This is a genomic window from Aequorivita sp. IT1183, from assembly GCF_058068265.1.
Genome location: NZ_JBYRHS010000007.1, coordinates 173,014 through 230,684, shown reverse-complemented (window position 1 = coordinate 230,684; position 57,671 = coordinate 173,014). Strand labels below are relative to the sequence as shown.

Annotated in this window: 48 protein-coding genes and 3 tRNA genes (2 of these 51 only partly in view); 33 read left to right on the top strand and 18 right to left on the bottom strand. The window is 35.3% G+C overall.

What is annotated here, in order from left to right; genetic code table 11:
- The 25 genes from AC3RVF_RS15555 to AC3RVF_RS15435 form a co-directional block, all read left to right on the top strand.
- On the top strand, positions 1–191 hold the final stretch of the coding sequence (locus tag AC3RVF_RS15555; RefSeq protein ID WP_489689917.1) for an aspartyl/asparaginyl beta-hydroxylase domain-containing protein. The gene continues 400 nt to the left of window position 1, outside the view; only the last 191 of its 591 coding nucleotides appear in the window; its start codon lies beyond the left edge, outside the window; it ends in the stop codon at positions 189–191.
- A 73-nt stretch (positions 192–264) separates the two neighbouring features.
- Positions 265–1,467, top strand: coding sequence for an exonuclease SbcCD subunit D (locus AC3RVF_RS15550; RefSeq protein ID WP_489693761.1), 1,203 nt, complete (start codon positions 265–267; stop codon positions 1,465–1,467).
- 3 nt (positions 1,468–1,470) lie between these two features.
- Positions 1,471–4,506 carry an AAA family ATPase gene (locus AC3RVF_RS15545; protein WP_489693760.1) on the top strand — a complete coding sequence of 1,012 codons (3,036 nt, stop codon included), beginning with the start codon at positions 1,471–1,473 and terminating at the stop codon, positions 4,504–4,506.
- An 83-nt stretch (positions 4,507–4,589) separates the two neighbouring features.
- Complete coding sequence (locus AC3RVF_RS15540; protein ID WP_489693759.1) at positions 4,590–5,213, top strand: DUF4291 domain-containing protein; 624 nt, start codon at positions 4,590–4,592, stop codon at positions 5,211–5,213.
- Positions 5,214–5,445: 232 nt separating this feature from the next.
- Positions 5,446–5,949 carry a hypothetical protein gene (locus AC3RVF_RS15535; RefSeq protein ID WP_489693758.1) on the top strand — a complete coding sequence of 168 codons (504 nt, stop codon included), beginning with the start codon at positions 5,446–5,448 and terminating at the stop codon, positions 5,947–5,949.
- A gap of 34 nt (positions 5,950–5,983) precedes the next feature.
- Positions 5,984–6,445: a toxin-antitoxin system YwqK family antitoxin gene (locus AC3RVF_RS15530; RefSeq protein ID WP_489693757.1), complete on the top strand. Its 462-nt coding sequence runs from the start codon at positions 5,984–5,986 to the stop codon at positions 6,443–6,445.
- A 129-nt stretch (positions 6,446–6,574) separates the two neighbouring features.
- Positions 6,575–7,690 carry a hypothetical protein gene (locus AC3RVF_RS15525; RefSeq protein WP_489693756.1) on the top strand — a complete coding sequence of 372 codons (1,116 nt, stop codon included), beginning with the start codon at positions 6,575–6,577 and terminating at the stop codon, positions 7,688–7,690.
- A gap of 51 nt (positions 7,691–7,741) precedes the next feature.
- Entirely contained in the window at positions 7,742–8,365 is a 624-nt protein-coding gene (locus tag AC3RVF_RS15520) for a hypothetical protein (RefSeq protein ID WP_489689924.1), read from the top strand.
- Complete coding sequence (locus AC3RVF_RS15515; RefSeq protein ID WP_489693755.1) at positions 8,366–9,013, top strand: hypothetical protein; 648 nt, start codon at positions 8,366–8,368, stop codon at positions 9,011–9,013.
- A gap of 176 nt (positions 9,014–9,189) precedes the next feature.
- Positions 9,190–10,185, top strand: coding sequence for a UDP-3-O-(3-hydroxymyristoyl)glucosamine N-acyltransferase (lpxD, locus tag AC3RVF_RS15510; protein ID WP_489693754.1), 996 nt, complete (start codon positions 9,190–9,192; stop codon positions 10,183–10,185).
- Between the two features lie 223 nt (positions 10,186–10,408).
- On the top strand, positions 10,409–10,780 hold the full coding sequence (locus AC3RVF_RS15505; protein WP_489693753.1) for a putative quinol monooxygenase: 372 nt from the start codon (positions 10,409–10,411) through the stop codon (positions 10,778–10,780).
- Between the two features lie 14 nt (positions 10,781–10,794).
- Positions 10,795–11,229 (top strand): GNAT family N-acetyltransferase, encoded by a 435-nt coding sequence (locus AC3RVF_RS15500; RefSeq protein ID WP_489689928.1) that lies wholly within the window; start codon positions 10,795–10,797, stop codon positions 11,227–11,229.
- 184 nt (positions 11,230–11,413) lie between these two features.
- A complete protein-coding gene (locus tag AC3RVF_RS15495; protein WP_489693752.1) occupies positions 11,414–12,127 on the top strand; it encodes a hypothetical protein in 714 nt (237 codons plus the stop codon).
- Between the two features lie 46 nt (positions 12,128–12,173).
- Positions 12,174–12,938, top strand: a complete 765-nt coding sequence (locus tag AC3RVF_RS15490; RefSeq protein ID WP_489693751.1) for an SOS response-associated peptidase — start codon at positions 12,174–12,176, stop codon at positions 12,936–12,938.
- A gap of 139 nt (positions 12,939–13,077) precedes the next feature.
- The gene (arsB, locus tag AC3RVF_RS15485; protein ID WP_489689931.1) at positions 13,078–14,124 is read left to right on the top strand and encodes an ACR3 family arsenite efflux transporter; all 1,047 of its coding nucleotides are present in this window, start codon (positions 13,078–13,080) and stop codon (positions 14,122–14,124) included.
- A gap of 175 nt (positions 14,125–14,299) precedes the next feature.
- Positions 14,300–14,590 (top strand): hypothetical protein, encoded by a 291-nt coding sequence (locus AC3RVF_RS15480; protein WP_489689932.1) that lies wholly within the window; start codon positions 14,300–14,302, stop codon positions 14,588–14,590.
- A gap of 124 nt (positions 14,591–14,714) precedes the next feature.
- A complete protein-coding gene (locus AC3RVF_RS15475; protein ID WP_489693750.1) occupies positions 14,715–15,929 on the top strand; it encodes an RNA methylase in 1,215 nt (404 codons plus the stop codon).
- Positions 15,930–16,217: 288 nt separating this feature from the next.
- On the top strand, positions 16,218–18,359 hold the full coding sequence (locus AC3RVF_RS15470; RefSeq protein WP_489693749.1) for a catalase: 2,142 nt from the start codon (positions 16,218–16,220) through the stop codon (positions 18,357–18,359).
- A 663-nt stretch (positions 18,360–19,022) separates the two neighbouring features.
- Positions 19,023–19,862 carry a helix-turn-helix domain-containing protein gene (locus tag AC3RVF_RS15465; protein WP_489693748.1) on the top strand — a complete coding sequence of 280 codons (840 nt, stop codon included), beginning with the start codon at positions 19,023–19,025 and terminating at the stop codon, positions 19,860–19,862.
- 210 nt (positions 19,863–20,072) lie between these two features.
- Positions 20,073–21,575 (top strand): aldehyde dehydrogenase family protein, encoded by a 1,503-nt coding sequence (locus tag AC3RVF_RS15460; RefSeq protein WP_489689936.1) that lies wholly within the window; start codon positions 20,073–20,075, stop codon positions 21,573–21,575.
- Positions 21,576–21,945: 370 nt separating this feature from the next.
- A complete protein-coding gene (locus AC3RVF_RS15455; RefSeq protein ID WP_489693747.1) occupies positions 21,946–23,292 on the top strand; it encodes a DEAD/DEAH box helicase in 1,347 nt (448 codons plus the stop codon).
- Positions 23,292–24,605 (top strand): DEAD/DEAH box helicase, encoded by a 1,314-nt coding sequence (locus AC3RVF_RS15450; protein WP_489693746.1) that lies wholly within the window; start codon positions 23,292–23,294, stop codon positions 24,603–24,605. Before AC3RVF_RS15455 ends, AC3RVF_RS15450 begins: the two co-directional genes overlap by 1 nt.
- Before the next feature lie 513 nt (positions 24,606–25,118).
- Entirely contained in the window at positions 25,119–25,310 is a 192-nt protein-coding gene (locus AC3RVF_RS15445) for a cold-shock protein (RefSeq protein ID WP_489689939.1), read from the top strand.
- Positions 25,311–25,537: 227 nt separating this feature from the next.
- Positions 25,538–25,990, top strand: coding sequence for a KTSC domain-containing protein (locus AC3RVF_RS15440; RefSeq protein ID WP_489689940.1), 453 nt, complete (start codon positions 25,538–25,540; stop codon positions 25,988–25,990).
- A gap of 391 nt (positions 25,991–26,381) precedes the next feature.
- Complete coding sequence (locus tag AC3RVF_RS15435) at positions 26,382–27,239, top strand: YitT family protein (RefSeq protein ID WP_489693745.1); 858 nt, start codon at positions 26,382–26,384, stop codon at positions 27,237–27,239.
- 69 nt (positions 27,240–27,308) lie between these two features.
- Here AC3RVF_RS15435 and AC3RVF_RS15430 read toward each other — a convergent pair whose 3' ends face one another.
- Positions 27,309–27,743: a hypothetical protein gene (locus AC3RVF_RS15430; protein WP_489689942.1), complete on the bottom strand. Its 435-nt coding sequence runs from the start codon at positions 27,741–27,743 to the stop codon at positions 27,309–27,311.
- A gap of 129 nt (positions 27,744–27,872) precedes the next feature.
- Here AC3RVF_RS15430 and AC3RVF_RS15425 point away from each other — a divergent pair, with 129 nt between their 5' ends.
- A complete protein-coding gene (locus AC3RVF_RS15425; RefSeq protein WP_489689943.1) occupies positions 27,873–28,553 on the top strand; it encodes a DUF2461 domain-containing protein in 681 nt (226 codons plus the stop codon).
- A 74-nt stretch (positions 28,554–28,627) separates the two neighbouring features.
- On the opposite strand, the gene AC3RVF_RS15420 is transcribed toward AC3RVF_RS15425, so the two are convergent.
- Positions 28,628–29,884 carry an OmpA family protein gene (locus tag AC3RVF_RS15420; protein WP_489689944.1) on the bottom strand — a complete coding sequence of 419 codons (1,257 nt, stop codon included), beginning with the start codon at positions 29,882–29,884 and terminating at the stop codon, positions 28,628–28,630.
- A gap of 116 nt (positions 29,885–30,000) precedes the next feature.
- Positions 30,001–30,417 carry a glyoxalase gene (locus AC3RVF_RS15415; protein ID WP_489689945.1) on the bottom strand — a complete coding sequence of 139 codons (417 nt, stop codon included), beginning with the start codon at positions 30,415–30,417 and terminating at the stop codon, positions 30,001–30,003.
- 165 nt (positions 30,418–30,582) lie between these two features.
- Between AC3RVF_RS15415 and AC3RVF_RS15410 the strand changes: the two genes are divergently transcribed.
- Complete coding sequence (locus AC3RVF_RS15410) at positions 30,583–32,121, top strand: NAD(P)H-hydrate dehydratase (protein WP_489693744.1); 1,539 nt, start codon at positions 30,583–30,585, stop codon at positions 32,119–32,121.
- 67 nt (positions 32,122–32,188) lie between these two features.
- Here the strand turns inward: AC3RVF_RS15410 and AC3RVF_RS15405 are convergent, their stop codons facing one another.
- The gene (locus AC3RVF_RS15405; RefSeq protein ID WP_489693743.1) at positions 32,189–33,553 is read right to left on the bottom strand and encodes a TlpA family protein disulfide reductase; all 1,365 of its coding nucleotides are present in this window, start codon (positions 33,551–33,553) and stop codon (positions 32,189–32,191) included.
- A gap of 180 nt (positions 33,554–33,733) precedes the next feature.
- On the opposite strand from AC3RVF_RS15405, the gene hutH reads away from it, so the two are divergent.
- Both hutH and AC3RVF_RS15395 read left to right on the top strand, forming a co-directional pair.
- Complete coding sequence (gene hutH / locus AC3RVF_RS15400) at positions 33,734–35,242, top strand: histidine ammonia-lyase (RefSeq protein WP_489693742.1); 1,509 nt, start codon at positions 33,734–33,736, stop codon at positions 35,240–35,242.
- Positions 35,243–35,282: 40 nt separating this feature from the next.
- Positions 35,283–36,170, top strand: coding sequence for a T9SS type A sorting domain-containing protein (locus AC3RVF_RS15395; protein ID WP_489693741.1), 888 nt, complete (start codon positions 35,283–35,285; stop codon positions 36,168–36,170).
- A 9-nt stretch (positions 36,171–36,179) separates the two neighbouring features.
- Here AC3RVF_RS15395 and AC3RVF_RS15390 read toward each other — a convergent pair whose 3' ends face one another.
- Both AC3RVF_RS15390 and AC3RVF_RS15385 read right to left on the bottom strand, forming a co-directional pair.
- Positions 36,180–36,557: a hypothetical protein gene (locus tag AC3RVF_RS15390; protein ID WP_489689950.1), complete on the bottom strand. Its 378-nt coding sequence runs from the start codon at positions 36,555–36,557 to the stop codon at positions 36,180–36,182.
- A 107-nt stretch (positions 36,558–36,664) separates the two neighbouring features.
- The gene (locus tag AC3RVF_RS15385; RefSeq protein ID WP_489689951.1) at positions 36,665–39,217 is read right to left on the bottom strand and encodes an ATP-dependent Clp protease ATP-binding subunit; all 2,553 of its coding nucleotides are present in this window, start codon (positions 39,215–39,217) and stop codon (positions 36,665–36,667) included.
- A 255-nt stretch (positions 39,218–39,472) separates the two neighbouring features.
- Here AC3RVF_RS15385 and gyrA point away from each other — a divergent pair, with 255 nt between their 5' ends.
- Both gyrA and AC3RVF_RS15375 read left to right on the top strand, forming a co-directional pair.
- Positions 39,473–42,010, top strand: a complete 2,538-nt coding sequence (gene gyrA, locus AC3RVF_RS15380; RefSeq protein ID WP_489693740.1) for a DNA gyrase subunit A — start codon at positions 39,473–39,475, stop codon at positions 42,008–42,010.
- Positions 42,011–42,020: 10 nt separating this feature from the next.
- Positions 42,021–43,286 (top strand): tetratricopeptide repeat protein, encoded by a 1,266-nt coding sequence (locus AC3RVF_RS15375; RefSeq protein WP_489693739.1) that lies wholly within the window; start codon positions 42,021–42,023, stop codon positions 43,284–43,286.
- 55 nt (positions 43,287–43,341) lie between these two features.
- Here AC3RVF_RS15375 and AC3RVF_RS15370 read toward each other — a convergent pair whose 3' ends face one another.
- Positions 43,342–44,091, bottom strand: coding sequence for a C40 family peptidase (locus tag AC3RVF_RS15370; protein WP_489693738.1), 750 nt, complete (start codon positions 44,089–44,091; stop codon positions 43,342–43,344).
- A 32-nt stretch (positions 44,092–44,123) separates the two neighbouring features.
- Positions 44,124–45,302: an acetyl-CoA C-acyltransferase gene (locus AC3RVF_RS15365; protein WP_489689955.1), complete on the bottom strand. Its 1,179-nt coding sequence runs from the start codon at positions 45,300–45,302 to the stop codon at positions 44,124–44,126.
- Positions 45,303–45,431: 129 nt separating this feature from the next.
- Between AC3RVF_RS15365 and AC3RVF_RS15360 the strand changes: the two genes are divergently transcribed.
- Positions 45,432–47,477 (top strand): HD family phosphohydrolase, encoded by a 2,046-nt coding sequence (locus AC3RVF_RS15360; protein WP_489689956.1) that lies wholly within the window; start codon positions 45,432–45,434, stop codon positions 47,475–47,477.
- Positions 47,478–47,519: 42 nt separating this feature from the next.
- On the opposite strand, the gene AC3RVF_RS15355 is transcribed toward AC3RVF_RS15360, so the two are convergent.
- The 10 genes from AC3RVF_RS15355 to tsaD all read right to left on the bottom strand — a co-directional run bounded on the left by AC3RVF_RS15355 (position 47,520) and on the right by tsaD (position 53,546).
- Positions 47,520–47,593: transfer RNA gene (locus tag AC3RVF_RS15355), tRNA-Arg, on the bottom strand.
- A gap of 41 nt (positions 47,594–47,634) precedes the next feature.
- Positions 47,635–47,709: transfer RNA gene (locus tag AC3RVF_RS15350), tRNA-Pro, on the bottom strand.
- Positions 47,710–47,765: 56 nt separating this feature from the next.
- A tRNA-Ser gene (locus AC3RVF_RS15345) sits at positions 47,766–47,849 on the bottom strand.
- 147 nt (positions 47,850–47,996) lie between these two features.
- Positions 47,997–49,166: a THUMP-like domain-containing protein gene (locus AC3RVF_RS15340; RefSeq protein ID WP_489693737.1), complete on the bottom strand. Its 1,170-nt coding sequence runs from the start codon at positions 49,164–49,166 to the stop codon at positions 47,997–47,999.
- Positions 49,167–49,168: 2 nt separating this feature from the next.
- The gene (locus AC3RVF_RS15335) at positions 49,169–50,260 is read right to left on the bottom strand and encodes an AI-2E family transporter (RefSeq protein WP_489693736.1); all 1,092 of its coding nucleotides are present in this window, start codon (positions 50,258–50,260) and stop codon (positions 49,169–49,171) included.
- A gap of 66 nt (positions 50,261–50,326) precedes the next feature.
- Positions 50,327–50,662, bottom strand: a complete 336-nt coding sequence (locus AC3RVF_RS15330; RefSeq protein ID WP_489693735.1) for a hypothetical protein — start codon at positions 50,660–50,662, stop codon at positions 50,327–50,329.
- 3 nt (positions 50,663–50,665) lie between these two features.
- Entirely contained in the window at positions 50,666–51,322 is a 657-nt protein-coding gene (locus AC3RVF_RS15325) for a DUF4159 domain-containing protein (protein WP_489689959.1), read from the bottom strand.
- A gap of 62 nt (positions 51,323–51,384) precedes the next feature.
- Complete coding sequence (locus AC3RVF_RS15320; protein WP_489689960.1) at positions 51,385–52,098, bottom strand: 16S rRNA (uracil(1498)-N(3))-methyltransferase; 714 nt, start codon at positions 52,096–52,098, stop codon at positions 51,385–51,387.
- Complete coding sequence (locus AC3RVF_RS15315) at positions 52,099–52,479, bottom strand: TfoX/Sxy family protein (RefSeq protein ID WP_489693734.1); 381 nt, start codon at positions 52,477–52,479, stop codon at positions 52,099–52,101.
- Positions 52,480–52,523: 44 nt separating this feature from the next.
- A complete protein-coding gene (gene tsaD / locus AC3RVF_RS15310; RefSeq protein ID WP_489689962.1) occupies positions 52,524–53,546 on the bottom strand; it encodes a tRNA (adenosine(37)-N6)-threonylcarbamoyltransferase complex transferase subunit TsaD in 1,023 nt (340 codons plus the stop codon).
- Between the two features lie 101 nt (positions 53,547–53,647).
- On the opposite strand from tsaD, the gene AC3RVF_RS15305 reads away from it, so the two are divergent.
- Positions 53,648–57,671: the 5' portion of a translocation/assembly module TamB domain-containing protein gene (locus tag AC3RVF_RS15305; protein WP_489693733.1), read on the top strand. 359 nt of this gene lie beyond the right edge of the window; only the first 4,024 of its 4,383 coding nucleotides appear in the window; the start codon lies at positions 53,648–53,650; its stop codon lies off the right edge, out of view.

Sequence of the window (57,671 nt, the reverse complement as noted above, 5' to 3'; positions counted from 1 at the left end):
ATAACAAAGGAGTAGCTTTTTACTTGAACAATTCAATAGTGCCAATGAAAGTTGGCGAATGCTGGTATTTGCGTTTAACAGATCCACATCGGGTTGTAAATAATGGCACCACAGACCGCATTAATTTGACTATTGATATTATTCCAAATGATAAAATCATGGAATTAATTAACAACGGTTCTTCTAATTAGAACGCAATTGCTATTTATAGTTTTTTAGCGTTTTGTTTTCCTGTAATTTTACAATCAACACTAAATACGCTGCATGAAAATACTTCATACTTCCGACTGGCACATCGGCAAACAATTACATAAATACGATCTTAGTGAAGATCTTGAGCTATTTTTTGAATGGCTAATTAATTATATTAAAACTGAAAATATAGATGTGCTGTTGGTTTCTGGAGATATTTTTGACCAAGCAAATCCTTCACAAGCGGCTTATAAGCAGTATTACGATTTATTGAAAAAACTAATAAATTTAGATTGTAAAATAATCCTCACGGGCGGAAACCACGATTCACCAGCAGTGTTAAATGCACCGGCAGAACTGCTAAAAGCATTCGATATTAGTGTAATTGGTGGCGCCACAGAATCGTTGGCAGAAATGTTTGTTACCGTCGAAAAAGACAACGAAAAATTGGTCGTTGCTGCCATTCCATTTTTAAAAGATCGCGATATTCGAAAGTCTGCTGCGGGCGAAACCTATGCCACAAAAATTGAACAAATAAAATCTGGATTACGAACTTATTTTACAAATGTAAACGCACATTACAACGAGCACCACGCCGAACAGATTTTCATTTTGATGGGGCATTTATATGTGCAGGGCAGCGAACTTTCCGAAAGCGAACGCGATATACAAATTGGGAACCAAGCAGGGGTAGAGGCTAGTATGTTTGAAGATATTCCGCATTACGTAGCGCTCGGGCATATTCATAAACCACAAGTTATTTCAGAGGTGCAAAATATTCATTATTGCGGTTCGCCAATTCCTTTAAGTTTTTCAGAGAAAGAAGATTGTAAACAAATTAATGTGATTAAAATTGCCGATAATAAAATTTCCAAAGTAGAAATTATTCCAATTCCTAAGCACAGAAACCTGCTCACTTTTGAAGGAAGTCTTCAAGAAGTAGAGGCCAAATTAAATTCCTATTCAGAAAAAACTACGCTAACTTCCTTAGCCGAAATAATTGTAAATGAAGAAAGTGAAAGCTTAGAAAGGCGACAAGCTTTTGAATCGCTTACTAATTCGCAACCTAATACGAACGTTGAAATTGTAAAATCGAGACTCAATTTTAAAAGCAAGATTCGTGGTGCTAGCGATGCTTTTGCGGTGGGCACGGACGTTGAAGACGTTACCCCAATGCAAATGTTTGAAAAGAAACTAGAGCTACAAAGTGGTTTGGAAAATACAGAAGAACTAAAGAATGCCTTTCGCGAAATTTTAGAAGAATTGAAATTATAGTCCATGAAAATTCTAAAAATTAGATTTGAAAATATTCACTCCCTAAAAGGGGAGCACCAAATTGATTTCGGCAACGGAATCTTGGCAGAAGCTGGACTTTTCGCTATCACTGGCCCAACCGGTTCGGGGAAGTCTACGCTTTTAGATGTGATTACTTTGGCGTTGTATAATAGAATTGCGAGAGTGGATAAAGCCGTGAGCAATTCAATTTTAGAAGACGATGGTGGCATTATGACTCGCAATATGAAAAGTTGTTTTGCAGAAGTTGACTATCGTGTAAACGGCAAAGATTATCGCAGCCATTGGTCTATTGAGCGTAACCGAAATAATAATTTAAACGCGCGTAAGCAGGAATTGGTGGAAGTTACGACCAATCAGATTTTAGAAACCGGAACCAAAACGCCCGAAAAAAATGAAGCGATAATTGGACTAAGCTACGAGCAATTTGTAAAAGCCATGGTTTTGTCGCAGGGTGAATTCAGCAAATTGTTACAGGCGCCGCGGAATGAACGGAATAAATTGTTAGAAGATATAACTGGCGCTCGTTCGTATCGCGAAATAGGAAAAGCCGTTTTCTTTCGCTTTAAAGGAATTGAAAAGGCCATTGAGTTAAAAGAAGCTGGAATTGAAGGAATAGAATTATTATCTGCTGAAATTATTGCTGAAAAGAAAATCGAACTCAAATCTTTAACCGAAGCGAAGCCAAAAACAGAAAAGTTATTTCAGATTGCTTCCGAAAAAGTTAGCAATAGAAAAGAACTTCAAAAGAAACAAGCCGAAGAGATAGACTTAAAAGCACAACAACTTCAATTAAAAAAGGATTTTGATGTTTTTCAACCTTTTAAAAAGGAATTGACGCAACACGATACTCTTTCAAAATATAGCGTTGTATTAACAGATTACGATGCTGCTAACAGAGAAGTGAGCCAACTTAAACAGGAAAGTGAAAGACTAAATAAATCGAAATCTGATGCAGAATTGCAATTAGCATCTTATATAAACGCAGTAACTGCAATACTTCAAGAAAAAGTAGATGTAAAAACAGCCAATCAGAAATTAGACAATTTCCGAAATAAAATCATCCAACTTCAAGCCGATGAGCTTAAGAAGCAAAGTGAAGCTTCTTTGTATCAAAATCAACTAAATACGTGCGTTCGGAATATAAATCAGTTAGGGTATCAACTTTCCACTTCAGATAATCCCGAACTATTTAAGCCGCAAGCAGAATCTTTCGGTAAAACGGTTCAGGATATAATAGATAATTCGGGAGCAAGTTCGCTAGCGAACTTAAATTCAGAATTAGAAAGCTACCGGCAATTAAATGAAAAAGCTTCGGAATTGCTGACTAGTAAGGAACAAATTGTAAAAGTTCAAACAAATCTTAAATCTCAGCAGGATAAATTAAAAACGGCGAAAGAGCATTTAGAAGCAGATTCAAATTCTATTTCTTCTTTAGAAAAAGAAGTTGCCCAATTAACCACCGAAGTAGAAAATCTAGAAAAAAACTTAGAACAACAACATAAGCATCAAAGTTTAGACGCGTATCGTTTACAATTAGAGCCCGACGAACCTTGTCCGCTTTGTGGTGCGATTCATCATCCCTACGCTTCCGAAGAGCCGTATTTTGACACAAAGGAGGAACTGCTAAAAGAAAAAAAGAATTCACTTCAAACAAAGTCTAAATACCAAATCACTTTAGGTGAAAAAAATAAATATCAACTAAAAGAAATTAGCGATTTAGACACTACTATAAAAACTTTAAAAGGGGAGGAGTTGCGGCATTTCGAAGTACTCACAAAGCTTGCCAACCAACTTAAATGGAATTCTAAAGACGATTTAGAAACGCTAAAATCACGGCGATCTGAATTAAACCTTCGTATTCAAAAAATGGAAAAGGCGAAACAAGCATTCCAAGCCGCTTCTATTTTAAACGATTTGGAAGAAAGTTTAAAGCATTGGGAACAAGCGTTATCAGCTTATACTCGATTAAAGCAACAACGAACTGAACTTTACGACGGACCGGATATTAATGATAAAGTGAGTGTTTTATCGTCTTCGATTACACGTTCACTAGCAAATATTTCATCTATTACGGAGCAGCTTTCAGACAATGCTGAAAAGCTAAAAGTGAATTCGGCAAACCAAGTAAAAAAAGAAAAAGAGCTAAACAATATTCTTTTAAATGAAAAATTAGAAAATATTCAAGCGTTGCGATCAGCAATACTTCCGGAAGAGCGCGCCGCTAAAATCAGAAATCGTGAAAACGAGCTGAAAGAGCTAAATACAAGAATTTCAGAAAAGGAAAGCACGCTACAAAAAGCTTTAAAGGAATTGATAGAAAAAGACGATTCAAAACTTTCACTCGAAGACTTTATACGCTTATTGAACGAAGCAAAATTACAATGGGATACGCTTTCAATGGAAATTGGTAAAATTACCCAAAGCTTAGACGATGATGAAAAAGGAAAACAACGCCAACAAAAAGAACGAGCCCAAATAGACCTCTTAAAAAAAGATAGATCGTTATGGAAAACCATGACCGATTTAATTGGTGATGCAACTGGCAATAAATTCTCAAACTTTGTGCAGGATCTTACTTTGGAACAGCTTATAGGCTACGCGAACAAACGCCTTTCAGAATTCAGCGATCGTTATTTACTCGATATTCCCACCGCAGATGAAGCCGAGAAAAGTGATACGTTAAAAGTTTTCGATAATTATATGGGGAACGCCCGCCGATCTGTAAAAACTTTATCTGGCGGAGAAACATTTTTGGTGAGTTTGGCAATGGCATTCGCATTATCTGACATTGCCGCTCGAAATGTAAAAATCGAATCACTATTTATCGATGAAGGTTTTGGAACCTTAGATCCAGAAACTTTAGATCAGGCAATTACTATATTAGAAAAAATGCAGAACGAAGGCGATAAATCTGTTGGGGTAATATCGCACGTTAGTGCTTTAAAAGAACGCATTACCACACAAATTAAGTTGGAGAAGGGTAGTTTGGGATATTCCACTTTATCTCTGGTACAGTAATTTTAGTAATTTTTCGATTCAATTCTAATTCAGAAGGAAACTGAGCTAATTTATACTCTAGATGAATATTTAATATTTCAAAAATGCAACTTCAAACAATTAAATACAATCAATACGAACATTTATTACCGCAAAGCGGAAAGCACATAATAGGTCAGACTATTGGCGAAAATATAATCGTTTATCAAGCCTTCAATCCTAATATTTCAAAGTGGGCTGTCGAGCATCAAAAATTTGGTGGAAGTCATTATAAATTTAGCCGAATGTCTTGGATAAAACCCAATTTTCTATGGATGATGTATCGGGCTGGTTGGGCAATGAAGGAGCACGAACAAAATATTTTAGCTATAGAAATTTCAAAAAGCAATTTTGAAAAATTACTGGCTGCAGGTGTACACTCAAGTTATATTGCGGAAATCTACAAAACGCAAGAAAATTGGAAATTTGAAATGGACAATTCTGAAGTAAGATTGCAGTGGGACCCAGACCACAATCCAAATGGTGAAAAGCTTGAACGAAGAGCGATTCAGATTGGAATTAAAGGTGAGTTGCTTCAGCAATTTGCGACGGAATGGATAATTTCCATAGAAGATATCACGGATTTTGTTCGTGAACAAAAACGAAAAATTGATGCAGGTGCCTGGATTGATTTAGAAGTAATAGCCGAACAAAAAATTGTAATCAACGATCCAAAAATTATTCTTTAAAAGCTTAATCTGTTAAAAACATAAGATTTTTTTAATATATTTGGTTTTGAGGCTATTCATTTATTCTCATCTTTTAATTGGAAATACACCAACTACTAAATGATAAAAGCCCATATTCAGCACTGTTTTTCACACCTAAAATCTGAACCTTATTTTTTCAAATATACCTCATAGAGGGTATTTGAGGTGCAATAAAGTCAAGGTAATTTTAAAAAACTCAATAAACGTCAATATGAAAAATATAGTATCCGTTATTTTTTTGCTACTTATAGCAACTCCAGTATTCTCTCAAATTAATAAATCTAATTCTGATAATGAGGATGAAGAAGAATTTGTAGAGGTAACAAAAATTACAATTCCACAAATAAATGAATCTAATTTACACGGTATATGGACGGTGAAACGATTGGAATCTAAAATCGCAACAATTCAAAATGTAGATTATATAGTGGATAAGGAAGAATACGAACCTTTAAAGAAATCACTAAGCACAGCAAAATTTGAAATAAACGCAGATCACTCTTTTACGCTATTTATAGATAATCCTCAATTCGAAGGTTATTTTACCGATGTGCGTTGGTCTTTAGAAAATTCAAGAATAATTATAGTAGATAAGCCTGGCGGGCCTTTAGAATCTGAAGGCACTCTGTTTGAAATTCTCGTAACGCAAACAGGAGGCAACACCATTTTCAAGATGTTCGACAAGTTGTTCTATTTATATGTTGAAAAAAACTAAAATATTTTATCTCAAACAAAAAAATAACTAGGTTATGAAAATTTTATTTCCTTTTCTTTTATTGCTCTTAATAGCAACTCCTGTATTGTCTCAAAATGATGATTCTCAATCAACAGATTCCGATCAGGAATATGAAATTAGAAAAGAATATCATGATAATGGTGCCCTTAGATGCTATGGGCCGGTTAATGCTAAAGGGAATAAAACAGGATTATGGAAAGAATACTATGACGACGGAAAATTTCAAGCGGAAGGAAGCTACGCTGATGGAGAATTTGACGGGAAATGGGAAGGCTATTACCGAAATAATATCTTAGAATATACACGATATTGGGACGCTGGCAAACGAGCAGAATTCTGGGAGGAATATTATGATACGGGAGAATTATACAGAACGATAAGTTTTTATACTACTCATAAAACTGGATCGTATAGGATTTATGAAAAAGATGGTTCTCAGAAAAGCTCTGGTTTTATTCTTTATGATGTAGAGTAAAATTAATTCGTGAGTTTCAATGTTAAGACATAAGTGAAGTTAATAATGATCATAATTTAAGAAAACTGTATTTGTGTCTTTATCGATATAATATTATAAAAGAATGAAAAAATGACAGTTTTCTAGATTATGAAATTTGCAATACTATTATCACTATTATTTCTTTCCTTAAATACCAATGCCCAACGGCTAATACTAAACGATGGCCATATAGCGCACTATGTACAAGAGGCTATTTTGCCTGTTTCAGAAAACGCGTATGTTGTATTAAAAGATAGTACTGCATATTTGTATAATACGCAAAGTGTTATTCCTTCAAAAAGAGAAAAGTTGGATAATGTTTATATTTTAAATACAGTTGAGCAAAGGTTATATACTATCAATTTAATTCCGCAATATGTAGATCAAATTGATGAAGATACAGCTGCCTTGACCACTCTTGTAACCTATGTGTACGAAGTAAACTATGCTAACATCGAAACCGCAGAAGTAGTTGCCTTAAATAAAAATAACGGCCATATAATTCCGAAAACTGCAGTACACAATCTTGCATTTAATCAAACAATAAATATTGAAGATAATTATGCCAAAAGTATTCATCAAGATTATCACCTTTCGCTACCATCGCATTATGTGAGAATTGATAAAAATAACATTCTAGCTGTGCACGCTAATGGCAATCTCGTGTTAAATGAAGTTCGAAATCATAAAGTTTTTAAAGAAAAAACGTGGACCGATTTTAACGGTGAAATAAGCATTATCAATAGTATAAAAATTGGCGATTTTGCAAGAATCAATTTTCAGCGATTTCAAAAGGAAAGCGATACGTCGGAGTCATTTTGGAGTATTATAAATTTAAAAACACAAACATTTGTAGCTGTAGATTTAAAAAATTTTAATGCCAATTTAGATATTTTAGAAGCGCAGGATGCAGCGCTACTCAATAGTATTCCGTTTTTTTATAAAGCCGAGAATAAAAGCAATATTCAAATGTTCGTGTTACCCAATAAAAATTTTGTTTGGTTGGATGATGAATCTTACTATTATGGCACAGAAAACTTGGCTAATTATGCTACTATGCAACAAGAAGGTAAAAGCTTTAGCCTCAGCACACATTCATATGTCTACAATTATCCATCACGAATTTTAAGTGCCATTACCCCACAAGAAAAAGAAAAAATAAAAGACTTGGCAGAAGCCTACGTTAAAAACAAACACAAAGTAATGTCGGAGCGTTGCGACTGATTTTCAAAAGGATAAGTAGCATTCCGAAAATTCACAGGGCTTTATAAATTTATGCTTTATATAAAATTCAACATACAAGATTCCACCAAGTATAAAGATTTCCAACAGCTATACAATCATATGGTTAAAGTAAGGAAACCTGATTTTAAGTTTGATGAAACAGGTCCCGATTTTGATTGGGATACCATGCCAGCGGATGAAGTTGATGCTGCGATAGAAGAATTAAATACCTTTTTAGATCAACAAGTCGAGCCTGAAAAACATAGATGCAAAGAATTATTGCCAAGTTATGCCATTTCATTTATAGAAAACTATTTACAAAGCGATTCCGAAAACTTAGAATCATTTGGAAGTCAAGACATATACTCCGTTTTTAATTATTTAGAATATGGATTTGAGGTAGAAATGGAAGCGCTTCAAAAAACAACAGCGCTTTCTGGCCAAGTTGCGTTTTCTACTGGCAACTATCCTTTTGGCGGCATGGCGCGCTTTATTATAACATTAGCAGCCTATGATTTAAAACCCGTTTCGTGTTTTGACGGCTTTAATCAATGTGAGTTTAATTGGATATCTCAATTTGAGTATAACGCAATTGTTTTATCAAAAAAGCAAAATGGTTTTCAAAAGATTAAAAAATTGATCTGTAAAAGTTTCTTTAATAAATCTCATTTTTAGATGAATACAAAAAAACTAAGAGGGCATAGCCGTATTTTTAAAAATATAGAAATCTGGAAAAACGAGAGTCTTAATCTAGATTTAGAACAATTGCAGCAATACCAAAGAAATTACGAAAAAGTTTGGGTACAACCCTTTGGTGAAATTTCCATTACTGGTGTCGCAATACCAAAGCCAAAAAGAAAGGCTCGAAAATTAATTATAGAAAGTTTAATTGAAATTTTTAATAGTTGGGAAACACAACTAAAAACGCTAGATAAACCTTATTATTTAGCTATTTGGTTGAATGAACCTTATATTGAAAACTCGCAGGTTGTTTGTGCTATAGATGGGTATTTAAACTTTTATGACATTACCTATTATCGTCCAGAAAAACAAAAAAAGATGCCAACTCAAAATTATGGAAAACTAAAAAACGACTTAGATGCATTCGATTGGATTTATGCTTTAGACGAACACCGTTTTACAAATGAGGACATAGAAGAAACAGCAGAAGTGTATGCTACAAAAAAAGATTATTACGCTATGCAAAGGTGGTATAAAAAACAACTAAATAGAGAGCCAATAATTCGCAGAGACAACAATATTACTTACTATCGCACTAAAAAAGGCACCGTTTGGATCGGCACAAAGAACCAAGAGTCTTAATTTATTAAAACAAGAGAACAAAGAAACTATAACCGTACTTTTAAAATCAATTACTACTAGCGAACCACAAAAGTTTTTCCTCCAACGGCAGGCACGTTAAAACCTATTCCTGTTCTCCTCCCTTCAGTTTTTTTCTTTAGATTTAGAAATTATTTAATAAACAACAAAATTAAAACATGAAATCCTACTCTATAAGCGAAATCAACGACTTTCTAAAAGGTGAATTAATAGGTGATACTAACCAAAAAATTGAAGGTCCTGAGGAAATAAAAAAAGCAAGTAGCAATCAAATTACTTTTATTGGAAGCACTAAATACGCTAAGTTTTGGACAGAATCAAAAGCTTGTGCAGCACTTGTTAGCGAGAATTTAAGTATTGAACCCGGTGACAATCGTGCTTTAATTAAAGTGAAAAATGTTGATTTGGCGATGGCAAAAATACTGGAGCTTTTCAATCCGCCAGCACCTGTTTTCGATACAGAAATTCATCCCACAGCGGTAATACATGAATCGGCAACCATTGGCGCTGGTTGTAAGATTGGTGCAAACTGCTATGTTGGTAAAGATGTATCATTAGGAAGCGAAGTAATTTTATACCCAAATGTGTGCGTGTTTGATGAAACCATTATCGGCGATAAAACCGTTGTTTGGTCTGGCACTGTAATACGCGAGCGTTGTATTATTGGTAGCAATTGTATTTTTCACACCAACGTTAGTATAGGTGCAGATGGATTTGGATACAGACCTAGTGACGATGGCAGAGGTTTAGTGAAAATACCGCAAATCGGGAATGTAATAATTGGACATTATGTAGAGATTGGTGCCAATTCGTGCGTAGATAGAGCAAAATTTAGTTCCACAGTTATTGGCGATGGTTGTAAAATAGACAACCTTGTACAAATAGCCCACAACAGTGTTATGGGACGTTTTTGCATCATGGCGGGGCATAGTGGTCTTGCAGGTTCTGTTACGCTTGGAGACGGTGTTATTATTGGCGGTAGCGCTTCTATAAAAGATCACACAACCATACATTCTGGCGCAACCGTTGGTGCAGGCTCTGGAGTTTTGAACGATGTAGAAGCAGGAAAAACTGTTTTGGGTTACCCAGCGCAAGATGCTCGAGAAATGTTAAAACAATGGGTTGCTATCAGACGGTTTATGAAAAATCAATAATCTTACTTAATTATAACTTACCAGCCCCCAAAGGTTTTTAAAACCTTTGGGGGCTTTTTTTGAAGAATATTTAAAATACCCGATAGTTTTCCCCGTAGATAAACACACAAAAACCTGCCATATAATTAGCAGATATGTGTAGTTCACTCAGAAAAATTTTCGGCATTATTTTTCCGAGATAATTTCATACTTTTAATAGAAGAAATTATTAATCACTCAAATTATGAAAACGCGACACTTTCTTTTTATGGCACTTTTATCGGTAATGCTTAGTTGTAATACCGATTCAAAAGAAAATTTGGTAGTATTTATAAAATACAAAACGCAACCCAATAAAAATGTTGATGCTGTGGTGGCGTTAGAATCGCTGATTAAAGAGGTGGAGAAGGAAGATCACTTCGAAAAAATTAAAATGTATATCGATCCTAATGATAATTCAAACATCTTGCTCTACGAAGAGTGGGACGATGAAAGCTACTATAAAAATGAGCACAATAAAACTGAGCATTTGCAGAAATTTATAAATGAGTCAACTGCTTTTCTCGCAGGCCCACCAGAAATTAGTTTTTGGCGATTGAGTGCAACTTATAATTAAAACCTTTCTGAAAAATGATTGTTAGAGAAGCAAAATCTTCTGACATTAAACAGATACAAATTGTACGAAATGCTGTCACCGAAAATGCGTTATCCAATCCTGATTTAGTAACAGACCAAGATTGTTTAGAATATATTTCAGAGAGGGGTAAGGGTTGGGTTTGTGAAGTGGAAAAACAGATTGTTGGTTTCTCGATTGTTGACTTAAAAGAAAATAATATTTGGGCATTATTTGTACATCCTCAATTTGAAAAACAAGGCATTGGAAGGCATTTACATGATATTATGCTGAATTGGTATTTTGAACAAACTACTAAACATATATGGTTGGGAACCGCTCCAGATACTAGGGCTGAAAGCTTTTACAGGAAAGCGGGATGGATAGATATTGGCACCCACGGAAAAGGCGAAATTAAATTTGAGATGACATATAGCAAGTGGAAGTTGTGAATTTTTGGTAAACATTTTCTTGGTTTTAAAGCAATACATTTTTCTTCATACCTTGATTATTTTCGGGTTATGCAGAATTCTACATTAAGTTTTAATGAACCTTGCTTATTGCAATTCAATACTGAAATCAATTTCTTAACGTTTAAAGCTAAATTCAATCAGTTTAACTTTAATACTTTCAATTATGAAATATTATTCGAGCTTAGCAATGATAGTTAGTCTATTGTTTTTATTCGTTGCCTGTGAAAAGGATGAAGCAAATGATAGCGTAGAAACGATTTCAACAAAAGTGGTTGGTAATGTTGCAGATATTACCAGAAACATCAAGCATAAAGATTTTAAAGTAGTTGTGCAACGTGTTACATACGGAGGTGGTGGATGGAGCGGCTACGGAATAACAGATGTAGTACGTATAGATTCCACATATACCGACAGTCAGGGTAATTATGAAATTGATTTCGATTACATTCTTGACGCTAAATACCAGTATCATATAGCTACAGATTTCGTGAGTGTAGGGGATGGGCCATTCGTGGATTATATAGATGAAGATGCTACAATATTTTCTGGAATTACAAATATCATTAACCTAGACTTCTGGTATGCAAGTATTCTTAAATTGGAGCTCACCGTAGCAAATAATGTGTATCCTCCATTAGGAGTTTCGAACGATCTGATTTCAGGAAAGTATTATTCATTTATGGATGCAGAGATATATGAAGTACAGACTGATACAGTAATTTATATTCCAACAAAACCCAATACCGAAATAGTGCTTTTGTTTGGGTATGCAACGGGTTATTCAAATAGTGAATACCATCCCAAATATGAATATATCACAACCGGAATTCAAGATACACTTTCTTATAACTTTCAAATAGATTGCACTACATTTTAGTAATTTGCCATTTGTTACAGATGATCAAACCCAAAAAAAGAAAATTTTGTGCTACGACATTAAAGCAAGTTTAGAATCTCAATTAAAAAGAGCTAGCCGAAGAGGAGACGCCCAAGCAATTGAAGAAATTATAGAAAAACTTGCGCCACTTACAGATTTACCAATTTATCATTCATCCGGTTTTAGCCACCCCGAATTACTTATATATACAGACCGATCACCTGAATTCCCTGAAGTTGCAACTTGGGGCTTGGTGCCACATTGGGTTAAGAACGAGGAAGAATTAAAAAAACAATGGAACAATACCCTAAACGCAAGGGTAGAAACCATTTTTGAATTACCTTCCTTTCGAAGTTCCGCAAAAAGTAACCGCTGCATTATTTACGTAGATGGATTTTACGAATACCACCATTATAAGGGCAAAACCTATCCTTTTTATATCTACCGAAAAGATAAAAAACCAATGGCGCTAGCGGGTTTGTACAGCGAATGGAAAAACCCAGAAACCGGTGGAATTTTGAATACCTTTTCAATAGTAACAGCAAACGGGAATGCATTGATGGCGAAAATTCACAACAACCCAAAATTAAAAGCGCCAAGAATGCCGGTGATTCTGCCTACTGAATTAGAAGATAACTGGTTAAACACTGTTAACGGCGAACTAGACATTAAAGGAATTAAGGAATTGATTATGGAATACCCAGCAGATGAGTTGGCAGCACATACGGTGGCTAAATTGCGTGGTAAAGAATATTCAGGCAATGTGGAAACCATTTCAGATAAGGTAGTTTACGACGAATTGGTTTTTTAAAAATGGTGCAGCTGCTGTTAAAAGTAGACTGCATTCTCAGCGTTTTTATGTGTTATGTTTCTTTTCTACAATTAATTTATCCACCTTATTTTTGATGGCTTCAATCTTTATTGTAATATTGCGATAGACAAGAAATACTATGGCAATAAAAAAATTAGGTATTCTAAATAGAAATCTAACACTTTGGATTTTTGTAGCAATGGCAATAGGTGTCGCATTAGGTTATTTTATACCCTCTTTTCCAAGTATTATAGACTCTTTTAGCAGCGGCACAACCAATATCCCAATTGCAATAGGTTTAATATTAATGATGTATCCGCCATTGGCAAAAGTTAATTATTCGCTACTTCCCAAAGTTTTCAGAAACACAAAAATATTATCCATATCGCTAATTTTAAACTGGATAGTTGGACCTGTTTTAATGTTTTTGTTGGCGATTACATTTTTGCGAGATTATCCAGAATATATGGTAGGCCTCATTTTAATTGGCCTTGCGCGTTGTATTGCAATGGTTCTGGTTTGGAACGATCTGGCTGAAGGCAGTAGCGAATATGGCGCAGGTTTGGTTGCCTTAAATAGTATTTTTCAAGTTTTCGCATATAGTTTTTATGCATATTTATTTATAACCGTTCTGCCGCCCTATTTCGGCTTTGAAGGTGCCATCGTTGATATTTCAATTGTAACTATTGCAGAGAGTGTCGCTATTTATTTGGGAGTTCCATTCGTAATGGGAATTTTAAGTAGACAAATTTTAATAAAGTTAAAAGGCGAAGAATGGTACACAACCAAATTTATTCCCGCAATTTCGCCACTTACGCTAATTGCCCTTTTATTTACTATAATCGTAATGTTTTCTTTAAAAGGCGAATTAATTGTGCAAATACCAATGGACGTGCTAATTATTGCAATTCCGCTACTTATCTATTTTGGCTTAATGTTTATTATTGGTTTTTTCACCACCAAAGCAATGGGGGTAGCGTACGACAAAACAGCTGCCGTGGCATTCACTGCCGCAGGAAATAATTTTGAATTAGCAATTGCAGTTGCTATTGCGGTTTTCGGATTAAATTCAGGTCAGGCTTTTGCTGGAGTTATTGGTCCGTTAGTTGAAGTTCCTGCATTAATTTTATTGGTTAAGGTTTCATTTTGGTTGCGAAAAAAATATTATAAAAATGAAATCGATTAGATAAGTCCAACTTCTATAATTTTATAAGCATTAAATTGTTTATTTTAACCTTATCATTGCAATTGCAAATATCTATGTGCTAGCAGGTTGCGTTTCTTAGAATTATGATGAAATAGTAATGGAAGTAGCGGATTAGTTGCGCAGTAGTCATCAAAGGAAATCTAAAATTTTAAGCATGAAATTACAAAGCAAGAGACTGATTTTAGTTTTATCAATCACTTTATCGATACTACTCATTCCATTTATAGGGATGCAATTTACCAGTGAAATTAATTGGTCATTAGGAGATTTTATTATCGCTGCTATATTGTTATTTGGCGCAGGAATATTAATAGAATTCACTTTACGAAAAACCGCAAAAACCACACTCCGAATGGTTTTAATTGCAACTATTATTTTAGTTTTAATACTTCTTTGGGCTGAACTTGCAGTGGGTATTTTTGGTTCTCCGTTTGCCGGAAACTAATATATAGAAATCTTGCCTCCCAAACTGCAGTCATCAACCATTGCAGCTTCTATTTCTACTTAAACGTATACAGCAGTTCTTTAGAAATCACTAAATTGAGCGACAAAGTCTCAAATTATAATTTATGGTTTCTTCTACTTGGAATACATTTTTAAAAGATTCAAATAATCTCGTTAAACCAGCACGTGCAAAACAATTAATCACAGGGCAGGATATTTCAGAATTACGACTACTGCTTATCGATGTTTTAAATGGTTTTTTGGCTAAGCAGGAATTACATGTGGGTTTAAAAGTTTACGTTAATAATCAGCTTCGGAATGATATTATTTCACAAATGGCTGCAAATCCGCCAAAGGAAGCACAGTCGCTGGAAAACTGGTGTAAACAGATTTTTGGCGACCAAAAGTTTGGACTTGTTTTAATTGGTTTAGAGCAATACAGCAACTCGTTTGCCGAAAAAGCTGCTACTATTGTTTGTCCGTTATTGGAGAAGGCGGGTTTACCTCTCAACGGTTTATCGTTTCTTTTTTTTATGGGAAACTATGGTTTCACTCCTTTCGGAATTCATAAAGAAGCCACTGGCGAAGATGGAATTTTATTTCATTTAGGTCCGAAAAAAAAACAGTTTTATACTTGGGACGACCCCAAATACAATAGTATAACACATAACTCCCAAGTTTTTCACAATGTAGACGAAATGCTTTCAGAAGGCGAGCAATACGAATTAGAGCCTGGAGATGCCATGTTTATTCCGCATTATGTTTATCACGTTGCTAACACCCCAAAGTTTTCTGCGAGTGTAGTATTGGATTATATAAATCCGCCGAACGATAGATTTGAAAATGATCTTTTAAGAGAAGCTGCCGAAGAGCAATTGACCCTACAAGCGGGTTATGAAAAGCCTATAAAACTAGATGCATCCGATACTGATTTAAATGGTCGGATAAATTTAGAATCCCTGAAGGAAAAACTGGAAACCACTTTATCCAGAAAATTGAAGAGACTAAAAAGTAATGGTGGGATAGGAAGAGCATCAAAGAAAAGTAAGCTTTCAATTCCACCAACAGAAAACTTTTCAATTAAAGGTAAAATAATATTCCCTATATATTTAGAGCAACTTGATGCCGATCGAACTCTAATATTTTCTAGAGGCCATCGTATAATTAAAACAAATAATCCGACGCTATCGATTATAATAGAACGGCTAAATAGAGGAGAATCTATATCGTTTTTAACTACAAAAGAACTTTTGGAACCTAGTTGGGATTTAATAGAAATTTTTGGTTTTATTCAAGATTTATTAATTACAGAATCAATAATATTAGAAATTAACGATTAAAAAATAGTAGGAGGAAGGAAGAATAACTAAAAATGTTCAGTAGCGATGAAAACTATTTTTGACGTGCTTTTTGTATCAGAAAAACTTCTTTTCAAATTCTTATATTGGAAATAATCTGCTAGATAATTCCTTTTATATGTAGCAGCTACTACTATGCAACTTATCTTAAACTCAGTGACTAAAGTTAAATAATTAATAATTTTTAGCTTTAAAACATTACAAGATTAAACTCATATTGATAAATACAGTAATTTTAAGTAAAAACTAAAATTTCAAAAGAAATGTATTATGAGTAAGAAAGATAATTCCTCCGAAAAGCCAACTAAAAAAATAGAACAACTTCAAAAAGATACGTGGAATGTGGAAGGTTCTACTATGAAAACCAATCAAGGTTTGAAAGTAAACGATACCAATAACTCGTTAAAAGCAGGAGAACGCGGAGCAACCTTGTTGGAAGATTTTCTATTACGAGAAAAGATAACTCACTTTGATCACGAGCGCATTCCAGAACGTATTGTACACGCTCGCGGAAGTGGGGCACACGGGTATTTTGAATTATACGAAGCAATACCACAATTTACAAAAGCTGGAATTTTTAACGACACTAAACGTCGTACTCCTGTATTTGTAAGGTTCTCTACGGTGGCGGGCTCTAAAGGCTCACCCGATTTGGCCAGAGATGTACGTGGTTTTGCTACTAAATTTTATACAGAAGAAGGAACTTGGGATCTTGTGGGAAACAATATGCCAATTTTCTTTATTCAAGATGCGATGAAGTTTCCAGATTTGGTTCATTCTGTAAAACCTGAACCCAATAACGAGATTCCCCAAGCGGCTTCTGCACACGATACGTTTTACGATTTTGTGTCGCACGCAACAGAAACACTTCACAATCATATTTGGGCTATGAGCGACAGGGCTATTCCGAGAAGTTTTAGAATGATGGAAGGTTTTGGTATACATACTTTTCGTTTTATTAATGAGAAAGGCGAGTCTCATTTTGTAAAGTTTCATTGGAAACCTAAATTGGGCGTGCATTCGGTAACTTGGGATGAAGCCGTAAAAATAAACGGTGCAGACGCCGATTTTCACCGTCGCGATCTTTGGGAGGCAATAGATGCAGGCCATTACCCAGAATGGGAGTTTGGAGTGCAAATTGTACCCCAAGCCGATGAACATAAATACGATTTTGATTTGCTAGACCCTACAAAACTTATTCCTGAAGAGATGGTTCCCGTTAAGATTATTGGAAAAATGACCTTGAATAAGAATCCGGACAACTTCTTTGCAGAGACGGAGCAAGTTGCATTTCTACCCGGACATATAGTTCCGGGAATAGATTTCACGAACGACCCACTATTACAGGGAAGACTTTTTTCATATCGCGATACGCAACTCTCAAGATTGGGCACGCCTAATTTTCATCAAATACCTATTAATAGACCTGTAGTTGAGGCACACAATAATCAGCGAGATGGACAGATGCAGATGGATATTCCAAAGGGACAAACGGCATATTTTCCAAATTCAATAAGTGGTGGTTGTCCACATTTATCAAAAATGGCTGAAGGTGCTTTTGGAAGTTATGAAGAGCGCATAGATGCCAGAAAAGTGCGTACACGCAGTGAAAGTTTTAGCGACCATTTTTCGCAACCAGCGTTATTTTATAGAAGTTTAACCAAGTGGGAGAAGGAACACGTTGCAGATGCATATACTTTTGAGTTGGGCAAATGTAAATTAGACCATATAAAAGAACGGATGCTTTATATGATCGATCAAATAGATAGTGATCTCGCTAAAAAAGTGGGTAAAGGATTGGGAATGAAAGTGCAGAAAAAGATTGATGGCCCCATAAATCAAGCTATTGGAGCTGATGCAGACATCAAAAAACATCAACCTGGGCCAAAAAAGAATTATCTGGAAAAATCTCCGGCATTAAGCCAAGCAAATACAAAATTTGAGAGCATTGCTACTCGCCAAATAGCTGTATTGGCGGCAGATGGATTTAGCATGAAAAATTTAGATAAAATGAAATCTGTTTTAGAAAAGGAAGGCGCTACGGTAAAAATAATTGCGCCTATGGGTGGCACAATTACGTGTGATGAAAAAATGAAGCATAAAGTAGATGCGTCCATAATGACAACGGAGAGTGTGCTTTTTGATGCGGTTTATATTCCTGGAGGAAAAAAATCGATTGATGCTTTAGGAGAAAATGCGAAGTATATTAAATTCGTAAATGAAGCTTTTAAACATTGTAAAGCCATTGCAGTTGATGATGAAGGCAAAGAATTTTTGATGAAAACTTATGCCGGAAAACATACTGAAGACAAAGCAATATTAATAAACAAAGAAGCTAAAGCATTTAAAAAGGCCATACAACAGCACAGAAATTGGGATAGAATGGAAATTGCTGAAGGAGTGCCTGTATAATAGAAACTAGCAACTTTGTATTGACTGTACCATATTTTAAGTAAAGCCTCCATTATTAACGTGGAGGCTTTTTCAATTAGAATTGTTAGTCTATTATTCAGCAAAAAACCATCCGTATTATGGATGGTTTTTATGGCTAATTCTATTCTTTTTTATAAAATTTATGTGCTTTACAAAGCTTTTATTTGAATCTATCTAAAAAAATAGATTCCGTTTTACTTTCATTTATTCATAATAACCTCCTTTTTTTATAGATTAACTATGCAAAATTAATGTTTCATTCAATTGATGATTAACACATTATAAATTTTTATTATCGTAAAAAATTAAATTTTTGAACTATATCATCTATTTCGAGCAACATGAAGCCGATCGAACCTTGATATTTGTTTGAGACCACCGTTTAATTAAAACAAATTTTAGAGCCGAGTTTGGATTTAATAGCGATTTATGGATTGGTTCTGGACTTATTTGAGCCCTGAAGCTGTTGTGACAGACAAAATATCTAAAAACTAGTGGATGAATATAATTACCGTGAAAGCGAAACGAATTATATGGGCGCGCTATTAATTTTTTGTGTATAATGATGTATAGATAAATGCTGTAATATTTAACTAAAAATTCAATTGTCTGCTATTAGGCAATACTTCAAAATATACGAAAATGCCGATAGAGAATATCCCAGAAATATACATTGCCCGCGAAAAGGAAAGGCCAAATCTATTTGTCTACGATTTTAAGATGACTAATGATGTGGTTAAGAGCAAGGTTAACTTAAGCATGAATATGTTTAGTTTTCTTCAAGTAGGGAAAAAGCAAGTACACTTTGCAGGAACCTCTGTGGAGGTAAACAAAGCACAATCATTACTACTCAAAAAAGGAAATTGGTTATGGACCGAATTATTAGATGTAGAAGCTATTTACTATTGCAAGCTCTTCTTTTTTTCAGAAAAAAAATTAATCGATTTTTTAAGTAAATACACAAAGGATGTAAAACCATATAAAGAAGATGTGCCTTATTTTGTAATTGAAAATGATGCTTATATAGCTGCGTTTATTAGCTCCTTATCTTCAATAACGTTTACAAATGCTAGTTATAGTCATGCTATATTGGATTTAAAATTTGAGGAAATCATGCTGTATTTATTGAACAAATACGGCAGTAAATTTGAATATTACTTACACTCTTTAATATCTAAAGAGGTTTCCCCATTTAAAAATGTAGTAGAAAGTAATGTGCATTCTAATTTAAAACTAGCGGAAATTGCATTTTTATGTAATATGAGTTTATCTACTTTTAAACGTCAATTTACGAACGAATATAACGAACCACCCGGAAAATGGTTACAAGACAAGCGCCTACAAAAAGCTAAAGAATTACTTCAAACAGGCGATTTAAAAGCATCAGATATTTATATAAGCATTGGTTACAACAACTTGTCTAACTTTAGTATAGCCTTTAAAAACAAGTTCGGGGTTAGTCCAACAGATATTTCGAATTAAAAACTAATTTATATAAATACCTGTATTTTAGACAGATATAACACCTGTCATTTCTCCGTATTTTACAATATTTAAAATTGACCCTTTTTCATAAGTTATTGAACCGTATCAATAAATAGACAGCTAGCATCCCACCGTACATTTGCATTGTAATTAAAAGACGCTTGTTTTTTGGCAGGCGATATAATAATTAAAAGTAAATATATAATTATGGCAAATGTAACAAAACCTGTATTTAAAGAAAGATACGAGAATTTTATTGGCGGTAAATTCGTGGCTCCCGTAAAAGGAGAGTACTTCGACAATGTATCTCCAGTAGACGGTAAAGTGTTTACGAAAGCTGCACGTTCAACGCAAGAAGATATTGACCTTGCACTCGATGCAGCACACGATGCGTTCCCCTCTTGGAGTACTTCTTCAGCTACAGAACGCAGTAATGCATTATTAAAAATTGCACAAGTAATGGAGGATAACCTCGAATACTTGGCAACTTTGGAGACTATCGATAATGGGAAACCAATTCGTGAATCTCGTGCAGCAGATATCCCTTACTGTATAGATCACTTTCGTTATTTCGCAGGTGTAATTCGTGCAGATGAAGGAAGTATCTCTGAGCATGATAAAAACACGTTGAGTATCGTTTTAAACGAACCTATTGGTGTTGTTGGTGAAATTATTCCTTGGAACTTCCCAATGTTGATGCTAGCTTGGAAAATAGCTCCAGCTTTAGCAGCAGGTTGTACAGCGGTTGTAAAACCAGCAGAACAAACTCCTACTAGTGTAATAGCATTAATGGAACTTATAGGCGATATTTTACCAGCGGGTGTATTAAACATTGTAACTGGTTTTGGTGCAGAAGCAGGACAAGCTTTGGCAACGTCTAAGCGTATTGCAAAACTTTCATTTACTGGCTCTACGGAAACAGGACGTAAAGTTTATCACAATGCAGCCGAAAACATCATTCCTGTAACTATGGAATTAGGTGGAAAATCACCGAACATTTTCTTCCCATCTGTAGCAGAAAAGGACGACGAATTTTTTAGCAAAGCTATTGAAGGCGCGTTAATGTTCGCTCTTAACCAAGGGGAAATTTGTACGACTCCATCACGAATCCTCGTTCACGAAGATATTGCCGATCTTTTTATCGAAAGAATGCAAGAACGTCTAGATGCAGTTAAAACAGGAAACCCGTTAGATCCTGAAACTATGATTGGTTCTCAAGTGTCTAAAGCACAATACGAAAAAATCTTAGGTTATATCAACATCGGTAAAGAAGAAGGAGCAACCGTATTGGCCGGTGGAGACGCTGGTAACTACGAAGGTGAAATTTCTGAAGGATATTATGTCCAACCTACCGTATTAAAAGGAAATAACAAGATGCGTGTATTTCAAGAAGAAATTTTTGGACCAGTTGCAGCTTTAACTACATTCAGTTCTACTGAAGAAGCTATTGCTATCGCAAACGATACTCCTTACGGACTAGGTGCCGGGGTTTGGTCTCGTGATGCTCACGAATTATTTCAAGTTCCTCGTGCTATTAAGGCGGGTAGAGTTTGGGTAAACCAATATAATACGTATCCTGCACACGCCCCATTTGGTGGTGTTAAGGAATCTGGCTTTGGTCGTGAAAACCATAAAATGGCATTAGATCATTACCGTGTGGTAAAAAACATGTTGATCTCTTACGACAAGAAACCTATGGGATTCTTTTAATTGAAACTTTTAAATAAGTTAATAATAAACCCCGGTAACTCCGGGGTTTTATTATTTTATGAAACAACAAAATTATAAGTATTGCAATTATTCGAAAAGTAAAAAGGCTTAAAACTAAGTGTTTATATAGGAATTACTTCTTCAATGCTATTTAAACAAAAGCTATTATAAACCGTAATTCATTAAAAGTTATACCAGTTCATTTTAAGTTCACGTCAGCATTCGGATTGCTGGGCACTTATAATTTGATGTTCATTTGTAGCGATAGTACTAATTTGGGATTTGATTATTAAAATACGTTACACTAACTTCCTGCTATATTTACACGGTGCAACCAAAAGCATAGCTATCTTTGCAAAAACATAATTTTATGCCCAATACTTTTTCCTCTTTAGGAATTAATCCTTCATTACTACAAAGTTTAGCTGAGTTAAACATTGCTGTACCAACAGACATACAGCAAAAAACTATCCCGTTAATTCTAAACCAGACCAAAGATGTAGTGGCATTGGCGAAAACAGGAACTGGAAAAACTGCAGCTTTTGGCCTGCCGTTACTACAACTTATTGATAGCAAAAACACTAATATACAAGCAGTAATTCTTGCACCAACACGCGAGTTAGGTCAGCAAATACACACTAACTTGGTTGCTTTTGCTTCTCATAGTTCTGAAATTGGCATCGCAGCAGTTTGTGGCGGTATTCCTATAAAACCACAAATAGAGCGATTAAAAGGCACTACTCATATTGTAGTTGCTACTCCGGGTCGTTTGGTAGATTTAATTAATCGAAAAGCAATTGACCTTAAGAGCGTTGCCTATTTAGTGCTGGACGAGGCAGATGAAATGGTAACTGCGCTGAAAACTGATTTAGATAGTATTATTGCGGAAATTCCAAAAGGCAGAAGAACACTATTGTTTACAGCTACTATGCCAGGCACCATTAAACAATTGGTTCAAAATTATATGAGCAAACACGTGCTGCATATTGAAGCCGATATGGAAACAATGGGCCATCAGGGCATTGATCATCAATTTTTGGTAGTGGAGCCAATTGAAAAACTAGAGATATTACTTCATTTTTTAAGTTCCAAAGAAGGGGAACGGGGAATTATTTTCTGTAAAACAAAAGCAGCGGTAAATAAGCTAGCAAAGAATCTAGCTATCAATAAATTTTCATCGGGCGCTATTCACGGTAGTCTTACGCAACCTATTCGCGACCGAGTAATGGGGCAGTTTCGCGAAGGACATATCGATATTTTGGTAGCTACAGATTTAGCAGCACGAGGGCTAGACGTAAAAGAAATAAGCTACGTAATTAATTACCATTTACCAGATACCTATGAAACCTATGTGCACCGAAGCGGAAGAACGGCTAGGGCAGGAGCAAAGGGGCTTTCGGTAACTATACTTCAGCAAGAAGAGGTTTTTGAAATCCCAGAATTTGAAGAAGAATTGGGTATTTCATTTACTGAAATGAAAAAACCAGACGCCCAAAGCACGGAAGAAAGCAATACGCTTTTATGGGCGAAGAAAATTTTTAAAACAAAACCAAACAGAACTATTTCGGCGGAGTTAAAAGAGAAAATTAGCACGGTATTTCATCATTTAACAAAGGAAGAACTGATAGATAAAATACTCGCTCATCAATTGGCGCAAACAACTATTACAGCTCCAAAAGAAGAAGCACCAACAAAGAAAAAGAAGAAGCAGAAATAATGGCAAACGAAACAAAAAACCAAAAGGATATTCTGGCTAAGCTAGGTATAGCGGCCTTAAACCCTATGCAGGTGGAAGCCATTGCAACTATAGAAAAAACTACAAATACTATCTTACTTTCCCCAACGGGAACAGGGAAAACCTTGGCTTTTTTATTACCTATTATTAAAAATTTAGATATAGACAATCCAGAAGTACAAGCGCTGATTGTGGTTCCTACTCGCGAATTGGCTATTCAGATTGAGCAAGTAATTCGCAATATGGGTTCTGGTTTTAAAGTGAACGCGGTTTACGGCGGAAGATCAAAGAGTAAAGACAAAATTGAATTAAAACATACGCCGGCAATTTTAGTAGGTACTCCAGGTAGAATTTTAGATCATTTTGATGATGATCGTTTTTCGAAAGCAAGTATTTCTACTTTGGTATTAGATGAATATGACAAGTCGCTAGAGATTGGTTTTGAAAGCGAAATGAGCGAAATTATTATTGAATTGTCTGGTGTAAGTAAACGTATATTAACATCTGCTACACAAGGAGTTGACATACCAAAATTTGTAAAATTAGATAAGCCAACAGTGCTAGATTATTTGTCGGAAAAGACAGATCCAAAACTTGCAATTAAAACGGTCATTTCACCTGATAAAGACAAGCTGAGTACTTTATTGAAACTTGTTCATTATCTTGGAAATCAACCTGGAATTATCTTTTGCAATTTTAGGGATAGTATTGAAATGGTGAGCGATTTTCTAACTGAAAATAAAATAAGTCACACAAGTTTTTCGGGCGGAATGGAACAAAAAGACCGAGAAAGAGCGCTTATAAAATTTAGAAATGGTACGAGCCAAATACTGCTAGCTACCGATCTTGCCGCCAGAGGAATTGATATTCCCGAATTAAAGTTTATAATTCATTATGAGTTGCCACATTCTGCAGTAGAATTTACGCATAGAAACGGAAGAACGGCAAGAGTAAATGAAAAAGGCACGGCTTATGTGCTGAAGTGGAAAAACCAGTTATTGCCAGAGTTTATAGAAAAAACAGAACCGATAGAAATTCCAAAAGCAGCACCCTATGTGGAGCAATATTGGGAAACCCTCTTTATTTCTGGAGGAAGAAAAGATAAAATCTCGAAAGGAGATATTGCGGGTCTTTTCATAAAACAGGGAAACATAAATCAAGACCAATTGGGTTCGATAGAGCTAAAGCAAGATTGTGCGTTCGTTGCAGTTCCATTAGCAATTGCAAGTCAATTAGTAAGCAAATTGAATAACAGCCGCCTTAAAAAGAAGAAGGTGCGAATTTATATACTTTAACGACTATTTTTTATTATTTATTTGAAAATCAATTCTTTAACATTTAAGTTAGAAAGAGTAGTGAATTTTGTCTACATTTACATTACAAACAATTTAGTCAGCCTATCTTTTTTTAATTTCTACCCAATTTTAATTAATCCTTCGCTTTCTACTATACTTTAATAGTTGTAGTGCCACAGGCGTTTTATGGTAAAAACCAATAGGATTAAGAACAATTGTTCTCTTCAAAAGTTTTCTTCATAATACAATCGCTAACGGCGGCAGCGCCATTGTTTGGCTAAATGTTAAGTCACAAATTATTGTGAGTTAGTATAGGTTTCGATATACTATTTAAAAGAGTAATAGCTATTAGAATAATTCGCTTGAAAAAATGAATTTGAAAACAATCAATTAAATGCTATGTGTGAAATAAATTGCTGTAATTCAAAAAGAAGTAAAACATCAATTTAACAAAGAGAAATAATGTTAAAAGAATTTATAAATAAATTAATCAATTTTAAAAAAGTAAACACAATGAAAGAAGGTACAGTAAAGTTTTTCAATGAAGCCAAAGGTTTTGGTTTTATCAAAGTAAAAGACACAGATCAAGATATTTTCGTGCATTCAACCAATCTTATTGATAACATCCGTGAGGATGACAAAGTTCAATTTGACGTGGAGCAAGGAGAAAAAGGTCTTAGCGCTATAAAAGTAAGATTACTATAACACGCTTATCAATAACAATATAAAAACCATCTTAACGGATGGTTTTTTTTATGTGAAATGCCCAATTTCATATACAACACATGGTTTATTTTGATAATTAAGTCACGTACAATTTCGAAATAATAGAATAAATATGGAATAATATATTGAAGCTAGAATTAAAACCACTGCATAAATAGTTCATTCTTCAATATAAAGGCGTACTTTCGCGCCCGCAAAAATAATTTATGAAACGCATTAACGAATACAAAAAACTCTTTGGAGTTGAAAAGGATATAGAGCTTAAAGCCCTTAAAACCAGCTACCGTAATTTGGTAAAAGAATGGCACCCAGATAAATTTCAAGATGGAGACGAGCGTCGTGAAGAGGCTGAAGTTAACAGCCGCAAGATTATAGATGGTTACCACTTTTTAGTGAGTATTGCTCCAGAAACCAAAGAAGCTAATTTAGAAGAGTACACCGAAACTATTACTAATTCTGGAATCGCCGATTTTCAGCATAAAGGTATGTTGATGGAAATTACTTATTTAGATGGTAGTACTTATGAATACTTTGGTGTAACGAGACAGATATATATTAAAATGGTAAACAGTGATAAACTGAACCGTTTTGCTAAGCGTACTATCTATCCAAATTATCTTTATAGAAAATCTAAGCGCACCTTAGAACCTGCTTCGTAGGTTTTTAGTGGTTTAAAAAATAATTATCACAATGTTTTCTCAAAGAATAAATAAAGCTGAGAAAAATTATCATAGCTTTGCGCCTTAATTATGAAAGAATATCGCTCAAATATTAAACGTAAGATGCACGGAAAAATCTCCGGGGTGTAGGGCAATTATATATGAAAATATTAAAAGCGTTCCTCCCCAAAGAGGAACGCTTTTTTTGATTAATACACTATTGAAAATGACGAACACAATAAATTATTATATCATTAAGCGCCACATGTCGAAGCATACTCGCAATCATATTCTCGTACATCAAAGTGAATGATAAAAACCATTATAAACGTTTTAAAATCCCTTTGATAAGTTAAAAATCAAAGGGATTTTTTTATTTAATACAATCAACATGAAAAGAGTTATCGCCATCAAATTAGAAAAGCAAATTGTACTCACAGAGTTAAAAAGCTATACCTACGTATTTCTAGGGTCGCTACTGCTTTCCGTTGCTTATGCACTTCTTATTATTCCTCATAACATCGTGCCAGGCGGTATTTTAGGGCTTAGTATTGTAATTAAGGAAGTCACTGGATTTTCGGTAGGTTCGCTTGCACTATTTATAAATATTCCGTTACTGCTTTGGGGTACTAAAGTATTGGGAGCTAAAACAGGTTTTAAAACTTTGCTTTCTATGATTTTAGTGTCTTTTTATATAGATCTAATTTCATCATTAACAGGTGGGAAAATTTTTATAAATGATGTTTTAATGTCATCTGTTTTTGGAGGTATAATTGTAGGTATTTCAATAGCTATAGTTATGAATGCAGGAGCGACCACTGGTGGTAACGATATTTTAGTTCGAATACTTTCAACAAAACTAAGATTGCCCTACAATCAACTAATTCTTATAGTAGATGGAATAGTTATTCTATTGGGAATAGTAGTATTTGCAGACTTTACAATGGCGGCATATAGTGTGGTAGCTATTGTAGCCATTAGTAAAACAATTGAATATTTTATAAAAAAATCTGTCCAGAATAAAACCATTCTTGTTTTCTCATCGAAAAATCAATTGATACAAGAAGAAATATTATTAAACCGAAAAAGTACAGACGGCATTTTGAAACTTATTCACCACGATAGCAATGAAAAGATGACTTTGATAACAAAAAATAATAAAAAGCTCGAAGTGGTTAAAAATATTATCTATAAAATTGATCCTAACGCTAACATTACAGTGTTGGAATCAAACAGTCTTTTAAGTTAAGTTGGTTTGAATTAAAAACGTTTTGGCATAACATGTACGGTGTTCCGCCAAAACGTTTTGTTTTATAAATTAAACAATCCACCCATTTCGGGCAGCTCCTTTGCTATAAAAATATTCGAATATTGCTAGTGCGATTACAATAAGTGGCATTATAAGCGATTGAGGGCCCAAAGCGGTTACTGTATCCAAAACAAGAATCCAATACAATTGAACTATAAGTACTGCAATTAAAGAGACTCCAAATAGTGCGATAGCCAACTTTTTACGCATTAATAAAAAGATGCTTGCAAGTAATCCTCCAATTACTGCTATTCCATAAACAATAATATTCCACGAAGGCGCCGAGTTCATTAATTCTAGTTGTTCGGGTGGCATTGCAGCCTTCATTTCTTCTGTCATTAAAAAATATTCTGAAGCCCAAAAAAATACTCCCAATAAATTCCATAAAAGAGCAATGACGGCAATAATCCAAAAGGCTGTATTAGGTTTTGATACTGTATTCATAATAAGATGGTTTTAGGTTGTTGGTATAAATATAGTCATTTTTGAAATTGAAGATATTACTTGCTTTCTAGAAACCGGTCTTTTTTTCTTCCATGCCATAAACCTATCTTTACTATTCAAAAAATAACTATGAATCCAACTATTCCGAAATCAGCTTTTGATTTTCTGTTGACATTAAAAGTGAATAATAACCGCGAATGGATGCAGGAGCATAAAAAGGAGTATTTGGCAAACGAGAAAACTTTAAAACAGTTTTATGCAGCTATAGAGAAGGATCTTAATATTGCAGATGAAATTGCCAAAATTAAAATCTTCCGAATAAACCGCGACATTCGTTTTAGTAATGATAAAACACCCTACAACTTTCACCGAAGTGTAAGCTTTAGCAGGGCGGGAGCTCAGCGCCGTGGAGGTTATTACCTTCGATTGGAATCGGGAAATAGTTATATGGCAGGAGGTTTCTTTGATCCAAACCCTGCAGATTTGCTTCGAATTAGAAAGGAATTTGAGATGGACAGTTCGGAAATTCGCGAAATTCTAAATCAGAAGGATTTCAAAAAAGCCTTCGGAAATTTTAATCAGGAATATGCAGTAAAAACTGCCCCAAGGGGATTTGACAAAGAAGATAAAAACATTGATTTAATCAAGCTTAAAAACTTCTTCGTAAACCATCATTTTACGGACAAAGAAGTATTTGCTCCAGATTTTAAAGACAATTTGATACATCATTACCAATTGCTACGTCCATTTTTTAATTATATGAGCGATGTATTAACAACAGATTTGAATGGAGTATCTACTATAGAATAGTTATCACTATTAAATATTAAAACAAAAAAGAGCCTTCCAATGGAAGGCTCTTTTAAATTGTATTATTTATTATTTTATTTAAGTCTAAAAGTAACTCTACGTACCAACTGTCTTGCTGGAGAAGAGGACTTGTCAACACTAGTGTCTTCACCACCACCGCGATAAGTCAATCTACTCGCCGAAACTCCAGAAGCGATTAGAATATCATACACACGCTTAGCTCTGTTTTCAGAAAGTGTTTGGTTGTAATTTGGAGATCCAATTTCGTCTGCGAAACCTATTAGTTCAGCATTTGCTGAAGGATGATCTTTCATATATCTCATCAAGTAGTTGATAGCTTCTAAAGAGTAAGTTTCAGGCTTGTCACTATTAAACTGGAAGTAAACATTTACATAACCTTTATTTAATAACTCTGCGATCGCACTATCTCCACTATCATTAATAGTACTACCAATTTTCATATAGCGAGCATCTAATGGGCTTTCTAATTCGTCTGGGATACCGTTTTCGTTTTTATCTACCGCTACACCTTTACTATCTACAGTTACTCCTGAAACAGTATTTGGCTCACGATCTAAATAATCTGGCACACCATCTTGATCTGTATCTATAAGATCAGTCTCAATTTTTGAAATTCTTTCTTCGTGATCTGCAAGTTTGTCTTTAAATACACTTTCTTGTGTATACCAATCAGCGTGTTTTTCATTCTTACCTAAGTAGAAAGTAAGTCCTGCTGAAAAGTTGAGCATTAAACCATCGAAAGCACCAACCGTTGAAGAAGATGTACCATCCCAAGTTATATCTTGGCGCGTATTTCCAATAGCAGAAACGTCTGCTGTTAAAGCAACGCGATTACCAAGCCTAAGTTGCGGAGTTAAACCAACAATTGCGTGAAGCATTTGATCGTTATTTGCATTATCAATTGGTTCTTTTGCACTTAATTGCGAATACCCTGCACCAGCATGACCAAGCAGCCCAATAGTATTAGTCCAACTCTCAAAATTTAAAATAGACCCTAGATTGGCAACTCCTTGAAGGGAGGTTCTATAATAATTAGATTTAAAAGGTCGAGTGTCTTTCTTTTCTTGGAGAGTGCTGTAACCAAAATCTAATTTCAGTCCAAAACGGTTATTAAACATATAGCGCGTACCCAAACTAATTTGTCCGAAACCAGGGGTTGCAGTTGCATACCCGGCTGCCATCGGTTGTCCATTTTTATGTAATCCACCCGCTAGTTCAACAGACCATTTGTTATAGTCAAATGATTGTTCCTCTTGGGCATATATAAAACATGCGGAAAGTAGCAGTAAAGGAAAGAGTAGTGTTTTCATAATTATTTGTTCTTTAGTCAGTATAGCAGCAAATTTAAGGAAAAATCTGTTAGTTGTAACAACTATTTAAAGAAGTTTTAACATAGCTGATATCGCTCTGACACCTTTAGTTTTGCTTATGTACTGATTAATAAGCTTATCTTGTCGAAGTACAGCAAATTGTCTTTTAAACGCTCTTTTACAATATTCATCATCCGTTTATTCAATGCAGAAGAATTTTGAATATAAAGTTCAAATTCTTCCAGCGTAAATTGACCTATAATAACACCTTTTAGTGAATTTCGGAATTTCATATCCTTATGAATAGCGTTTTCTATATAATCCAATTTCTTCTCAACACTAAGATTATAAAAAACATCTTTATGCTTATTAACGTAATTTTTAAAAGCTGCCAGTAAAAGTTCGTGTTGAAGTTTTATTACGGGTCTTAGGGTTTTATTCTGAAAACACTCATCGGCAGACATATTGTTGTTAATTTTTGCCGTTGGAATATCGGGGCGCATACTTAAAAGTAAACTATCTCTTGTTTCCATAATTTGGTTTTCATTAAAATTATAAAGAATAAAGGGCTTTCTGAGCGAACCATCAATTAGTTATAAACGTTGTTTTCAACAATGCGAAGTAATGTTCTTATATTTGAAAATGGTGAAATAATAAACCCGCCATTTCAATTTTTAATTTTTAAAAGAAATTTATAAATGAAAATATTATCCTCAGAACAATTATACGAAGCCGATCAAATTACGGTTGAAAAACAAGAAATTACTTCAGAAGCATTAATGGAGCGTGCTGGTTTACAAATTTTTCAATGGTTACACCATCGCCTAAATGGAGCGCCTGTTCCTATCCGTATTTTTTCTGGAATTGGTAATAATGGCGGCGATGGCTTGGTGGTGGGAAGGTTGCTGATTGAACATGGTTATAACGTAATTGTATATGTAGTAAATTGTAGCGACAAGCGCTCAAAGAACTTCCTTTTGAATTATGATAAAATAAAAAACGTCTCCAAAAAATGGCCAATATTGATGAAGGGTGAAAATGATTTCCCCGAAATTAACGCAGAAGATTTTATTATAGATGCTATTTTCGGAATAGGATTAAACCGATGTCCCGGTGGCTGGGTAAAAAAATTAATTCAATATTTGAACGAAAGTAAAGCGTTCAAGCTTTCAATTGATATGCCTAGCGGACTTTATTCAAATTCGGCTTTGGAAGATAAAGATGCCGTGTTAAAAGCAAACCATACGTTAACATTTCAGACCCCAAAATTATCTTTCTTTTTGCCAGAAACAGCGCCCTATGTTTCAAGTTTTGATGTTTTGGAAATTGGATTGGATGTTGAATTTCTTCAAAAAACTGAACCATTAGCTCAATTAATTTCGAAACTGGAAGCTCGACGGTTTTATCAGCCACGTGAAAAATTTGGACATAAAGGCACCTACGGCCACGCATTGATAGTTGCAGGAAGTTATGGGAAGATTGGCGCAGCCGTACTTTCAACTGCTGCCGCCTTTAGAGTTGGCGCGGGCATGGTTACCACTTTTGTGCCTAAATGTGGTTATACAATTTTACAGACCACAGTTCCAGAAGCAATGGTTATAACAGATAAGGAGGAAGATTATCTAAGTGAAATAACAATAGGTTTTGAACCATCAGCCATAGGAATCGGGATGGGGCTCGGAAAAAATAAAGCTACAGTGGAAGCTTTGAAAAATATATTAAAGAAGAAAAACATACCCTTTGTAATTGATGCCGATGCTTTGAATATTATTTCAGAAAATAAAAATTTCTTGAAACTACTTCCGAAGAATTCTATTTTAACGCCTCACCCGGGAGAGTTAAAACGACTTATTGGTGAGTGGAAAAACGATTATGACAAACTCGAAAAAGCTAAAAAGTTTTCAGAAAAACATAATGTTGTCCTTATAATTAAAGGTGCATACACTATTACAGTTTATGGAGATAAACTATATATAAATACTACTGGAAATCCAGGAATGGGCACGGCCGGTAGTGGAGATGCGCTAAGCGGGGTAATTACGGGTTTACTTTCGCAAGGTTACGACTCGTTACTAGCTTCGGTTTTTGGCGTGTATTTGCACGGAAGTGCGGGAGATATTGCTGCAGAACAATTGGGCTACGAAGCTGTGATGGCGGGCGATATTATCGGGAATATTTCAGAAGCAAATTTAGAATTATTTGCAACAGAAGAAATTGAAAATAAAACAAACGCTTAAAAACAAAAATGTCTGTTCGAGCGGGGACGAAATTCTCGACTGCGCTCGAACAGACATATTAATTTACCTACATTAATACATCGATAGTTTCTCGCAATTTTGGATCTGAAGGTCTCGGAGCATCCGCAGAAATAATATTGCCTTGTGGATCTACCAATATAAATCTTGGAATTCCTAAAATAGCGTAATCTTCTACAAACTTAGATTTCCAGTTATTATCTGCCATCAATTGCTTTCCGCCTAAATTCTTTTCGGAAACCATTGCTTTCCACTTGTCGTAATCTTTCGCTACATCAATAGAAATACTTACAACCTGTACATTCTTGTTTTCGTATTCTTTTTCAAACTCTTTTAAAGCAGGAATTTCGCGTAGGCAAGGTCCGCACCAAGTAGCCCAAACATCTATGTAAACATATTTACCTTTTAGGCTTTCCAATGTAGTTGTACCACCTTTATGATTTTCAAAATTGAAAGTAGGCGAGGGGTTGCCTTTAGTAATGGTTTTAAGTTTGTTATATCGCACTGTTAGCTTCGCCAAATTTTCTGGGTTTGGCGTACTATTTTTATAAATATTGAAAGCGTCGTCTAATGTTTCATCTGGCTTAAGTCCAAACTGCAAATATGAAGTCATTATTTTATCTTTTGCATAGCCGTTTGGTAAACTTTCGTCTACCTTTTTTAGAAACAAAACGTTTTGGTTATTTACCGCTTCTATAGTCTCTTCATTTATTAGTCTGTTAAAATGTGCATCTAGCAAACCTTGATACGCTACTGAATTCCTGTAAGCAAGCGTATCCTTATAATTGATGTTTTTTAATTCGTCATAAAAACCGTCCGAAACTTTATAATCTGCTATTCCTGTAAAATAGCTATGCGCGTTTTTATAATTTTCAATCATAAGCGCTCTGGCATATTTGTCTTCTTCAGCAAGTTTTTTCTTAAAACTATCATTAGTAATAGTGTTTACTGCATATAAACTATCGATACTTTTTTGGTTGGTTTCTAATTGTTTTAAGAAGTCAGCTTCAGCTAATGAAAAAACTTCCTTATTATCCATATTTTGCTCATTCCAAAGGTATTTGGCGGCTAAAAAATTGTTAACGCTTCCAAGGTCGCCTGTATATTTTAATGATTCGTCAAACTCATTCGCATTTAGATTTACAGAAAGATTCATTCCTTTTTCCAAATAAATTGCTGTTCGTTCACGGCCAACGTACAATTCGTAGAAACCGTCTTCCTTGATTCGCAGTGTATCTGCAAACGTTCCACTTTCGCTAATTGGAGTTCTGAGTTCAAAATCGTTTCCACGTACAAAAACAGTTTCTCCTGTATTGTTTTCAACTGTTCCACTAATTAAGGAATATTGTGGCTTTTCTTCCTGATTACAGGCAATAACGGAAAGCACCAAAAGGAGTAAGCTTAATTTTTTCATTTATCTAAATTTTTAATTTAATCGTAAAATTACATATTGAAATAACATTTTTTAACATTGTAAGCTTTTATTTTTCTGAAATGCACTTTTATCGTGCGGATAATCACTCGCAGCTTTTGAATGTTAGAAAGGTAGCATAGCAATTAAAAAACAGTATTTTTGCGTAAAGCCACCTACTCAATGAAAACTCATTATATAAGTTCAGAAATCCTCGATTTGTCTATAATTAAGGATATCATAGAAAATCATACGGACCTCGCACTTTCTGAAGAAGCACAACTCAACATAAAAAAGTCTCGAGAATATCTTATTCATAAAATGAAGAATAATGAGACGCCCGTTTATGGTATAAACACTGGGTTTGGTTCTTTGTGTAATGTTAAGATTTTTTCAGAAAATCTTTCACAATTACAGGAAAATCTAGTAATGTCTCACGCTTGCGGTACTGGAGAATTTGTTCCAAAACCTATCATAAAAATTATGCTTTTGTTGAAAATACAATCGCTTAGTTATGGTTATAGTGGCGTGCAAATTGAAACTGTTGAAAGATTAATTGATCTTTATAATAATGATATTTTACCTGTAATTTATTCGCAGGGAAGTTTGGGCGCCTCTGGTGATTTAGCTCCTTTAGCACATCTTTCTTTACCACTGCTTGGTAAAGGCGAAGTGTATTATGGCGGCGAACGAATGGCTTCGGAAAAAGTATTGAAAAAATTTAATTGGGAACCCATTACGCTGCAAGCAAAGGAAGGACTCGCATTGTTGAATGGCACGCAGTTTATGAGTGCTTACGGCGTTTATTGTCTTTTGAAAAGTTATAAGATTTCATACTTGGCAGATTTAATTAGTTCTATTTCTATAGATGCTTTTGATTGTAACATGAGCCCTTTCAATGCGTTGGTGCATTTGGTGCGTCCTCACAGAGGGCAGGTGAAAACTGCTGAACAAATCTTAGACTTTCTTGAAGATAGTGAGATAGGTCTTTCTGAAAATAAAAATGTTCAAGATCCATATTCGTTCCGTTGTATACCGCAAGTTCACGGAGCTACGAAGGATACTATAAATTTTGTGCATAAAACATTTAAGACCGAAATTAATTCGGTGACAGACAATCCCAACATTTTTGTAAATGAAGATGTTATTATTTCTGGCGGAAATTTTCACGGACAACCATTAGCGCTTGCCTTGGACTATTTAGCTATTGCAATGGCCGAACTGGGAAGTATTTCGGAAAGAAGAACGTATCAATTGGTTTCTGGAATACGGGAGTTACCAGCATTTTTAGTAAACAACCCTGGATTAAACAGTGGTTTTATGATACCACAATATACTGCGGCAAGCATTGTGAGCCAGAATAAACAATTGGCAACGCCAGCCTCAGTAGATTCTATTGTTTCATCAAATGGGCAAGAAGACCATGTAAGTATGGGAGCCAATGGAGCCACAAAATGCCTGCGAGTAATAGAAAATATTGAAACTATTTTAGCAATAGAATTGATGAATGCTTCTCAGGCCCTAAAATTTAGAGAGCCTAAAAAATCATCTCCTTTTATAGAATCATTTTTAAAGCCTTATCGCTCCATAGTTCCGTTTATGGAGAACGATAGATTATTAGCAGACGATATTCACGCGAGTGATGCTTTTCTGCAATCTTTAAATGTGGATGCCGATATTCTTTTCGGTTAAAAAATAGTACCTTGATTCCGAAAAGCTAACTTTATAAAATATGAAACCAATCTTTACATCGCTTGCTGTTTTATTTATTTCACTTTCGGCTATTGCGCAGGACTATGAGCCAATTTTAAATGAACGTAATGAATGGCATTTTACTACTTGTAATTTTGGGTGTACTACAGATGTTTATTTTACAGATGGCGACACCCTCGTAAATGGGAAGACCTATAAAATACTTGATGGGTATCATTATATATCGCGAACATTTCTACTTCGGGAAGAAGTAGCCGAAAAGAAACTCTACTTTTTAAAAATTCGCACTGGCGGTGGAAATGAAGAATCTTTACTATACGATTTTTCACTACAAGTTGGCGATACTACTAACATGCTTAATCCTCTTTCGCCATTTCCGCAGAATGGAGGCTATTTTAAGTTAGACTCTATTATCCCACGACCTTTAGTAGACGGGGAAAATTATGATCATTTCTATTTTTCACCCACGCCTTCAAATACTATAAGTACAGAAAATGCTGTTTGGGTGGAAGGATGTGGTTCGCTTTCACTTATAAATGCGCCCGGTGGAAATCCAGATTTTAATGGGGTAGGGCAGTTAAGTTGTTATTTTAAAAATACTGCTGCTTTTTATACCAATTTAGATTCTATTGACGATTGCAAGCCAGTTTATATGGATATCAAAAAGAATAATTTGGAAGAAGTGGTGTTGTCAAAATTGAACAATAGCGAAACTTGTTTGCTTAATAATGCCACAAATATTACTCGCGCAACAATTTATAGCTTAACGGGAAAGAAACTTAAAAGCGTTGAAAATAATTTCGAGAAGACTATTTCTATTAATATGACTAGTTATAGCTCTGGCACATATATTATTCTAGTTGACGGACTAGCGGGCACTAAAAGAACTTTTAAGATTATTAAGTAAAGTCAGAAATTAGGAACCCTTATTAATAATCAACTCATTTACCCAATCTTTTGCATCATCGAGGTTTTCAAAATGTTGAAAGGGTTTTTTTAAAAATCGTTTTTCTAACTCAATGTTCGCCACATTTAAACCACCTTTAGAAACAACAGCAAAACCAATTAAATTTTCGATTTTTGAGGTTTTTATGTATATCATAGGGTCTACCGAATATGAATTTTTTCGATAGGTTATATATCCAAAAGAGCGCTTGCCATAATAAGTTTCAGAAATAGCTATTAAGTCGTCATTATATTCAGGCTTCACAGTAATCCCTTCCTTCATTACAACTACAACGAATTTTTGAAAAACCCGAACTTCACCATATTCAAATTGTAAACTTTTTATCATAGCACAGTTATTAAAGCCTTAGTAAGTTAAGGAATTTTCTAAATATATTCTAAAAAAAAATCCCCAAGAAAACTTGGGGATTAATACAATATTATAAACCAACAGCACTATGATTCTGTCGTGTTTTTTTGTTTTTTAATTTTAATAGTGAGTTCATTAGTCTTCTCGTCAAGGTCCATCATTATAGTGTCTCCTTCATGCAAGCTACTATTTATAATTTCTTCAGCCAATGCATCTTCAATATATTTCTGAATAGCTCTGTTTAAAGGACGGGCGCCATATTGCTTATCAAAACCTTTGTCTGCAATAAAATCCTTCGCCTTTTCGGTAAGTTTAAGTTCGTAGCCCAAATCTGAAATACGAGCAAACAATTTATTAAGCTCAATATCTATGATTTTATGGATATCTTCTCTTTCCAAAGCATTGAAGACCATTACGTCGTCTATACGGTTCAAAAATTCTGGAGCGAAAGTTTTCTTTAAAGCATTTTCGATTACGGTTTTTGTATGCGTGTCTTCCTGACTTTTTTTCGCAGCAGTTCCAAAACCTACACCTTGACCAAAATCCTTTATCTGTCTGGCACCAATGTTAGAAGTCATGATGATGATTGTATTTCTAAAATCAATCTTTCTTCCAAGACTATCGGTTAAATAGCCGTCGTCTAAAACTTGCAGAAGCATATTAAAAACATCTGGATGCGCTTTTTCAATTTCATCTAAAAGAACTACAGCGTAAGGTTTTCTTCTTATCTTTTCAGTAAGCTGACCACCTTCTTCATAACCCACATATCCCGGAGGCGCTCCAACTAAACGAGAGATGGCAAATTTTTCCATATACTCGCTCATATCAATCCGAATTAAAGCATTGTCAGAATCAAACAACTCACGTGCTAATACTTTTGCAAGTTGAGTTTTACCAACACCAGTTTGTCCCAAGAAAATAAACGACCCAATTGGCTTATTTGGATCTTTCAAACCAGCACGGTTTCTTTGAATGGCTTTTACCACTTTGGAAACAGCTTCGTCTTGACCAACTACCTTTCCTTTTATCCGGTCGGGTAGGGCGGCTAACTTGGTGCTTTCAGTTTGTGCAATTCTACTAACGGGAACACCGGTCATCATTGATACTACTTCAGCAACATTTTCTTGATCAACCGTCTCTTTGTGAAGTTTAGAATCTGCTTCCCATTGTTCTTGTTCAATCGCTAGCTCTTTTTCAAGATTTTTCTCGTCGTCTCGAAGTTTTGCTGCTTCTTCGTATTTCTGCTTTTTAACTACAGTATTTTTAAGTTCACGAACTTCTTCCAACTGCTTTTCAATTTGAAGAATTTTATCGGGCACATGAATATTTGTAATGTGTACGCGAGAACCCGCTTCATCTAAAGCATCAATTGCTTTATCTGGAAGAAAACGCTCTGTCATGTATCTATTTGTAAGCTTAACGCAAGCTTGAATAGCAGCATCAGTATAAATTACATTGTGGTGCGCTTCGTATTTGTCTTTTATATTTTGAAGAATCTCGATGGTTTCTTCAACCGTAGTTGGTTCAACCAATACTTTTTGAAAACGTCTTTCGAGCGCTCCATCTTTTTCAATATATTGACGGTATTCGTCTAAGGTTGTTGCGCCGATGCATTGTATTTCACCTCTTGCAAGCGCAGGTTTAAACATATTTGAAGCATCCAAAGATCCTGTGGCGCCACCGGCACCAACAATTGTATGAATTTCGTCAATGAAAAGAATGATGTCTTCATTTTTTTCAAGCTCGTTCATTACTGCTTTCATTCGTTCTTCGAACTGACCGCGATATTTGGTTCCAGCCACAAGGCTTGCTAAATCTAAAGTAACCACTCTTTTATCATAAAGAATTCTGGAAACTTTTCTTTGAATAATACGCAATGCCAAACCTTCGGCAATGGCAGATTTACCAACACCAGGTTCACCAATTAGTAATGGATTATTTTTCTTTCTTCTACTCAAAATTTGAGAAACACGTTGTATTTCATTTTCGCGCCCCACAACAGGATCGAGTTTTCCTTCTTCTGCCATAGCAGTAAGATCTCTTCCGAAGTTATCTAAAACAGGAGTTTTAGATTTTTTGTTCGTTTTTGCAGTGGTACCGGAAAATAAATTTTCTTTCCCAGCGTCCTCCGCCGATGTTTCATCATCATTTGGAAATGATTCGGCGCTTGGAGTGTCTATGTAATCGTCGTCATTTGTAATCATAAGTTTAAATTGGTCTTTCACCACGTCATAATCAACCTTCATTTTGTTCAACAATTTTGTAGTTGGGTCGTTTTCATTCCGAAGAATGCATAATAGTAAATGAGCAGTATTAATGGAATTACTTTGAAAAAGTTTGGCTTCCAAAAATGTGGTCTTCAGCGCTCTTTCCGCTTGGCGGGTTAGATGAAGATTCTTTTTATCATTTGTATTTGTAGTAACGCCTGGATTCGCCGGGCTCAATATTTCTACTTTTCTTCTTAAATGGTTTAAGTCAATAGCAAGCGCATTAAGTATAGTTACCGCTTTGCCACTGCCGTCTCTTAATAGACCGAGCATTAAATGCTCAGTGCCTATAAAATCGTGTCCTAATCGCAGTGCTTCTTCTTTGCTATAGGCTATTACATCTTTAACTCTTGGGGAAAAATTATCGTCCATATTTTAAATCCTCTCTTCTGTTTGGTACTAATTTAACCAAAATAGGACAAAAACTGTTCCTATTTAAAATCAATTTAGTAAAAGGACAAAATATATGCTGTAAAACAAAGAAATTGCAACTTTACTTATTAACGATTTCACCCCCTAAATTTGTTAATAAATTCGTGAATAACGTATGGCAAAAACCCCTGTTAAACCTACGAAAAAGTGTATCTTGCTCCATTAGTTTAACAACGATAAATAAACCTATTTTTTATGGCTGAAGGTGATAAAATAATCCCTATAAACATTGAAGATGAAATGAAATCTGCCTACATCGATTACTCGATGTCGGTCATAGTGTCACGTGCACTGCCAGATGTTCGCGATGGAATGAAACCTGTACATAGAAGAGTTCTCTTCGGAATGCACGAATTGGGTATAAAAGCAACAGGTGCGCATAAAAAGTCTGCGAGAATTGTGGGAGAGGTACTCGGTAAGTATCACCCACACGGAGATACATCTGTTTATGACGCAATGGTGCGTATGGCTCAGCAATGGAGCTTGCGCTATATGTTAGTTGACGGGCAAGGTAACTTTGGTTCCGTTGATGGCGATAGTCCAGCAGCGATGCGATATACGGAAGCGAGAATGCAGAAGATTTCTGAAGATATGCTTGCAGATATCGACAAAGAAACTGTAGATCATCAATTAAACTTTGACGATACTTTAAAAGAACCAACTGTTCTTCCAACACGTGTTCCAGGTCTTTTGATCAATGGTGCAAGTGGAATTGCAGTAGGTATGGCTACCAATATGCCTCCGCATAACATTACGGAAGTTATTAACGGAACCATAGCTTATATTGAAGATAACGATATAGATATAGATGGGCTAATGCAGCACATCAAAGCTCCAGATTTTCCAACAGGCGGAACTATTTACGGATACGAAGGTGTTCGCGAAGCATTTCACACAGGTCGTGGGCGCGTTGTAATGCGTGCAAAAGCGACTTTTGAAGAAGTGCAGGGGCGTGAGTGTATTATTGTTACTGAAATTCCATATCAAGTTAACAAGGCGGACATGATTAAAAAGACCGCCGATATGGTCAACGATAAAAAGATTGAAGGTATTTCCAATATCCGTGACGAAAGTGATAGAAATGGAATGCGTATCGTTTATATTTTGAAGCGCGACGCAGTTCCAAATATTGTATTAAATACCTTATATAAGTATACATCACTGCAATCTAGTTTCAGCGTTAATAATATTGCGTTGGTAAAAGGTAGACCGCAAATGTTGAATTTGAAGGAATTGATTCACTATTTTGTGGAGCACCGTCATGAAGTTGTAGTTCGTCGTACCGAATATTTACTTCGCAAAGCGGAAGAACGCGCACATATTTTAGAAGGATTAATTATTGCTTCAGATAATATAGATGAAGTTATTCGCTTAATTCGTTCTTCTTCTAATGCCGATGAAGCAAGAGAGAAATTAATTAAAGCCTTTAAACTTACTGAAATACAAGCTAAGGCAATTGTAGAAATGCGACTTCGCCAGTTAACAGGACTGGAGCAGGATAAATTACGAACTGAGTACGAAGAATTGATGAAAACAATTCAGGGTTATAGAGATATTCTTGCAAGTAAAGAGCTTAGAATGAAAATTATAACTGAAGAACTTGAAGAAATTCGCGCAAAATACGGCGATGAACGTCGTTCAGTTATTGAATATGCCGGTGGCGACGTAAGTATTACAGATTTAATTGCAGATGAGCAAGTGGTACTAACCATTTCGCACGCAGGTTATATTAAACGTACATCACTTTCAGAATATAAAACACAGAATAGAGGCGGTGTGGGGCAAAAAGCTTCAGCTACACGAAATGAAGATTTCTTAGAACATCTTTTCGTTGGTACTAATCACCAATATATGCTGTTCTTCACCCAAAAAGGAAAATGTTTCTGGATGCGGGTTTTCGAAATTCCTGAAGGAACAAGAACTTCTAAAGGTAGAGCTATTCAAAACCTTATAAATATTGAACCAGATGATAAAGTGAAAGCTTTCATTTGTACTCAAGATTTAAAAGACGAAGATTACATAAATAGTCACTATGTAATTATGGCCACTAAAAAAGGTCAGGTTAAGAAAACGCCTTTAGAGCAATATTCTAGACCGAGAACGAACGGGATTAATGCTATCACTATTCGTGAAGACGATGAATTATTAGAAGCTAAATTAACTACAGGAACCAGTCAAGTTATGCTGGCGGTACGATCTGGAAAAGCTATTCGTTTCGAAGAAGAGAAAACGAGATCGATGGGTAGAAATGCTTCGGGTGTTCGTGGAATTAGACTTGGAGACGATAACGACGAGGTTATAGGAATGATCGCAGTAGATAAAAATGATTCAGACATCCTTGTAGTTTCTGAAAATGGTTACGGAAAACGCTCTTCAATTGAAGATTACCGAATAACCAATCGTGGTGGAAAAGGTGTGAAAACTATTAATATTACTGAAAAAACTGGTAAATTAGTAGCAATGAAGAATGTAACAGATGATGATGATTTAATGATTATCAACAAATCTGGAATTGCCATCAGAATGGCTGTATCTAATCTTCGTATTATGGGTCGAGCTACACAAGGTGTACGCTTAATAAAAGTTAGAGAAGATGATGCCATTGCTGCAGTTGCAAAAGCAATGAAGGATGAAGATGAAGAAGATATTGAAAATATTGCTGAAAACATCGACGAAAATATTGATGGCACTACTCTTGATAATGATGAAACTCAAACCGAAAATAACGAATAAACTTTAACACATGAAAACACGAATATTAATAACAGGGCTGGCTTTTGTAACTGCTATTTCATTTGGACAAAAAAAGGAAATAAAAAAAGCTGAAAAAGCAATAAAGTCTAATGAATACAGTGAAGCCTTAAACTATTTGAGCGAAGCAGAACCTATGCTTAGCGCAGCAGATAATGGTATGAAAGCGCAGTTTTATGCTGCCAGAGGTGAAGCTTTACTTGGGTCCGGCGGATCAGATTTCAAAAAATTGAAAGGAGCTGCAGAAGCATTTTCTACTGCACTTTCATTAGATGCAAGCATCGAGAATCAATTATACGATCAATTACAAAATTTGAGAGCGGCATTAATAAATAGCGCGATTAAAGATCAAAATGCAGAACAATATAAAACGGCTACAGAAAAACTATATACTAGCTATATGGTAACAAAGAAGGACACTTCAGATTTGTACTTTGCCGCAGGAAATGCTGTAAATGGTTTGGATTATGACTCTGCTCTTCAGTACTACCAAATGCTTTTAGATATGAATTACAGCGGTGCAACGAAAGAATTTGTTGCAACAAGTAAAGCTACTGGTCAAGTTGAAGCTTTTGATAGTGAAAAGCTTAGAGATTTCGCAGTAAAATCTGGCGAATTTATCAAACCAGAAACTAGCGTAACAGAATCTAGAAAAGGTGAAATACTTCGTAACATGACTCTTATTTATATTGAAAGGGGTGATACCGAAAAAGCAAAAGCGCTAATTACAACTGCAAGAGCAGAAAACCCAGATGATGTTTTCTTGATGAGAGCAGATGCAGACATGAGTTATAAAATGGGTGACAATGCTCGCTATAATGAGTTAATGGAGAAAATTGTCGCTTCAGATCCTGAAAATCCTGAAATATACTTTAACCTTGGTATTAGTAATGACCAACTAGGGAATAAGGAAAAAGCAGAGGAGTACTATAACAAATCTCTTGAGCTAAGACCAGAGTACGAAGCTGCACTGATTAATCTTGCTGCCCTAAAATTATCTAATGAAGATAATATTGTTGAGCAAATGAACAACTTAGGTAATTCTTCAGCAGATAACAAAAAATATGAGGAACTTAAGAAAGAGCGTGAAAATTCATATAAAGATGCGTTGCCTTACTTAGAGAGAGCAAATACTATTAATCCAACTAATCAAAATGTTCTTAAATATTTAATGAATATTTACAGCCAAATTGGTGAAGATGCAAAGTATAAAACTGTTAAAGCAAAATTAGAAGCTTTAGAAGCTCAAGGAAATTAACCTTCCTTAGTTTAGTAAAAGACAAAACCCCTGAAATTTCAGGGGTTTTGTCTTTTTATATAATTCTTTTAATTACCCGTAGCTTATGTGTGTGGTTTCGCACGTCATAATTAAAAATACCGCTATGGTCTATTCTATCAATACGCACTTTGCCGTGGGCGTGGATGATGTAGTTGTCTTTCATAATTATCCCAACGTGTGTGATTTTGCCCTCTTCATTATCAAAAAAGGCTAAATCTCCTGGCTCACTTTCTTCAATAAAACTTAAAGCTTCTCCTTGAGTTGCCTGTTGGCTAGCATCACGCAAAAGCTTATAACCATTTAGTTTATAAACCATCTGTGTAAAGCCGCTACAGTCTATACCGAAAGGACTTTTACCACCCCATAAATACGGTGAATTTAGATAGAGTAGGGCAGTTTCAATTAAATGTTCCTTCGGAAGTATTTTTGAAACGAACTTCCCTTCAAAACGGTGTTTTAAATATTCCGAAGCTGAAACCGTGCTTCCCAAACAAATTGAAAATAACTGGTTTTCAGGTACGGTAACAAAGTCAACTAAATCTGAAGATAATCGCAATTCCTTTTTTTCGAAATCTGCATAATCTTCTTCAGCAATACTTAAAAATTGTTTGTTGTCTATCCAACCCTGATAACTATCAAAAGCAAGACGAATTCGGCTCCACTTTTTGCGGGTTTCCAGTATTTTGAAATGTTCGCCGTAAAATATCTGCGTTACCATTTCACTCGCATCGGAAGCTTCAGCTCGAAGAGGAACAATACTTAAATTACAGACACCGTAATCCATTCAGTACTTATTGATAACAGTTACGGTTATTTTTAGATTCTTTCAATTACTACTGCAGAAGCACCACCACCACCATTACAGATTGCTGCGGCACCAATTTTAGCGTCGTTTTGTTTTAGTACGTTAAGAAGTGTAATTAAAATTCGAACGCCACTACAACCAAGCGGATGGCCTAAAGAAACCGCACCACCATTTACATTTACATTGCTATCATCAAGTCCAAGAATTTTCATATTTGCCAGACCCACAACAGCGAATGCTTCGTTGAATTCAAAATAATCTACATCTTTAATATCTAATCCCGCTTTTGCGATTGCTTTCGGAAGTGCTTTTGACGGCGATGTGGTAAACCATTTTGGCTCCTGAGCAGCATCAGCATAACTTTTAATGTAAGCTAATGGAGTTAATCTCAATTCTTTTGCTTTTGCTTCACTCATTAAAATCATTGCACCTGCACCATCATTAATTGTTGATGAATTTGCTGCGGTTACAGTTCCATCTTTTGAAAACGCTGGACGTAAAGTAGAAATCCTGTCCATTTTCACATTTTTGAACTCTTCATCTTCAGCAATTACTACTGGTTCGCCACGACGTTGTGGTACTTCAACAGAAACAACTTCTTCGTTAAATTTTCCATCTGCCCAAGCTTTTGCTGCACGTTCATAGGATTTAACTGCGAAAGCATCTTGCTCTTCACGAGAAAATTTATATTCTGTAGCGCAAAGATCTGCGCAGGTTCCCATTGCGTTGTGATCGTAAGCATCTACTAAACCATCTTTTTGCATGCCATCTATTAAGGTAGCAGGCCCAAATTTTGTTCCACTGCGCATATGCACATAATGTGGAATATTACTCATGCTCTCCATTCCGCCAGCAACTACTACATCGGCATCGCCAAGTGCGATTGCTTGAGCAGCATTCATAACTGCCTTCATTCCAGAAGCGCAAACTTTATTTATGGTTGTAGCAGGAACTGTATCAGGAATTCCGGCACCCATAGCTGCTTGGCGGGCTGGCGCTTGACCAACACCGGCCTGAACTACATTACCCATATAAACTTCCTGTACCAAGGATGGATCCAGGTTTATTTTTTCCATTGCGCCTTTTATAGCTGCGGAACCCAGTTGGGTTGCAGTAAGAGACGATAAGCCTCCCATAAAGGTTCCTATGGGGGTTCTGGCTGCGGATACTATAACTACTTTATTGCTCATGGTACTGTTTTTATATTTGAAATAAGGACTGCGAAATTACATATTTCTAACTTAAATATCAATCTTTGCAGGTATTGGTTTTGGGATAACTCGTTCCTTATTTATACCTTTACTTTAAGTTATAAATCTATGAAGAACCTTTTTTCTTTGTTCGCAAAAAATCAATCCCTTATCTACAAGGTTTTTCTTTTCATATTCTCCACATTACTAGTTATTTATTTCCTTCCGAAAGGTGGGCAGTTTAAATATAATTTCCAAAAAGGGAAACCTTGGCAGTACGAAAATCTTTATGCGCCTTTCAGTTTTACTATAAAGAAAAATGAAGATACGCTTAAAAAAGAACGAGAGGAAATTCGAGGTAATGCCATTCCATATTTTGAATATAGCAACGAGATTGAAGCTAATGTATCACAAAGTTTTAAGAGTGAGCTTAATACAAGATATATTGATAGTCTTTATAAAACACCTAAAAGTACATTAGCAAGATTAGGAGAAAATTTTATTGCGGAAGCCTATAAAAATGGAGTTACAGATGAAATTCACAATTATGATAACGACAGGCTTATCTATTTAAAAAATGGCAACGAGATTGAAGAACAGAGCTATTCACAATTATTCAAAAAGGAAAACTTAAACAACAAAGTTAGAGATCTAGTTGAAAAAAACAGTACCGAAGATGCCCAAGTACTGCTATACAATATATTAAACCAAGTTTTTATACCCAATGTAAAATTAAACACCAAACTCACTGAATCTTCCATTGAAGCCGAAATAAAGACCCTCAACCCAAACCGTGGGATTATTGAGAAAGGCGGTCGAATAATCGCAAAAGGAGAAGTGGTGGAAGGTGATAAATTCCAAATACTGAATTCGCTAAAAGCCGAATTTGACAGTCAGATTTGGAGTAAAAACAATTATTTATGGCTGTTGGTGGGCTACTCCATGCTCGTCTCATTAGTGTTTTTAATGCTTTTTCTATTTCTAAAAAACTATCGCCCATACATTTATAACAATAATACAAAGGTCACCTTCATATTTTTCAACATCTTTTTGATGGTTTTTCTAACCACCTTGGTGCTGAAAGTGCACGCAGACTACGTTTATATAGTTCCTATTTGCATCTTGCCATTAATTCTGAAAGCTTTTTTCGATCCGCGCGTTGGTCTTTTTGTACACGTTTTAACTATTCTATTGCTCGGTTTTATTGTTCCGAATAGTTTTGAATATATGTTCCTTCAGTTTATTGCTGGTATTGTAACAATTCTTACGGTTTCAGAATTGTATAAAAGGGCTAATCTCTTTATATCGGTAGGGCAAATAACCTTGATTTACATCCTTGGCTACTTCGCTTTTTTCGTAATTCAGGAAGGGAATATTCAAACAATGCAATGGCAAAATTTTCAGTATTTCATTCTTTGTGGTCTAGCAACACTTTTTGCACATCCATTGATTTATTTTTATGAAAAGATCTTCGGATTAGTTTCAGATGTATCGTTGTTAGAACTAAGTGATACCAATTCAAAATTACTGAAAGAACTTTCAAACAAAGCACCGGGAACATTTCACCACTCTTTAAATGTGGCAAATTTAGCGGAAGCTTCAGCAAACGAAATAGGCGCAAACAGTATGCTGGTTAGGGTAGGAGCCCTCTATCACGATATCGGGAAAATGTTGAATCCAACAATGTTTACAGAAAATCAGGCTAATTCAATTAACTCGCATAATGAATTGGATCCTAAAGAAAGTGCCAAAATTATTATAGACCACGTAATAAAAGGAATTGAGATAGCTAGAAAAAATAATCTTCCAGATAGAGTTATTGACTTTATTCGTACCCACCACGGTACAAGTTTGGTGTACTATTTCTATAAAAAGGAAAGAGAGCTGCAGGGCGAAGCTAACAAAGAAGATTTTATATATCCGGGCCCAATACCCTTTTCGAAAGAAACAGCGATTTTAATGATGGCTGATAGCGTTGAGGCGGCAAGTAAAAGTTTGAAAGAACCTTCTTCCACAATTATAGATGAGTTTGTTGAAAAGATAATAAACAACCAAATGGCGCAGGGTCAATTTTTGAATGCGAATATTACGTTTAAAGAAATTGAGATGATAAAGAAAGTGCTAAAGAAGAAACTGAACAACATTTACCACTTGAGAGTGGAATATCCGGAATAACATTACTGAAAACAAAAAATCCCCTAAAAAGGGGATTGAATGTGATCGCAGAAGGATTCGAACCTTCGACCGCCTGCTTAGAAGGCAGGTGCTCTATCCAGCTGAGCTATGCGACCATTAATAACAAAAAAACCGAACACAATCTGTTCGGTTTTTGTCGGGGTGGCAGGATTCGAACCTGCGGCCTCCTGCTCCCAAAGCAGGCGCGATAACCGGGCTACGCTACACCCCGTGAACAGCAAAAATATATGCTCACTGTAATTTGTAGTTTCTAAAAACTCAATAATGCGGAGAGACAGGGATTCGAACCCTGGCGACGGTTACCCGTCGACAGATTAGCAATCTGCTCCGTTACCACTCCGGCACCTCTCCAATTTAATTATGAACTTGTCATCTAAAATGCGAGTGCAAATGTATGTCTTCAAATAGAATAATGCAAACAAAAACTTGCCTTTTTTTAAGATAAATTTTAAACCGTTTCAAATCAAGTGGATGCTACCCAAAAAAAATTAAAACAAGTTAAATCTTTCTACAAATTATCATTTCTTTCTTGTTCTCCATGTTGGTAACGAAAAATAAATAGATAACTCCACCATCAGTAATTTTCCATTTCTTCCGCAGTGTTTCTACAGACTCTGGGAAATTCCTAGTTGCAATATTCGCTTTTTTAAAGGATAATGCAGCACGCATTTCAGATTTTGAATAGGGAACAACTTTTTCAATCACAAAACTTCTTCCAGGAAAATCAACAATAACTTCACTAGTGTAAAGGTGAGTGTTTTTGTTAAGCTTGCTCAATTTCAGTTTTTCAGAAACTAAATCGAATGCACCACTTTTTAAAATTGCGGCATTGGGTTCAAAAAGTATTTTTTGCGGCATACTATATTTGGCTACTGCAGAATTACTCCAGTTGAAATTAAAGGTCTCGATTCCAGACTTTGTAAAATTGATGGTTCTTATTTCGGGATTTCCGTTGATATCTTTTTTCATCAACCATAACAGTTCCTTCACTTCATTTTCAACCGCAACTATATGAATTTCTGCAACGTGTTGCAATTCATTCAAACCTACCGAAAGATCGAGCATTGGCGATGACTTTAAAAGATAAGTTTTACAATGCTCCATTATTTCTGAAATAGTATCAGGAATATTTGGCTCACAATCCTTTAAAAAAAACACTTTGCCTTTGCTATCGTGACGCCGCGAAGGATCTGCGTAAATTACATCGTAGTTATTTTTTAGAGTTGCTTGTAAGCCATCTTCGGCATGACAAACTATATTTTCTTTTCCGAAGACTTTAAAATTATGGGCTGCCAAAGCCGAAAGAGCTTCGTTTGTTTCAAAATGGTGTACTGTGTTGCATTTTTCAGCAAAGTAGAAACTATCCACCCCAAAACCGCCCGTAATATCGGCAAGTGTAATTCCGCTAATTAATGATGCTTTATAAGCTGCAGTAACTTCTGAAGAGGTTTGTTCGAGATTTAATTTCGGTGGAAATAGTATATTGAGGGTGTTGAACCAAGTAGGAAGCTTTTTTTCGGTTTTCTTCCTACTTTCAATTTGCTGTATTAATTCCTGAACGGAAACATCTTTAAACGGACTGCCTGCAAAAGCGAGTTTTGAAACCTCTCCATCAAAATTTCTAATAAATTTTTGTACTTCGCTATTTAGAAGAGATTTATTGAACAAATTTATAAATTTTTGGTCAGGCGTTTTACAATTTTATATTCCGATAGAAATTCTTTGGCAATTACTTTTATTGCGGTATATGTAGGCACGGCGAGTATCATTCCCGGAATACCAAAAACAAAACCGGCAATTAAAATTGCTAGAAATATTTCTAGTGGATGCGATCGCACACTATGCCCGAAAATTACGGGTTGCGAAATAAAATTATCAAAAATTTGTGCAATGGCATAACCTCCTGAGGCAATCAATAGCAGTGGAAGTAAACCACTTGAAAAGTCGGCACCGAGATTGTTTGATATTATTACAAAAACCATTAAAACCCAACCTATAAGCGGCCCCAAATAAGGTACAATATTTAAAAACGCACAAATAAGCGCCACTGCCACAGCATCGCGAACGTCTAAGTAGAGTAATAAAACAGAATAGAAAAGTGCAAGTATAAAAATCTGCAGTAATAAACCAATAAAATATCTGGAAAGCAGCTCTTTAATTTTAATTAATATACGCTTGAATTTTGGCTCGCGATCTTCGTCTGCAAATACTAAAACAGAACGGGCAATTAAGCTTTCATCCCTCAATAAAAAGAACGAGATAAATAAGACTGAGAAAATGCCGATTATGGTGCTGGTAATGTTTCCGAAGAAGATATTTATAAAACTAGGAATAATTTCTACGTCCATATTTTGAACGTAAGTAGTCTGTTTAACCGCCTCAACCAATTGAAAATGATCTACGCCAAGATAGTCACTGGCTTGAATATTTAGCTCATTTAAATCACGCTTAACCTGTTCAAAATCAATTTGCGAAATGTTTTTTCCCTGTTCAATAATTATAGGTACAAAAACACTCAATATCAAACTAAAGGTGCAAATTATAAGAAGTAGTGTAATTACGGAGGCAAGTGTATTTCCGCATTTTAGCTTTTTGAGAAAGAAAACTACGGGTCTTCCTATTAAAGAAAGAACAAGTGCGAGACCTATGTAAAGAATTAGTGCTTGAATTTCATAGAGAAACCAAATTAATAATATAATACCAACTAGCACTGCCAATGCTTTTAAAATACCTAGGGCTATTGCTTTTGCTGTGGTCTTCACTGCGTAAATATACTATATTCCGAAACACGAAAAATCAAAGTTTTGTTAAGGAATATTAATAAAAACTTATTTTCGGGGAATCATTACTTTATTGAAAATACTTGCTTTTTTATATGCATCAAAATAAATCCAAATTGGGATTGTAATTGTAAGCGTTGCAATAAAACCAAAAATAAAAACAGTTCCGGAAAGCAATATTGCCAACCCAAGAGCTAAAAAACCAACAAATTTAGATGGTTCGGCAAAAAGTCGATTGATGTGCTTTTTTTCGAGTGTCCCGCAATGCGAACATCGATTGTTAATTTCATCTCCAACTTCTACTTGCAGCTCAAACCTGTTCGTAGCTTTTGAATTTATATAGTTTTTCTTTTTGCAGGAACGGCAGTAATAACTTAATCGCATCTATTAATTTTCAAAAACGTATTTCACAATATTGGCACCCATTTGCAGTGCTTTTAATCTAACTTCTGCCGAGTCGTTGTGAACTTCTGGATTTTCCCAACCGTCGCCAAGATCGGTTTCAAATGTGTAGAGTAAAACCAATCTGTCTTCTTCAAAGATTCCAAATGCCTGTGGCCTTCCACCATCGTGTTCGTGGATTTTAGGCATTCCCTGTGGAAATTTATAAACGTAACTGAACATCGGGTAATTTGCGGGGAGTTCTTTCAATTCTTTATTCGGAAATATCTTTGTAATCTCTTTCCGAAGATATTTATCCATTCCGTAGTTATCGTCTATGTATAAAAAACCGCCGCTCACTAAATAATTCCGAAGGTTTTCAGCTTCTTCGGATGAGAAAAAAACATTTCCGTGTCCCGTCATATGAACAAAAGGATAGTCAAAAATATCTACACTTCCGGGCGTTACTGTTGCGGTCTTAGTTTTTATAGCGGTATTAATTTTTTCGTTGCAGAATTTAGCCAAATTAGGCAACGACGTTGGATTGGCATACCAATCGCCACCGCCACCGTATTGCAACAGCGCAATTTCTTGTGCTGAAATGCTTCCGATGCCAAAAACAATCGGCACAAAAAAGAATATTGAAAAGAGTGTTTTTCGCATAGTTTCAAAAGTACAAAATAGGGTAGATAAAACTAATAGGTTTTCAAAACCCGTTAGTTTTTTTATTGTTCATTCACAAAAGCAACGCTATGGCAAGCCACGACAGCTGCCGTCTCGGTTCTTAAACGACTTTCACCTAAAGCAACAGGAATAAATCCAGATTTTTTTGCCAAATCTATTTCTTCAGTAGAAAAATCGCCTTCGGGACCAATTAATATGATTACTTTTTTATTTGGAAGAAGAATAGATTTCAACGATTTTTTATCGGTTTCTTCACAATGGGCAATACATTTTAAGCTTTCTGAAGCCTTTTCTGCATTTATGAAATCTTTTAAAGAAACGGCTTCGTTCAAAACTGGCAAATATGCTTTTAACGATTGCTTCATCGCACTTTGAAGGATTTTCTCGTAGCGTTCTGGTTTTATTACTTTCCGTTCGCTGTGGTCGCAGATTATTGGAGTGATTTCCGTGATGCCAATTTCAGTAGCTTTTTCCAGAAACCATTCGTAACGATCGTTGAGTTTTGTGGGAGCAACTGCCAAGTGAAGTTGGTAGGGCAGAGGTGGCTGTTTTTCTTCTGAGAGAATTTTCACTAAACAGCCTTTCGGATTTGCATTTGTAATTTTTGCGTCAAAAAAAGAACCTTTTCCATTAGTGATTTTAAAAGTATCGCCTTCTTTCATACGCAACACTTTTATTATGTGGCGACTTTCATCTTTATCAAAAGTTATTTCTTGCGTATTTTCAGAAATGTTTGGATTGTAAAATAGTTGCATTTAGTTCAATTTTGTTTTTGCATGCGCTATACCAATTTCAACCCATTGCTGTAATTTTTCTTCGGTATCAAAACCTTTGGTTGTTACAAAAATAAATTCCTTCATTGGTTTTCCAGTAAAATCCATTGGTTTTACAAATAATTTTTCTGTTAATTTATTCATCCTTTCTGCCGGAACCCTTACCATTAGACGCTCTTTTGTTTCGCCCACGCACATTTTTCCTTTAAAAAGAAAACAAGTTCCACCGAACATTCGCTTTTCTTCAATATCCTTTTTCCACGGATTGAGAGCAATTCGAATTCGTTTCAGTATTTCTTCGGAATTGGGATTCATATTTTCCTTTGCTTTTGTGTGCGCTCTTTTCAACTTTAGTTTAATCAAACCTACAAGGTTTTGGAAACCTTGCAGGAGTAGGATTCGGCCTTTTAAAACTTCATCCGTGCCGAAGCTACCACATTATTCTCGGCAAAATTTTGAGTTTTGTATTTTAATTCACCCACAATAGCAATCATTGCTGCATTATCTGTGCAGAATTCAAATTTTGGAATGTGTATTTTCCAACCGTATTTTGCTTCAGCCTCAAGCAACGCTTTCCGAATTCCGCTATTTGCTGAAACACCACCACCAATGGCAACTTCTTTAATTCCCGTCTTTTTCACGGCATTTTTCAGCTTATCCATTAAATAATCTACGATTGTAAATTGAATGCTTGCACAAATATCTGCTATGTTTTCGGAAATAAAATCAGGGTTTTGCGCTACTTCTTTTTGAACAAAATAAAGCACCGAAGTTTTTAATCCGCTAAAACTGAAATCCATCGGAGAAACTTTTGGCTTCGGAAATTTGAAAGCTTTGGGATTGCCTTTCTGAGCGTATTTATCCACCAAAGGACCGCCAGGATAGGGCAGGCCTAAAATTTTTGCGCTTTTATCAAAAGCTTCGCCCACAGCATCGTCAATGGTTTGGCCTATAATTTCCATTTCAAAATAATCGGTAACTTTTACAATCTGTGTGTGGCCACCACTAATAGTGAGTGCCAAAAATGGAAAGTTTGGAGCGATTTGCCCTTCAGCTTTAATAAAATGTGCTAAAATATGCGCTTGCATATGGTTTACATCTATCAATGGAATGCCTAATCCAAGGGCTAAAGATTTTGAAAATGAGGTGCCTACGAGTAAGGAACCCATAAGGCCAGGTCCGCGAGTAAAAGCGATGGCAGATAACTGTTTTTTATCGATATTTGCTCTTTGTAATGCTTGGTGAACTACCGGAACAATATTTTGTTGATGCGCTCGGGAGGCAAGTTCAGGCACTACACCGCCATATTGCTCGTGAATTGCCTGTGTGGCAACAACATTGCTTAATATTTCGCCGTTGTTAATAACGGCAGCGGCAGTGTCGTCGCAAGAAGATTCAATACCGAGGATGTAGCAGTTTTTTTGTGTCAAAGTAAAAATATTTATTGGTTGTAAAATTAAAACTTTAAAAGCGTATCAAAAAACTTCGGAAAATAATAGTTCGCACCTTCGTAATCATTGTATTGCTGCTCGTGCTTGTAATAATTATTTTTTCTATTCCGGCAATTCAGACAAAAGTCGCTAAAAAAGTAACCGAAAATCTCAACCAAACTTACGGTACAGATATTAACATTCTACGCTTAGGCCTCAACTGGAAAGGCGAAGTAGATATTCGGGAGGTTTACATTGCCGACCACCACAACGATACGCTTATTTACAGCAAAGAAGTACAGACCAATATAATTAGCTTTCAAAATTTAATTAACGGTAATCTTGGTTTTGGTGATATTGCACTAAATAATGCCAAACTACTTGTAAAAACTTACAAAGACGAAGAAACCGATAACCTATCTATTTTCGCTCAAAAGTTTGATACTGGAAAGCCTAGCACATCTCCCTTTTCGCTTTTTAGTAATGATGTTAAACTCACAAATAGTCGCGTAAAAATTACAAATGAAAATCTTGAAAACCCTCAGATTTTTAATCTCAGTAACGTAAACATTGTCGCTAATAATTTAGATGTTAAAGGTCCAGAGATTAAAGTTAATATTGAAAGTCTTTCCCTCACTGCCGCACGAGGTTTTGTGATTGAAGATTTACAGGCCGATTTTTCGTACTCGCTTACGAATATTACATTGAAAAATTTAAATGTAAAAACAGTCGATTCCCGCATTATAGGCGATATAGATTTAGATTATTCTAAAAATGGGATGGCAGATTTCATTAACGATGTAATAATTACAGCAAACTTGAAAGATTCTAAAATCGCAACCAACGATTTAAACGGGTTTTATAATGAATTTGGTCCAGACCAAATAATACTGATAGACACCGAGCTAAAAGGCACTCTAAATAATTTCACCGCCACCAATACCAAATTTGTTACTGGCGATACTTATTTTGAAGGCGATTATGCTTTTCAGAATATTTTAGATTTAGAAAAAGGGTACGCTATTACTGCCACCAATCATTATATGGCTACAAATTATTACGATTTAAGAAGATTTATGCCACGTGTTTTAGGCGATGTTATTCCTGTTGAATTGAAAGAATTAAGTAGCTTTAGCCTTAGTGGGAATTCTTCAATAATAGAAAATGAGCTGAATACAAACAGTAATTTAGAAAGTGGAATAGGGCAAGCCAAAATTAACTTGAAAATGGGCAATATCAATAACATTGATAATGCATATTACAAAGGAAATGTGGTTCTGAAAAATTTCAATTTGGGCAAGATTGCCAACACTACTTCACTTGGAAAAATGACCGCCAACCTTGATTTTGACGGACGTGGATTCAATAAAAACACGGTGAATACCGAAATATCGGGAACTGTTTCATCTTTTAATTTTGAAGGTTATAATTATCAAAACATTGCTGTTTCTGGAAATCTTAAAAACCCACTTTTTAACGGTGAACTTTCCATTAATGACCCTAATTTAAAACTGGAATTTAAAGGACTAATTGATGCCTCACAAGCCACAAATCAGTTAGATTTTGAAGCAAATGTAGAATATGCCGATTTAAATAAACTTAAGCTTGTTGCCCGAGATAGTATTTCCATTTTCACCGGAAAGGTTGTTGTTAATATGGATGGCAAGACAATTGACGATGTGGTGGGCACGATTAACTTTAGTCAAACTTTTTATCAAAACGAGCGCGATAACTATTACTTTGATGATTTTACTATTATATCTTCTTTTGAAAACTCAATTAGAACCATTGAAATAAACTCGCCAGATATAATAAATGGTAGGATTACGGGTGAATTTTTAATTAAAGATATTCCTAACCTTTTTCAAAATGGAATTGCGAGTATTTATGCCAATTACATTCCGCAAGAAGTTACTACAAACCAGTACATAGATTATGAATTTGTGGTTTATAATAAAATTGTAGACGTCTTTGTACCGCAATTAAAATTAGGAGACAACACACGTATTAGAGGTTCTGTTTATTCTGATGAATCTAAATTTAAACTCGATTTCCGCTCGCCCGAAATTCTTCTTTTCAATAATTACTTAGGAAAACTAAATATTCAAGTAGATAACGATAACCCTCTATATAACACCTATATAACTGCAGATTCTATTTACAATGGGTTTTATAATATTCAAGATTTAAATATTATAAACAAGACCTTAAACGACACGATGTATGTGCGTTCAGAATTTGCGGGAGGTCCTAAAAAAGAAGACCTTTTTAACCTTTCTCTTTACCACACTATTAATATGGCAGGTAAGTCAGTTATTGGCGTTAAAAAATCTGATATCACTTACAAAGGCAATGTTTGGTATTTAAACGAAAATAACAATCGCTTGAATAAAGTGGTTTTTGATGATAATTTTAGAGAAGTACGTATTGATTCGTTAGTGCTAAGTCATAACAACGAGCTAATACAGATGGCTGGTATACTGCGCGATTCAACATATAAAGATTTGAAAGTTCGTTTTAGCGATGTGAATATTGGTAACATTACGCCAGAAATTGATAGTCTTCGACTTAAAGGAAATGTAAATGGAAACTTTGATTTTATTCAGAGAAACGGTGCTTATTACCCCAATAGTTCAGTAACCATTGACGCCGTGGAAATTAATGAAGTACTTTTTGGAGATTTAATCTTGAAAATTGACGGAAACGAAGACCTCACTAAATACAGGATAAATACTTCGCTTACCAATAATAATGTAAAATCTATTAATGCAGTGGGAGAGATTGATGTTTCTCCTAGAAATCCACAAATACAACTCAACGTTGACTTGAATCAGTTTAATATGCAAGCATTTAGCCCTTTTGGCGCTGATGTAATTTCAGATATTCGTGGATTAATTACTGGGAATGCACGCGTTTCGGGAAGTTATAAGTCGCCAGATATTTTAGGCCGTTTCACTTTAGAAAACAGCGGATTAAAAATTCCATATTTAAACACCGATTTCAAAATAGAAAATAACGCTCAGATTGTTGTAACCAAAAATAAATTCGAAATTGGCCGTACCAATATTGAAGACACAAAATTTGAAACTGCGGGAATTCTTTATGGTAACGCGACACACAATAATTTTAAAGATTGGGAATTAGATTTGCATGTGGAAGCGCCAGATAGATTGGTGGTTTTAGACACACCACCAGACGAAGATGCGCTGTATTACGGAACTGCTTTTATAAGTGGAAGAGCAGACATTTTGGGCCCAATAGACGAGTTAGTTATTAATGTTGAAGCCACAACCCAACGTGGAACTACTTTTAAAATTCCTATTAGTGATACCGAATCTATTGGCGATGACTCATTTGTACATTTTCTTTCACCAAAAGAAAAAGAGGCGCGCATTAATGGAGAGCCACTCGTTACAGAGGATGTGAAAGGCTTAGCACTAAACTTTGAACTTGACATTAACAAAAACGCCGAAGTAGAAGTGGTTGTGGATCAGGAAAACAATTCTACCTTAAAAGGGCGCGGTGCAGGAATACTTTTGATAGAAATAAATACCAATGGAAAATTTCAAATGTACGGCGATTTTCAAGTTTATGAAGGGGAATACGATTTTAGATATGGTGGAATCATTCAGCGAAATATAGGCGTAGTACCTGGAGGAAACATAACTTGGGATGGCGCTCCGGAGCGTGCAAATCTTAGTTTAAGTGCGGTGTATAAAACACAAGCAAATCCTTCTGTTTTGCTCGATAACCCAACAGTAAATACAAAAATACCCGTAGAAGTCTATGTAGATTTGGAAGGGGAACTTGCCCAACCAGAATTAAGTTTTAATATAGATTTTCCGCGTGTAAGTTCTACTTTAAAGAGTGAGCTGCAATACAAATTGCAAAACCAAGAACAGATGCAAAATCAAGCGTTGTTCTTATTAGCGTCTAATTCATTTGTTAGTGATAGCTACGCTGGTTCCAATGCTTTTGCGGGAACAGTTGCAGATAGAGTTTCTGGCTTGGTGAATAATCTTTTTGCCGATCAAGATGGAAAATTCCGTGTTGGTTTGGATTATTCCATAGGAAATAAGACTCCTGAACAAGAAACCTCAGATCAATTCGGGATTACGCTTTCAA

Bases quoted from the DNA above. Each gene is read 5' to 3' on its own strand.
- AC3RVF_RS15370 (WP_489693738.1), bottom strand. From the start codon at position 44,091: ATGGATTACGGTGTCTGTAATTTAAGTATTGTTCCTCTTCGAGCTGAA.
- AC3RVF_RS15470 (WP_489693749.1), top strand. From the start codon at position 16,218: ATGAGTAAGAAAGATAATTCCTCCGAAAAGCCAACTAAAAAAATAGAA.
- AC3RVF_RS15530 (WP_489693757.1), top strand. From the start codon at position 5,984: ATGAAAATTTTATTTCCTTTTCTTTTATTGCTCTTAATAGCAACTCCT.
- AC3RVF_RS15435 (WP_489693745.1), top strand. From the start codon at position 26,382: ATGAAAAGAGTTATCGCCATCAAATTAGAAAAGCAAATTGTACTCACA.
- AC3RVF_RS15390 (WP_489689950.1), bottom strand. From the start codon at position 36,557: ATGATAAAAAGTTTACAATTTGAATATGGTGAAGTTCGGGTTTTTCAA.
- AC3RVF_RS15495 (WP_489693752.1), top strand. From the start codon at position 11,414: ATGAAATATTATTCGAGCTTAGCAATGATAGTTAGTCTATTGTTTTTA.
- AC3RVF_RS15460 (WP_489689936.1), top strand. From the start codon at position 20,073: ATGGCAAATGTAACAAAACCTGTATTTAAAGAAAGATACGAGAATTTT.
- AC3RVF_RS15360 (WP_489689956.1), top strand. From the start codon at position 45,432: ATGAAGAACCTTTTTTCTTTGTTCGCAAAAAATCAATCCCTTATCTAC.
- AC3RVF_RS15550 (WP_489693761.1), top strand. From the start codon at position 265: ATGAAAATACTTCATACTTCCGACTGGCACATCGGCAAACAATTACAT.
- AC3RVF_RS15410 (WP_489693744.1), top strand. From the start codon at position 30,583: ATGAAAATATTATCCTCAGAACAATTATACGAAGCCGATCAAATTACG.
- AC3RVF_RS15420 (WP_489689944.1), bottom strand. From the start codon at position 29,884: ATGAAAACACTACTCTTTCCTTTACTGCTACTTTCCGCATGTTTTATA.
- AC3RVF_RS15445 (WP_489689939.1), top strand. From the start codon at position 25,119: ATGAAAGAAGGTACAGTAAAGTTTTTCAATGAAGCCAAAGGTTTTGGT.
- AC3RVF_RS15325 (WP_489689959.1), bottom strand. From the start codon at position 51,322: ATGCGAAAAACACTCTTTTCAATATTCTTTTTTGTGCCGATTGTTTTT.
- AC3RVF_RS15385 (WP_489689951.1), bottom strand. From the start codon at position 39,217: ATGGACGATAATTTTTCCCCAAGAGTTAAAGATGTAATAGCCTATAGC.
- hutH (WP_489693742.1), top strand. From the start codon at position 33,734: ATGAAAACTCATTATATAAGTTCAGAAATCCTCGATTTGTCTATAATT.
- AC3RVF_RS15475 (WP_489693750.1), top strand. From the start codon at position 14,715: ATGGTTTCTTCTACTTGGAATACATTTTTAAAAGATTCAAATAATCTC.
- AC3RVF_RS15430 (WP_489689942.1), bottom strand. From the start codon at position 27,743: ATGAATACAGTATCAAAACCTAATACAGCCTTTTGGATTATTGCCGTC.
- AC3RVF_RS15405 (WP_489693743.1), bottom strand. From the start codon at position 33,553: ATGAAAAAATTAAGCTTACTCCTTTTGGTGCTTTCCGTTATTGCCTGT.
- AC3RVF_RS15320 (WP_489689960.1), bottom strand. From the start codon at position 52,098: ATGCAACTATTTTACAATCCAAACATTTCTGAAAATACGCAAGAAATA.
- AC3RVF_RS15480 (WP_489689932.1), top strand. From the start codon at position 14,300: ATGAAATTACAAAGCAAGAGACTGATTTTAGTTTTATCAATCACTTTA.
- AC3RVF_RS15500 (WP_489689928.1), top strand. From the start codon at position 10,795: ATGATTGTTAGAGAAGCAAAATCTTCTGACATTAAACAGATACAAATT.
- AC3RVF_RS15395 (WP_489693741.1), top strand. From the start codon at position 35,283: ATGAAACCAATCTTTACATCGCTTGCTGTTTTATTTATTTCACTTTCG.
- AC3RVF_RS15545 (WP_489693760.1), top strand. From the start codon at position 1,471: ATGAAAATTCTAAAAATTAGATTTGAAAATATTCACTCCCTAAAAGGG.
- AC3RVF_RS15465 (WP_489693748.1), top strand. From the start codon at position 19,023: ATGCCGATAGAGAATATCCCAGAAATATACATTGCCCGCGAAAAGGAA.
- AC3RVF_RS15455 (WP_489693747.1), top strand. From the start codon at position 21,946: ATGCCCAATACTTTTTCCTCTTTAGGAATTAATCCTTCATTACTACAA.
- AC3RVF_RS15540 (WP_489693759.1), top strand. From the start codon at position 4,590: ATGCAACTTCAAACAATTAAATACAATCAATACGAACATTTATTACCG.
- AC3RVF_RS15520 (WP_489689924.1), top strand. From the start codon at position 7,742: ATGCTTTATATAAAATTCAACATACAAGATTCCACCAAGTATAAAGAT.
- AC3RVF_RS15450 (WP_489693746.1), top strand. From the start codon at position 23,292: ATGGCAAACGAAACAAAAAACCAAAAGGATATTCTGGCTAAGCTAGGT.
- AC3RVF_RS15525 (WP_489693756.1), top strand. From the start codon at position 6,575: ATGAAATTTGCAATACTATTATCACTATTATTTCTTTCCTTAAATACC.
- AC3RVF_RS15515 (WP_489693755.1), top strand. From the start codon at position 8,366: ATGAATACAAAAAAACTAAGAGGGCATAGCCGTATTTTTAAAAATATA.
- AC3RVF_RS15505 (WP_489693753.1), top strand. From the start codon at position 10,409: ATGAAAACGCGACACTTTCTTTTTATGGCACTTTTATCGGTAATGCTT.
- gyrA (WP_489693740.1), top strand. From the start codon at position 39,473: ATGGCTGAAGGTGATAAAATAATCCCTATAAACATTGAAGATGAAATG.
- AC3RVF_RS15330 (WP_489693735.1), bottom strand. From the start codon at position 50,662: ATGCGATTAAGTTATTACTGCCGTTCCTGCAAAAAGAAAAACTATATA.
- AC3RVF_RS15415 (WP_489689945.1), bottom strand. From the start codon at position 30,417: ATGGAAACAAGAGATAGTTTACTTTTAAGTATGCGCCCCGATATTCCA.
- AC3RVF_RS15365 (WP_489689955.1), bottom strand. From the start codon at position 45,302: ATGAGCAATAAAGTAGTTATAGTATCCGCAGCCAGAACCCCCATAGGA.
- AC3RVF_RS15440 (WP_489689940.1), top strand. From the start codon at position 25,538: ATGAAACGCATTAACGAATACAAAAAACTCTTTGGAGTTGAAAAGGAT.
- AC3RVF_RS15375 (WP_489693739.1), top strand. From the start codon at position 42,021: ATGAAAACACGAATATTAATAACAGGGCTGGCTTTTGTAACTGCTATT.
- AC3RVF_RS15535 (WP_489693758.1), top strand. From the start codon at position 5,446: ATGAAAAATATAGTATCCGTTATTTTTTTGCTACTTATAGCAACTCCA.
- arsB (WP_489689931.1), top strand. From the start codon at position 13,078: ATGGCAATAAAAAAATTAGGTATTCTAAATAGAAATCTAACACTTTGG.
- lpxD (WP_489693754.1), top strand. From the start codon at position 9,190: ATGAAATCCTACTCTATAAGCGAAATCAACGACTTTCTAAAAGGTGAA.
- AC3RVF_RS15425 (WP_489689943.1), top strand. From the start codon at position 27,873: ATGAATCCAACTATTCCGAAATCAGCTTTTGATTTTCTGTTGACATTA.